This window comes from Leisingera sp. (assembly GCF_982940295.1).
The window spans coordinates 245,312-297,754 of sequence record NZ_CEYXRG010000002.1 but is presented as its reverse complement, the minus strand read 5'-3'; the positions used below and the strand labels follow the sequence as shown (position 1 = coordinate 297,754).

Genomic DNA, 52,443 nt, shown 5'->3' with positions numbered 1-52,443 from the left:
CTCGGTCTCGGTCTCGGTCTCGGTCTCGGTCTCGGTCTCGGTCTCGGAAAGCGGGGAATCTGAGACCGCCGGCTTGTCAACCGCCTCTTCGGCACGCTCCTCGGTCACATCCACCTCGGACGCTTCCGTGGTTTCTTCAGCCGGCTTTGGTTCACCGGGGCCAGGCTCAGTAACGTCTTCCGGAGTTTTCTTGTCAGCCACGCCGGCCTCCCCCTCGATTCCTAAAATACATTCCTGCGAACACGCTGGACACTACTCTGCGCGCCGGTCCCCCTCAAGCTGCGACAGCTGCGCTGCGGCAACAAGGACAGCAGCAGCCAATGCCGCAGCGTCCGGAGTCTTAGTGACCCGCAACGTCTTGCAATTCAAGCCTTTCAGCGGTTCTGCCACCGCCGGACTGAGGGCAATCAGATGCAAATGTGCAGCATCCCCGCACAGATTGGCAAAATGGCGCGCAGTTCTGGGAGAGAAAAGCGGCACGATCACGTCGGTTTGCGCAGCAAGCGCGGCCGTGGCCTCTTCGGTCAGCGGCAGAAGCACCTGATCATACAGGATTTGCTCCCGGCAGGGGATGCCGCCGCTGGTGAGCCGCCCGGCAATGTCGCCACGTGCATGTGCGCCGCGCAGATGCAGCAGCGGCGCCTTGGGGCGCTGGCTGAGCAACGCCTGAACCAGTTCTTCAGCGCACTGCCCCAGGCAGGACGCCTGCCAGCCCGCCTTGGCTGCGGCACGGGCCGTGCGCTCCCCCACGCAATAGGCCGGCAGGCGCGCGGCGGTTTCACGTGAAGCGGTCTCCACCCCGTTGGCGGAGGTGAAGATCACACCTTTGACGTCTTGCAAGCTGACCGACGCCTTCGCTGGCCGGATCTCCATCAGCGGCGCATAGATCACCCGCAGTCCGGCACGCGCCGCTTCGGGCAGGCTGGTCACGAACCGCTCTGCCGCTGCCAGCGGGCGTGTCATCAGCAAAGGCACCATCGCGGGGCTCCCGGGATTGTTTGCAGGCCTCATAGGTGGTAGCCCCGGCGGCAATTCGATGCAACGGTAAGGCCATGACAAAAACCCTGACCATTCTGGGGCTGGAAAGCAGCTGCGACGACACCGCCGCCGCGGTGGTGCGGCAGGCAGAGGGCGCGCAACCCGAGGTGCTGTCGTCAGTCGTCTTCGGCCAGACCGAGCTGCACAGCGCCTTTGGCGGCGTGGTGCCGGAGATCGCCGCGCGCGCGCATGCCGAGAAGCTGGACATCTGCGTGCGGGATGCGCTGGCAGAGGCCGGGCTGACCCTGAAGGACATGGATGCCGTCGCCGTGACCGCAGGCCCGGGGCTGATCGGCGGGGTGATGTCGGGCGTGATGTGCGCCAAGGGGATTGCCGCCGCGGCAGGCCTGCCGCTGATCGGGGTGAACCATCTGGCAGGCCATGCGCTGACCCCGCGGCTGACCGATGGGGTTGCCTATCCGTACCTGATGCTGCTGGTCTCTGGCGGGCATTGCCAGTACCTGCTGGTACGCGGGGCGGAGGATTTCACCCGCTTGGGCGGTACAATCGACGACGCCCCCGGCGAAGCCTTCGACAAGACCGCCCGCCTGCTGGGCCTGCCGCAGCCGGGCGGCCCATCCGTGCAGGCTGAGGCGGACAACGGTGATCCCAAGCGGTTCCGCTTTCCGCGGCCTTTGCTGGACCGGCCGGACTGCAACCTGTCGTTTTCCGGTCTGAAGACCGCCCTGATGCGGATGCGCGATCAGATCGTGGCTGAGAAAGGCGGCCTGACCCGCCAGGACCGGGCTGACCTGTGTGCGGGGTTCCAGGCCGCCGTCGTGGACACCCTGGCGGAGAAGACCCGCCGCGCCATCCGCCTGTATCTGAAAGAACAGCCCCCGGCGCCAACCGTCGCCGTCGCCGGCGGTGTCGCGGCAAACACCGCTATTCGCGCTGCATTAGAGACTGTTTGCGCTGAGGCCGGCGCCGCCTTCACCGCGCCGCCGCTACGCCTGTGCACAGACAACGCCGCGATGATTGCTTATGCCGGGCTCGAGCGTTTCAAAACCGGGGCACGCGATGGTCTGGACCTGACCGCCCGCCCCCGCTGGCCGCTGGACCAAAGCAGCCCGGCGCTGATCGGATCCGGCCGTAAAGGAGCCAAAGCATGAAAGTTTCGGTTCTTGGATCCGGTGCCTTTGGCACTGCGCTCGCGATTTCGCTGGCCGGCAACGGGCCGGTGACCCTGTGGGCCCGTGATGGGGATCACGCCAAAGCAATGCAGGACAGCCGCCGGAACGCGGCCCGCCTGCCCGGTGTTGACCTGCCCGCCCCCCTCACCGCTACTGGGGATATCGCCGAGGCTTGCAGTTCAGAGGTGCTGTTGCTGGCGGTCCCCATGCAGAAGCTGCGCAGCGTCCTGCAAGAGCATCGGGCGCATTTGACCGGAAAGACCCTGGTGGCCTGCTGCAAGGGTATTGAGCTGCACACCGGGCTTGGTCCGGTCGCAGTCATTCAGGAAACGCTCCCGGAGTCGCCGGCGGCGCTGCTGACCGGGCCGAGCTTTGCCGCGGATATCGCCCGCGGCCTGCCGACCGCGCTGACGCTTGCCTGCGGCGACGCAGCCCTGTGTAAAGCGCTGCAAGAGCAGCTGACCACCGCAAACCTGCGCCTTTACCGCACCAATGACACCACAGGTGCCGAACTGGGCGGGGCGCTTAAAAACGTGATGGCGATCGCCTGCGGCGCGGTGATTGGCGCCGGGCTGGGCGATAGCGCCCGCGCCGCGCTGATGACCCGCGGGTATGCGGAAATGCAGCGCATGGCGCTGTCCTGCGGCGCCAAGTCCGAAACGATGGCCGGGCTTTCGGGGTTTGGCGATCTGGCGCTGACCTGCACCTCCGACCTGTCCCGCAACTACCGGCTGGGCCTCTCGATCGGGCGCGGCGAGGCCTTTGATTCCAGTATCACGGTCGAAGGTGCCGCAACTGCGCATGCGGTGGCTGAACAAGCGCAGAAAATGCACTTGGATATGCCGATCACGCAGACGGTAACCAATTTGCTCGATCAGCGCTTGACCATTGCCGAAGCGGCGGCTCAATTGCTTAAAAGACCGCTAAAAGAGGAATAAAATGCTCATCGCATTGATCGCCCGCGACAAACCCGGCTATTTGCAGACCCGTCTGGACAACCGCGACGCCCATCTGGCCTATATCAACGACACCGGCGCCGTGGCGCAGGCGGGTCCGCTGCTGGATCAGGATGGTAATATGGCCGGCTCTCTGATTATTCTGGACGTCGAAGACATGGCAGCAGGCGAAGAATGGGCGGCAAATGATCCCTATAACAAGGCCGGACTGTTTGAAGCTGTCGAACTGATCACCTGGAAGAAAGTTATCGGCTGATGCGCTACTGGCTGTTTAAATCCGAACCTTCCACCTGGAGCTGGGATGACCAAGTCTCCAAAGGTGACGCGGGTGAGGAATGGGACGGCGTGCGCAACTACCAGGCGCGCAACTTTATGCGCGAAATGAACATTGGCGACCGCGGGTTCTTCTATCACTCGCAGAAGGAAAAATCCGTGGTCGGCATCGTCGAGGTCTGTGCCGAGGCGCACCCGGACAGCACCACCGAGGACGACCGCTGGGAGTGCGTCGACATCAAGGCGGTGCGCCCCTTTGCCAAGCCGGTGAGCCTGGATCAGATCAAAGCCGATCCGCGGCTGGAAGAGATGGTGCTGGTGAAAAACTCACGCCTGTCGGTGCAGCCGGTGAGCGAGGCGGAATGGGCCGCTGTCTGCGCGCTGGGGGAGACAGATCCCGGCTGATCTGCCACTCTGCTCTCAAGTGGCTGAAACCATTGAGGGGAGCATCATGGAATTTCTGAGTGTGATTGCGGCGGCAGCGGCAGCATTTGTGCTGGGGGCAGTATATTACGGCGCCCTGGCCAAGCCTTGGGTCGAGGCTTCCGGCGTTGAATGCGACGAAACCGGCAAGCCTAAAGGCGGCCAAAGCCCGATGATCTTTGCAATGGCCTTCCTCCTGCAGTTAATCGTCGCGGGCATGATGCGCCATGTATTCAGCCTGTCCGGCATTGAAACCTTGGGCGCCGGGCTGATCGGCGGCGCTGGCATCGGCTTGTTCTTCATCAGCCCCTGGATTGCGCTGAACAACATGTACGGCATGCGGCCAGTGAAGCTGACGCTGATTGACGGCGGTTATGCGACGCTCGCCTGCGCGGCCGCGGGTTTGGTTCTGTCGCTGTTCTAAATGAAAAAGGGAAGGACCTGCGGACAAACAGGACCTTCCCTTCCACCCCGCGTGCTCCACTATCCACCACACGCGTATGAAAAAATCTGGTTCCTGGCCGTCCTGGCCGGTGACTCCTGTATAGCGGGTGACATCGCGATTCCGCAAAGCAATTACCTGGACAATGTGAGCTAAATCAGAAACAGCACGAACCGAGTCATTGGACTTCACCCTGAGGTAAAGTCCGCTGGAGAAACGGTGAGTTCCAAAGCTCTCTTGACCGATGGTCCAGACTTCCCTGGGCCAAAATCCGCCGCCGGCAGTGCTGAACCTCAAGCCTTTCTTGAATTCGGGCCTATATCGAGGCCTGCAAACCACTGAAGCGGAGGAAATCAAGTCATGCAAAAGTTCCTCATTGAAAGGGAAATTCCGAAGGTCGGCAGCATGAGCAATGACGAGTTAGGGGGTGCAGCACGTACCTCCAATGAGGCTCTGGCCAAATTGGCTCCGCGGGTCCAATGGCAGCACTCCTACGTCGCCGGCGACAAGACCTTCTGCATCTATCTGGCCGAGTCCGAAGAAGCGATTCACGAACACTCGAAGCTAAGCGGTTTCCCGGCCAGCAAGATCACCAGGATAGAGACGGTCATCGACCCCGCCACCGGAGGCTAAAGCAATCAAGGCAACAAAAAACGCCGCCAGAGCATTCTGGCGGCGCCTTTCCGTGTATCTCGCTTCCGCTTAGTAGCGGTAATGCTCTGGCTTGAAGGGGCCCTCCGGCTTGACGCCGATGTAGGCGGCCTGTTCAGCGCTCAGCTCAGTCAGCTTGACGCCGATACGGCCGAGGTGCAGGCGCGCGACCTTCTCGTCCAGGTGCTTGGGCAGGATATAGACCTGGTTTTCGTAGTTGTCGCCGCGGGTCCACAGTTCGATCTGGGCCAGAACCTGGTTTGTGAAGGAAGCCGACATCACAAAGGACGGGTGGCCGGTGGCGTTGCCGAGGTTCAGCAGACGACCTTCGGACAGGAGGATGATACGGTTGCCCGAGGGCATCTCGATCATGTCCACCTGGTCCTTGATGTTGGTCCATTTGTGGTTGCGCAGGCTGGCGACCTGGATTTCGTTATCGAAGTGGCCAATGTTGCCAACAATCGCCATGTCCTTCATCTCGCGCATGTGCTCGATGCGGATCACGTCCTTGTTGCCGGTGGTGGTGATGAAGATATCGGCGGAGGACACGACATCCTCGAGCAGCACCACTTCAAAACCGTCCATTGCCGCCTGCAGGGCGCAGATCGGGTCAGCCTCGGTGACTTTCACCCGGGCGCCGGCGCCGCGCAGTGAGGCAGCGGAGCCCTTGCCCACGTCGCCGTAACCGCAAACCACGGCGACCTTGCCGGCCATCATGGTGTCGGTCGCGCGGCGGATGCCGTCGACCAGCGATTCCTTGCAGCCGTACTTGTTGTCGAACTTGGACTTGGTGACCGAGTCGTTGACGTTGATCGCCGGGAACGGCAGCTGGCCGTTCTTCTGCAGATCATAGAGGCGGTGGACGCCGGTGGTGGTTTCCTCGGACACGCCCAGAATCGCGTCGCGGGTCTTGGTGAACCAGCCGGGCGACGCTTCCATGCGCTTCATGATCTGCGCCTTGATGACGGCCTCTTCCTCGGACTGCGGCACCGGGATGATGTCTTCGCCCGCTTCGGCACGCGCGCCCAGCAGCACATAGAGGGTGGCATCGCCGCCGTCATCGAGGATCAGGTTGGCGCCTTCAGGGAACATGAAGGATTTATCCAGGTAGTCCCAATGCTCTTCCAGCGTCTGGCCCTTGATCGCAAAGACCGGGATGCCGGCTTCGGCAATCGCCGCGGCGGCGTGATCCTGTGTCGAGAAGATGTTGCAGGACGCCCAGCGCACATCTGCGCCCAGCGCCACGAGGGTTTCGATCAGAACCGCTGTCTGAATGGTCATGTGCAGCGAGCCGACAATACGCGCGCCCTTCAGCGGTTTGCTTTCGCCGTACTCTTCGCGCAAGGCCATCAGCCCCGGCATTTCGGTTTCGGCGATATCCAGCTCTTTGCGGCCGAATCCGGCCAGCGCGATGTCCTTGACGATATAATCCCCGGCCATAGTCTGCTCCATTCCGGTTACGTGTACACTAGCTGCAGGGCCTAACACTGCATGTGTTGATATTCAACGAAGATACCCGCAACCGGAGCCGAAGGCTCTGGCTTTTTGCAAATGGTCAGGCTGTAGGGGGGAGAGCCTGTCAAACCGCTAATTCAGCTTGGCGTACCCGGATCCGGCTCTGTTTCCGGGAGGTGGAAGAATGAGGATCCGGTCGCGACAACGCAGCTGATCCCGTTTGCGTGTGTCACCAGAACGGTAAAAGTTCCGGTTTCATCCGACGCCCAGACCTCAATCACAGTGGCCTCGGTGCGGCCTTTCTGCAATCCGCCGGCGGTCAGCCGTTCGGAATATCCGCTTGCCAGCTTCTCGGTCATCATCGTGCGGTCGCCGCAGCTGGCAGCCAAGGCAGGCGGCGCAGTCGCGGCCATGCCAAAAAGCAGAGAAATACCAAGCAGTCTTTTGAACATGACAAACTCCTTTCCATTCTGTGTCACGTCACGAAAGGGGTTTGCCGCGTGAGGGGGCGGTGCCCCTTGTACCCTTATAATATTGGGTCAGAACGCACTGGTTTCAAATTCACGGCGCATAAACACCTGGTTCTCATCTGTGTCCGGACCGTGAACATCCGCAAGTTCGAGGCATTGCCCGGGTGCCGCTCAACAGGTAGTCAATGGGGCGAATTCTGCGACAGGACACCTTCGATGCCCGCCAAACCCGCCCGCGCCTGGCAGCGCATGCTCTCCGGCCGCCGCCTGGACCTGCTGGATCCGACCCCAGTGGACATCGAGATCGAGGACATCGCCCACGGGCTGGCCTTCGTGGCGCGCTGGAACGGTCAGACACAGGGGGATTTCGCCTATTCGGTGGCGGAGCATTCGCTGCTGGTCGAAGATATCTTTGCCCGTCTGAACCCCAAGGCGCCGGTCAAATGGCGGCTGGCAGCGCTGCTGCATGATGCGCCTGAATATGTGATCGGCGACATGATCTCACCGGTCAAGGCCGCGGTGGGTCCTGGTTATGGCGATCTGGACCAGCGGCTGACGGCCGCCATTCATCTGCGGTTCGGCTTGCCGGCAGCTTTGCCCAAGACAGTGAAGGCGCAAATCAAACGCGCCGACAAGGTCAGCGCCTGGATGGAGGCGGTGCAGATCGCAGGGTTTTCAGAGCAGGAGGCCAGCCGGTTTTTCGGCCGTCCGAAGCCTGAGATCGTGGATGGATTGAGGATTATGCTGCGGCCGCCGGTGGAAACCCGCATGGCGTTCATGCGCCGCCATGCGGAGTTAATGGGCCGGCTGTGAGGCTCAGCGCGGGCTGCGCTTGGCCAGGATCCGCTGCAGCGTGCGGCGGTGCATGTTAAGGCGCCGGGCGGTCTCTGACACGTTGCGGTCGCACAGCTCATAGATCCGCTGGATATGCTCCCAGCGCACCCGGTCCGCGCTCATCGGGTTGTCCGGAGGCGGCGGCAGCTCATCCTCGGTAGTGAGAAGCGCGTTCATGATGTCGGTGGCATCGGCCGGCTTGGACAGATAATCCGTCGCACCGATCTTGACCGCAGCCACCGCCGTAGCGATGGCACCATAGCCGGTCAGCACCACCACCCGGCTGTCCGGGCGTTTTTCGCGAAGCACCTCGACCACATCCAGCCCATTGCCGTCTTCCAGCCGCAGGTCGACAACCGCATAAGCCGGCGGGCGGGCGGTTGCGATGGCACTGCCGGCAGCGACAGAGCCTGCGGTTTCCACCTCAAAGCCGCGTTTCTCCATTGCCTTGGCCAGTCGCCGCAGGAACGGCTCGTCATCATCGACCAGCAGCAGCGATTTATCGGGTCCAATGTCCTGCAGAGCAGTTTCGGCCATGCCCGGTCCTCCGCGAAGTATTTCAGTTCACGCAAGAATATGTCCGGGCAAGGGGAAAGGTCAAACAGCTATCCTGCTTCAGATTTTTTCAATGAAACAGGCGGCCTTGTCGGCCATCTGCTCTGCGGTTTCGTCGCGGCGGAAGAATTCCACGAAACCTTCCTCGGGCAGCACCAGATAGGAGAAGGTGGAATGGTCGACCAAGTAGTAGTCCTCGTCGCCTTCGTTCTTCTTGAAATAGGTCTTGTAAGCCTTGCTGGCGGCCTTCACCTGCTCCAGCGAGCCGGTCAGCCCGATCATCTTTTCATGCAGGTTCGCGGCAAAATCGCCAACCGCTTCAGGGGTATCGCGGTCCGGATCGATGGAAATGAATACCGGCGTCGCGCTGATGCCACGCTCAGCGAGAACGTCGACGGCATCGGCATTGCGGGCCGAATCCATCGGGCAGACATCCGGGCAGAAGGTGTAACCGAAGTAGACGATCGACGGTTCGGTGATTACGTCTTTGTCAGTAACCGTCTCACCCTTGGCATTGACCAGTTCGAATGCCCCTCCGATGGTGTCCGCCCCGCCCGCAATCTGGCTGCTGCGGCACTGTGCGAATTTGTCACCCCCGCTGCCCCCGCGCGTCAGGAACCAGGCGCCGCCAACCAAGGCAGCAACAAAGGCAACGGCAAGAAGAGCATATACGCGGGTCATGAGATCACACTTTTCGTCAGGGAAGGGTTGTTGATCGTTTGCGGCGCCAGACCTATCAAGAAATACAGCCGATGCAACTGGCGCACGGCGTCACATCTGCGGGAGCAGCGGACCAAATGAGCGATCGCATCTTCAGGCTGGCGGGCAGCCATGAACACAGCCACTGGATCCGTTTGCGGACTTTGATCCTGTTGCGCTGGGTAGCAATTGCCGGGCAGATCACCGCCATTGCCGTGGCGCAGCACCGCTTCAACCTGCAGCTGGAGCTGGGCCTGTGCTATTTGGCAATCGGCGTCTCGGCGGCCGGCAACCTGATCGCTATCATTGCCTTTCCAGAAAACAAGCGCCTGACCGAGTTCGAGAATTTCCTCATGGTGCTGTTCGACCTGCTGCAGCTGGCCTTTCTGCTGTATCTCACCGGCGGCCTGAACAATCCCTTTGCGCTGCTGGTGCTGGGTCCGGTGACAATCTCCGCCGCGGTAATGGGGCTGCGCTCTACGCTGATCATCGGTGCTACGGCCATCATCCTGGTTACCCTGCTGGCAGAATTCCACCTGCCGCTGCGCACCGAGCTGGGCTTCATTCTGCGCATCCCCGATGTGTTCATCTTCGGCAACTGGATTGCCATCGTCATCGCCATCCTGTTCATCGGCGCCTATTCCTTCCGCGTCAGCAATGAAATGCGCTCGATGTCCGACGCGCTGAGCGCCACCCAATTGGCACTGTCACGCGAACAGAAGCTGACCGATCTCGGCGGCGTGGTTGCCGCTGCCGCGCATGAACTGGGCACGCCCCTGGCCACTATTAAACTAGCCAGCGCCGAGCTGATCGAGGAATTGGACGACCGCCCCGACCTGCGCGAGGACGCCGCATTGATCCGTGAGCAAGCCGACCGCTGCCGCGACATCCTGCGCAGTATGGGCCGCGCCGGAAAAGACGACCTGCACCTGCGCCAGGCACCGTTTTCGACCCTGGTGACCGAGGCCGCTGAGCCGCATATGAACCGGGGCAAGACTGTCGTTTATCACGAAGAACCGCTGGAGGGCGGCGATTTCCAGCAGCCGACCGTGCTGCGCAAGCCTGAGATCATCCACGGGCTGCGCAACCTGGTGCAGAACGCCGTCGACTTTGCCCAGTCCACCGTCTGGATTGATGCCGCCTGGAATGACGACCGGATCATCCTGCGCATTTGCGATGACGGACAGGGCTTCCCGCCGCAGCTGCTGGGTCGGATCGGCGACCCCTTCGTGCGCCGCCGCCGCGGCGAGAGCGAATTGAAGCAACGGCCGGAGTATGAGGGCATGGGGCTGGGCCTGTTCATTGCCAAAACTCTGCTGCAGCGCACTGGCGCCCAACTGAGATTCGCCAATGGGTCGGACCCGTTCCAGACCCTGAGCCCCTTCCGCGAACGGCGCGGCGCCATTGTCGAGGTGGCCTGGCCGCGTGAAAAAATCGACGCTATGGAGGACGGCGGCCCTGTCATCGGGAAAAATATACCTTTAGAAATTTAACTATTCACTTTTGGGCAACCAATTAAACTTCATTTAACCATTATTGCGGAACCATGCGGGTAAACGAGAGCTGAACTGGGCAGAACGAGATGCAGAACTTCGCTTCGATCGAATGGTTTGTACTGGTAGCGCTGTGCGCTGCAACGGCTGCTGCCGCGGTCTGGTGGCTGTCGCCCACACACCGCCGCCGCGGCATGGAGCATGACCTGCTGGCCGCCGATGGCCGCACCGATGCGGTGTTCCTGTTCGATGACAACAGCCTGATCGGCTGGTCCTCGGGCGCGCGCAAATTCATCGGCGACCAGGCTGAAAACTTTGACTGGAGCATGCTGCGCGACCAGCTCGCCCGCAGCTACCCGGGCCTGCCGCAATCACCCGGTTTCCTCAAGGATGTCGGCCCGCTGGTCCTGTCCGGCACTGCCGCCGCCGAAAGCCGCGAAGCGCATTGCGAATGGATTGACGGGGTGACCCGGGTGCAGCTGCGCCGCAGCACCTTGGAAGAGCAGAACAAATCCCTCGATCAGGAACTGACCACCCTGCGCGCCGCCGTGCATCAGGCGCCCTATCCGGTCTGGCTGCAATCGGAAGATGGCAATGTCACCTGGTCCAACCTCGCCTACGATGATCTCAGCCAGAAGATTCGTGGACGCAACACGGATTTTGCCGCGCCCCTGTTCACCGATCTCCATGATCCGATGACCAGCGGCAAGCCGGAACGGATCTCCATACCGCTGCCGGAAAGCAACAAGAAGCTGTGGTACAACGTTTCGACCACCGAAACCGAGGCCGGCTGGCTGTGCCACGCGGTCGACGTGAACGCCGTGGTCGATGCGGAAGTGGCCCAGCGCAATTTTGTGCAAACCCTGGCCAAGACCTTTGCCCAGCTGTCGATTGGCCTCGCGATCTTTGACCGCAACCGCCAGCTGGTTCTGTTCAACCCGGTGCTGATCGACCTCACCGCCCTGCCCGCCAATTTCCTCAGCTCGCGGCCCAACCTGCTCACCTTCTTTGACCGGTTGCGCGATCAGCGGATGATGCCCGAACCCAAAAGCTATTCCAGCTGGCGCCACCAGATGGCCGACCTGCTGGAAGCCGCCGCCGAAGGCCGGTACCAGGAAACCTGGTCGCTGCCGTCGGGTTCCGTCTACAAGGTGTCAGGCCGCCCGCATCCGGACGGCGCCATTGCCTTCCTGTTCGAGGACATCACCGCCGAGGTGACCCTCACCCGCCAGTTCCGCTCGGAGCTGGAAATGGGCCAGTCGATCCTGGACCAGATGGACGAAGCGATCGCGGTCTTTGCCAGCGACGGCACGATGACCTTCTCCAACACCGCCTATGGCAGCCTGTGGCAGATGGATCCGGAAACGAGCTTTGCCAAAGTCTCGATCATGGATGCCAGCAGGGTTTGGCAGAACACCAGCGCCCCGACCCCGGTCTGGGGAGAGATCCGCGACTTTGTCGCCGGCTACGAAGGGCGGGAGGAATGGTGGTCCCGCGTCCAGCTGCGCGATGGCACCCCTCTGGTCTGCAAGGTCTCGGCGATCCAGAACGGCGCCACAATGGTAAGCTTCCGCCCGCCGGAAACCACTGCCCTGCCGGCAAGCCAGGAGCGTTTCCCCGCCATCACCCAGGGCTGATCAGGGGAAACCCGCTTGCAGCAGTCCGGCGGCGGCGGCATTGTACCGCCATGACCACGCACACCGCGGCCTGCACGCTGAACTCACCGGATGAAACGGCCCGCTTGGCCGCACAAATCGCCGGGGCCCTGCGCCCCGGCGATTGCCTGCTGCTGGAGGGGGTGATCGGTGCCGGTAAGACCCACTTCGCCCGCCACTTGATCCAATCTCTGATGGAAGTCCCGGAGGATGTGCCATCCCCCACCTTCACTCTGGTGCAGACCTATGACGTGCCCGCCGGCGAGCTGTGGCACACCGATCTCTACCGGCTGTCCTCGCTGGATGAACTGGAGGAGCTGGGCCTGACCGAAGCGTTTGAAACCGCGATCTGCCTGGTCGAATGGCCCGACCGGCTGGCTGAACTGACCCCTCCCCATGCCATGCACCTGACGCTGGCGCTGGATCCCGTACATGAAGACCGCCGCCACCTGACGCTCCGCTGGAGCGATCCGAAATGGCAGCCCCTGATGGAGCGCATCTGCGCATGACCGACCGCAAGACCCTTTGCGAAACCTTTCTGTCCGCAACACCTTATGCCGGCTGGCAGCGCGGCCCGCTCGCCGGCGACGCCTCCAACCGCCGCTATGAGCGGCTGACCGGGGCCGGCGGCGAAACTGTGGTGCTGATGGACGCCCCGCCAGAGAAGGGCGAGGACGTCCACCCCTTCATCCGCGTCGCCCGATATCTGCGGGACCAGGGCCTCAGCGCCCCGGAAATCCTGGCTCAGGATTCCGAATACGGCTTCCTGCTGCTGGAGGATCTAGGTGACGATCTGTACGCCCGGGTCATCCTGCGCGAACCGGCGCTGGAAAAGGAGCTATACGAAGCGGCGACCGATGCGCTTGTGGCGTTGCACCAGGCGCCGATGCCGGATCTGGAGCCCTATGGCCCGCGGATGATGGCAGAGATGTCCGGACTGGCGCTGTCGAAATACCGCGCCGGTATCCTCGGCTACCAGGATGAGGATCTGCAGGCCCGGTTCGAGGACTTGTTCGAAGACATTTTGCGAGAGACCGTCAAAGGCGATCCGGTGCTGGTGCAGCGCGACTATCACGCCGAGAACTTGCTGTGGCTGCCGGACCGCGAGGGCATCGCCCGCGTTGGCCTGTTGGATTTCCAAGACGCCCGTGCCGGCCATCCGGCCTATGATTTGGTTTCGCTGCTGCAGGATGCCCGACGCGACGTGCCTGCCGGCATCGAAATGCAGATGATAGACCGTTATATTTCGGCTTCCGGTGCCGGCGAGACTGGCTTCCGTACCGCCTATACCGTGCTGGGCGTGCAACGGAACCTGCGCATTCTCGGCGTCTTTGCCCGGCTCAGCATGGATTACGGCAAACCCCATTACGTGGATCTTATCCCGCGGGTCTGGGACCATTTCATCCGCGGGCTGGAGCACCCGGCGCTGGCCCGGATCGGCGCATTGCTGCGCGAGAGCCTGCCCGCCCCCACCCCGGAAAACCTGGACAAACTGAGGCCCTGATGCAGCGCTCCCCCGATGCCGTCATGCTGTTTGCCGCCGGCTTTGGCACCCGGATGCGGGAGCTGACCCGCGACAAGCCGAAACCGATGATCGAGGTGGCGGGCCGGCCGCTGATTTCCCACGCGCTGGAGTTGGCCCAAGCGGTCCAGCCGGCCCGGATCGCCGCCAACCTGCATTACAAGCCGGAACCGCTGAAGACCTTTTTAGAGCCTGAGAACGTGCTCCTCAGCCTCGAAATACCTGACATCCTCGACACCGGCGGCGGCTTGCGCCAGGCCCTGCCGCTGCTTGGGGACGGCCCGGTCTTCACCATGAACACCGACGCCATCTGGAAAGGCCCGAATCCGCTGCAGCTGGCGCAGGACGCCTGGGATCCGCAGCGCATGGATGCGCTGCTGGTCTGCGTGCCGCTGAACCGTACCGTTGGCCGCACCGGCGGCGGAGACTTCTCGGCGGACGCCGAGGGGCGCATCAGCCGCGGCGGCGATCTGGTCTATGGCGGGGTGCAGATCCTGAAAACGGAAGGGCTGCACCAGGTTGAAGACAAGGTTTTCTCCCTCAACGTGCTTTGGACCCAGATGGCGGCAGCGGACCGGCTGTTTGCGCTGGAATATCCCGGCCGCTGGTGCGATGTGGGCCATCCCGAGGGGATCACACTGGCCGAGGACCTGATAGCCGCAGATGATGTTTGAACCGTCCGCCAAACCGCGCCTGTTTGCCGTGCCCTGCGGCGTCGATTTCCCCCGGGCGCTGGTCGACGGCCTGCGCAACCGCAGCCAGGGCCTGCCACCTGAAGCGCTAGCCAGGGCAGAGCTGATCGTCAACACCGCCCGCATGGCCCGCCGGGTGCGCAGCCTTTTTGACACCGGCCCCGCGATGCTGCTGCCGCGGATGCTGCTGCTGACCGACCTCGCCCCGCGCGCCACGCTGGACGGCCTGCCGCCCGCCCTGCCCCCGTTGCGGCGCCGGCTGGAGCTGTCGCAGCTGATTGCCAAGCTGCTGGACGCACAGCCTGATCTGGCTTCCCGCGCCTCGCTTTATGATCTGTCCGACAGCCTGGCTGCGCTGATCGACGAAATGCAGGGCGAAGGCGTCAGCACCGATACCATCCGCGAGCTTGATGTCTCCGACATGTCCGGCCACTGGGCCCGCGCCCAGGCCTTTATCGGCATTGCCGATGAATTCACTGGCCTGCATGAAGGCGCGATGGACGCCCAGGCCCGGCAGCGCCAAGTGGTTTTGAACCTGATTGAACAATGGCAGGACACTCCCCCGCAGCATCCGGTGATCCTGGCCGGCTCCACCGGTTCGCGCGGGACCACGCTGATGCTGATGCAGGCTATCGCGCGGCTGCCGCAAGGGGCTGTGGTGCTGCCCGGGTTCGACTTTGATCAGCCGGAGCATGTCTGGGCCGGGCTGGACGATCCGCTGATCTCGGAGGATCACCCGCAGTACCGGTTCTACAAGCTGATGAAGGATCTGGAGCTTGCGCCTTGCGACGTGCAGCCCTGGACGGAAACCCCGCCGGTCTCCCCAGAACGCAACCGGCTAGTTTCCCTCGCCTTGCGGCCTGCCCCAGTCACCGACGCCTGGATGAGCGAAGGCCCGCTGCTGACTGGATTGGACAAAGCCGCAGAGAATGTCACTCTGGTCGAGGCCCCCAGCCCCCGCGCCGAAGCCCTTGCCATCGCGCTGCGCCTGCGCCAGGCGGCGGAGGACGGCCAGACCGCGGCGCTGATCACCCCGGACCGCATGCTGACCCGCCAGGTCTCCGCCGCGCTGGACCGTTGGGACATCCTGCCGGACGACTCGGCCGGCCAGCCGTTGCAGCTGTCGCCGCCGGGCCGCTTCCTGCGCCATGTGGCGGGGCTGTTCTGCAAACCGCTGGCCTGCGACAGTCTGCTGACTTTGCTGAAACACCCGCTGACCCATGACGGCGCGGACCGCGGCAACCACCTGCGCCAGACCCGCGAACTGGAGCTGTCCCTGCGCCGCAACGGCCCGCCTTTCCCGGATGCCGCGGCCTTTGCCGCTTTTGAGAACGGCCGGGAGCTGACGCCGGGCTGGACGGATTGGCTGGCAGCCTGTTTCGCGGATCAGGAGATTGCCGGCACCCTGCCCCTGACCGGCTGGGTCCAGCGTCTGCGCGGCCTGGCCGAACGCATCGCCGCCGGCAGCCAGGCCGATGGCGCCGGCACGCTGTGGGATAAGAAGGCCGGTCAGGCCGCCCTCGCCTGCATCGAAAACCTGGAGGCCGAAGCACCGTACGGCGGCGATATGACTGCCCGTGACTTCGCCGACCTGCTGGGCGCGCTTCTGAGCCAGGGAGAGGTCCGCGACCGCGATGCGCCTTATGGCTCGATCATGATCTGGGGCACGCTGGAGGCGCGTGTGCAAGGCGCCGATCTGGTGATCCTTGGCGGCTTGAACGAAGGCAGCTGGCCCGAGGCCGCCTCACCCGACCCCTGGCTGAACCGCCAGCTGCGCAACCAAGCGGGGCTCTTGCTGCCAGAACGCCGCATCGGGTTGTCGGCGCATGACTTCCAGCAGGCCATCGCCGCGCCCGAGGTCTGGCTGACCCGTGCCGAACGCTCGGAAGAGGCGGACACCGTGCCCTCGCGCTGGCTGAACCGCTTGACCAACCTGCTGTCCGGGCTTCCGGAGCAAGGCGGCCGCGCGGCGCTGGACGCCATGCGCGCCAAGGGCCGCCAGTGGCTTGGCTGGGCGGAAGCGCTGGAAGAACCCACGCCGATCCCGCAATATCGCCGCCCGTCTCCCTGCCCGCCTGTGGCCGCCCGCCCGCGGCGGCTGACGATCACCGAAATTCCGCGGCTGATCCGCGATCCTTATGCGATCTACGCCAAACATGTGCTGCGGCTGAAACCGCTCAACCCGCTGGTGCAAGAGCCCGACGCCCTGCTGCGCGGCATTGTGGTGCATGAGGTGTTCGAGCACTTCATCAAGGACGCCCAAGCCGATCCGTCTCTGCTGACGGCGGAGCAGCTGATCGGCAAGACGCGAGACCTGCTGGAGACCCATGTGCCCTGGCCCGTCGCCCGCATCCTGTGGCACAGCCGCATCCGCAAGATTGCCGGCGATTTCATCCTGGCCGAGCAGGAGCGCCAAGCCCGCGCCAAGCCGGTTGCTTTTGAGGCCAAGGGCAGCGCCCGGCTGGATCCGCTGGATTTCACCATCGCCTGCCGCGCCGACCGGATCGACATGGACGACCGCGGTTTCCTGCATCTCTACGACTACAAGACCGGCACCCCGCCCAGCGAGGCGCAGCAGAAGAAATTCGAAAAACAGCTGCTGATCGAGGCCGCCATGGCCGAAGAAGGCGCCTTTGACGACCTTGGCCCGGCGGAAGTGGCGCGTGCCCTGTTCATAGGATTGGGCAGTAAACTGAACGAAGTGCGCGCGCCGCTGGAGGATGAGCCCCCCGCAAAGGTCTGGGATGAGCTGCGTACTCTGATCGGAGCGTATTTCGAGCCTAACCAAGGCTATTCCAGCCGGCGTATGGTGCACCGCGACGACATCTCTGGCGATTATGACCACCTTGCGCGCTACGGCGAATGGGACCGCAGCGCCGAACCGCAACCGGAGGATCTGGCATGACAATCCGCGACGCCGCCTCCGAGGCGCAGTTCCGCGCCGCGCGTCCCGATGCATCCACCTGGCTGGCGGCGAATGCGGGCTCCGGTAAGACCAAGGTGCTGACCGACAGGGTGGCGCGGCTGCTGCTGAAGGGGGTTCAACCGCAGCACATCCTCTGCCTCACCTACACCAAGGCTGCCGCCAGCGAGATGCAGAACCGGCTGTTCAAGCGGTTGGGGGAATGGGCGATGCTGGGGGATGCGGCGCTGATCGCAGCACTCACCGAGTTGGGGGAAGTCAACACCGCAGCCGAGGATCTGGCCAAGGCCCGCACCCTGTTTGCCCGCGCCATCGAAACGCCGGGCGGGCTGAAGATCCAGACCATTCACTCCTTCTGTTCCTCGCTGCTGCGCCGCTTCCCGTTGGAGGCCGGCGTCAGCCCGCAGTTTTCCGAGATGGACGACCGCGCAGGCCAATTGCTGCGGGCGGAGATCATGGAGGACTTTGCCCAAGGCGCGCAGGCACCGCAGGTCGACGCCCTGGCGCGCCATGTCAGCGACAGCGATTTTGAAACGCTTACCGCCGCCATCTGCCAGCGCCGCGCCGATTTCGGCGAACCGCTGGGCTGGAACGGGCTGCTGGAGCTGTTCGGCCTGCCCGAAGGATTTGACGAGACCGCGCTGGAGGCACTGGTGTTCCTGGGCGGCGAGGAAGAGCTGCTGCAACGCACCCGCGAGATGCTGGGACAGGGCGGCGCGATGGATCAGAAGGCAGCAGCCAAGCTCGCCGGCATCACCAAGCCCACGCTCGCCGATCTGGACACACTGGAAGACGTCTTTCTGACCGGTGCCGGCGCCAAGGAGCCTTTCACCGCCAAAATAGACAAGTTCCCAACCAAGAAACTGCGCGAATCCCATCTGTCCCTGATGGATCAGCTGGAACCGCTGATGCGGCGGGTTGAGGATGCGCGCGGCAAACGCCTCGCCCTCACGGCCGCCCGCAAGAGCCACGACCTCCACCGCTTTGCTGCCGCCTTCCTGCCGGAATACGAGCGCCGCAAACAGCTGCGCGGCTGGCTCGACTTTGACGACCTGATCCTCAAGGCCCGCCAACTGCTGAATGACCCCGGCGTTGCCGCCTGGGTGCTCTACCGCTTGGACGGCGGTATCGACCACATCCTGGTGGACGAGGCGCAGGACACCAGCCCGGTGCAATGGGACGTGATCGAGAAGCTGGCGCAGGAATTTACCGCCGGCGAAGGCGCGCGCTCGGACGTGGAGCGGACGATCTTTGTGGTCGGCGACAAGAAGCAGTCGATCTATTCCTTCCAGGGCGCTGACCCGGATGCGTTCGACCGGATGCAGCAGGAATTCGGCAACCGGCTGGCGGAAACCGGGGCAGGGCTGCAGGATGCCTCGCTCGATTTCTCCTTCCGCTCCTCCGCGGCGATCCTGAAACTGGTGGATCTGGTGTTCCGCGACAGCCCGCGCGCAGGATTCCGCAAGGAGGCGCTGCACCGCGCCTTCAAATCCGACCTGCCGGGCAGGGTGGATCTGTGGCCGGTGGTCGGCAAGGTCGAGGATGACGAGGACCCGGACTGGACCAGTCCCGTCGACCGGCCCAGCAGCCGCCACCACACGGTGATCCTGGCCGAACGCATCGCGCGCTCGATCAAGCAGATGATTGAAACCGGCGTCACCATCCCCGAGGACGGCCCGGAGCGCGGCACCTTTCAGCGCCGCCCGGTGCAGGCCGGCGACTTCCTGATCCTGGTGCAGCGCCGCTCCGATTTGTTCTCGGAAATCATCCGCGCCTGCAAAAAGGCCGAACTGCCCATCGCCGGCGCCGACCGGCTCAAGGTCGGGGCCGAACTGGCGGTCAAGGATATCGCCGCACTACTGCGGTTTCTGGCGCTGCCGGAAGACTCCCTGTCATTGGCGGAGGCGCTGAAATCACCGCTGTTCGGCTGGACAGAGCAGGCGCTGTTCGATCTCGCGCACCGGCGGGAGGCGATGTACCTGTGGCCGGCGCTGCGCGAGCGGGCAGGGGAGTTCCCCGAAACCATGGCGGTGCTGGATGACTTGCGCGCCAATGCCGACTTCCTGCGCCCCTATGACCTGATCGAGCGCATCCTGACCCGCCATGGCGGCCGTCAGAAACTGCTGGGCCGGCTGGGGCCGGAGGCTGAGGACGGCATCAACGCGCTGCTGTCCCAGGCCCTGGCCTATGAACGGACCGATGTGCCCAGCCTCACAGGCTTCCTGGTCTGGATGCAAACCGACGATCTGGAAATCAAACGCCAGATGGGCGCGGCCGGCAACATGATCCGGGTGATGTCCGTGCATGGCTCCAAGGGGCTGGAAGCGCCGATCGTGATCCTGCCGGACACTGCAAAACGGCAGCCGCCGCGGGATGCGGAAATCATGCTGGCAAGTGGCACTCCGGTCTGGAAAATGCCCAAGGACCAGATGCCGCCCGCGATGCTGGCGGCCCGTGAAGCCGCGCAGGAGAAACTGCAAAACGAACGGCTGCGCCTGTTGTATGTGGCTCTGACCCGGGCGGAAAAATGGCTGATCGTCGCTGCCGCCGGCGAGGTGGGCGAGCAAGGTGACAGCTGGTACCGGCTGACGGAACACGCCATGCGCGACGGCGGCGCGGTGGATCTCGACGCGGAGGGCGGCACCGGCCTGCGGCTGCAGCATGGCGATTGGGACGGCCTGCCGCTGGTCGTGCCCGAAGCGCATGAAGTTGCGAAACATGAGCTGCCGGAGGTCTTCACCCGCCCGGCGAAACCCTATGCAGCGCCGGCGCCGGCGCTCAGCCCTTCCGATCTGGGCGGAGCCAAAGCGCTGCCCGGCGATCAGGGGCTCGATGAGGAGGCCGCCAAGGCCCGCGGCAGCCGGCTGCACCTGCTGCTGGAGCACCTGCCCGGACGGGCGGAAGCAGACTGGCCGCAGCTGGCACAAAACCTGCTGCAAGGAGCCGGCGACTGTGCGGAACTGCTGGCCGAAGCCGACGCTGTTCTGCAAAACACTGCCCTGGCAGATGTGTTTCACCCGGATACGCTGGCCGAAGTCCCTGTCACCGCCGACCTGAACGGTGCCCGGCTGCACGGCATCATCGACCGGCTGGTCGTCACCCCCGAAACGGTCCTTGCGGTGGATTTCAAGTCCAACGCCACCGTGCCGGCAGAGCCTGAACAATGCCCCGAGGGCCTGCTGCGGCAGATGGGGGCCTATGCCCATGCGCTGGCCCTGATCTATCCGGGCCGGACCGTTGAGACCGCGCTGCTCTGGACCCGGACTGCAACCCTGATGCCGCTTCCGCACGAGCTTGTGACTGCGGCATTGAAGCGGCAGTTGGAACCTTGACGATCGGTTAAGCCGTACCTAGGTTCCGACTCCAGTTGCCACACACTCATGGAGACATTCATATGTCCACCGTTGCCGTCACCGACGCCACTTTTGACGCCGAAGTCAAGAACTCCGATATCCCCGTTGTGGTGGATTTCTGGGCTGAGTGGTGCGGTCCCTGTAAGCAGATTGGCCCGGCTCTGGAAGAGCTGGCCGCGGAATTCGACGGCAAGGTGAAAATTGCCAAGGTCGACGTTGACAGCAACCCGAACGCCGCCGCCGCCATGGGCGTGCGCGGCATCCCGGCGCTGTTCATCTTCAAGGACGGCCAGGTGGTCTCTAACCGAGCCGGCGCTGCCCCCAAGGCCGCGCTGCAGAGCTGGATCGAAGAGTCGATCTGAGTCTGATCAAAGTACTCGATTTCGAAGGGCTGTCCCCGCGGGGACAGCCCTTCTTTAGTTTAGCGGGCTCTGGTGTAGCGGCAGGCGCCAAACTGGCTCTTTCCTTTGCCCGTCCGCCCTGCAAGGGTCCCTCCCGGAACAGATACAGGAGGCGACATGGCCAAGACACGGGTCCTGGTGGAATTCGGAATGGGCACATCGCTCAGGCGCGAAGACTACACCGAAGCCGCCCGCCGCGCGATCAGGGACGCGCTGTGGCACAATTCCGTCAACATGGCGGAACTGTTTGATTTCTCGAAAGAAGACATGATCATTGATGCCGAGATCGGAGTTCAGAGGCCGGAGGCGGTGGACAAGGGCGCGCTCTTGGAGATCTTCCCCTACGGCCGGCCCAGCATCACAGTGGTGAAAGGCGGGCTGGACGTCGAAAAGCCCCACGGCGGGCGCACGGTGATCGCCAATGCAGCGGTGGTCGTGTCCTTTGACATGGAGGCCGCGGAATGAGCGAAAAGCGCATCATCCTGGAAATGGGCACCGGCAACGACCTTTATGGCCAGGACTACACCAAGGCCGCCCGCCGCGCGGTGCAGGACGCCCTGCATCATTCGTCGATCACGCTGTTTTCCAAACTGGGACTTGATCACAGCGAAATGCGGGTGGAGGTGACCATCGGCGTGCAGCAGCCGGACGCGGTGGATTGCGATCTGGTGGCACAGGACCTGCCGCGCGGCCGGGCCAGCGTGCGCGCCGTCAAAGGCGGTTTGGATGTGGAAGATGCCGGCGCCGGCTCCCGCCATGTGGTGGCCACAGCAGCAATCGAGGCCTGGCTGCCGGATCAGGCCGGCAAATACAAAACCAGCACCCCGGAATGAACAAAGCCGCCCGTGGCAGGGCGGCTCATTCAAAGGTTCTGGTCATGGAGGATCAGAACTTGGCGATGTCGGAGCGGTCCAGGCCGATGTCTTCCAGCTGGGCATCGGTCAGCTGTGCCAGAACCTTGCGGGTTTCGCGGGCCTCATACCATTCTACGATGGTGTTCTTGACGTTGGCCATTGCGTCGACCACGCGGAGAACGGTGACTGCTCCGAGCGGCGCATGAATGTTTGCGGTCGTCATTTGCGCATATCCTTCTGAGAAACAGCCGACCCTGTGCCGGTTGTGAGCCTCATTTAGGATGCGGTGCCGAGTCCCGCAATTGCCGGTTCGACAGCCCCGATCTGCAATTTCTGCATAGCAGAAAACTGGGGAGCAGATGCTCCACGACCGTTGATCCCCGCCGCTCTCTTGTGCCGGCGGGGGGATGGTTCCATATAGGGGGCAACCAAACGGAGACTTACATGGCAGACGATAAATTTCCTGGCTGGCACGGCACCACTATCATCGGTGTTAAGAAGGGCGGCCAGGTGGTTATTGCCGGCGACGGCCAGGTTTCGCTGGGGCAGACCGTGATCAAGGGCACCGCCCGCAAGGTGCGCCGCCTGTCACCCGGCGGTTTCGATGTGTTGGCGGGTTTTGCCGGCTCGACCGCTGACGCGTTTACCCTGCTGGAACGGCTGGAGGCCAAGCTGGAAGCCACGCCCGGCCAGCTGGCGCGGGCCAGTGTCGAGCTGGCCAAGGACTGGCGCACCGACAAATACCTGCAGAAGCTGGAGGCAATGCTGATCGTCACCGACGGCAAGGACATGTTCGTGATTACCGGCGCCGGCGACGTGCTGGAACCGGAACATAATGTGGCAGCCATTGGTTCCGGCGGCAATTACGCGCTGGCAGCTGCCCGCGGGCTGATGGACAGCGACAGGTCTGCCGAAACAGTGGCACGGGACGCCATGGCCATCGCCGCCGATATCTGTGTTTACACAAATGGAAACCTGACCGTCGAAACCATCGGCGGCTAAGATTTTCGGATAAAATTCTTAGCAAGACTTTCAGCTGAAAGTTTTGTCCCCGGGAAAGGACTGACATGACCGATCTGACCCCCCGCGAAATCGTCTCGGAGCTGGACCGTTTCATTATCGGCCAGAAAGAGGCCAAGCGCGCCGTGGCCGTTGCCCTGCGCAGCCGCTGGCGGCGTAAGCAGCTGGATGACGATCTGCGCGATGAGGTGTACCCGAAGAACATCCTGATGATCGGCCCCACCGGCGTCGGCAAGACCGAGATCTCCCGCCGCCTGGCCAAGCTGGCCCGTGCGCCCTTCATCAAGGTGGAAGCCACCAAATTTACCGAGGTCGGCTATGTCGGCCGGGACGTGGAGCAGATCATCCGCGATCTGGTCGACAGCGCCATTGCTCAGACCCGCGAATACATGCGCGAGGATGTGAAGGCCAGCGCCCACAAGGCGGCCGAGGATCGTGTGCTGGAAGCCATCGCCGGCAGCGACGCCCGCGAGGCCACCCGCGAGATGTTCCGCAAGAAGCTGAAGGCGGGGGAGCTGGACGATACCGTGATCGAGCTGGATGTGGCCGACACCTCCAACCCGATGGGCATGTTCGAAATTCCCGGCCAGCCAGGCGGCGGCAATATGGGGATGCTGAACCTCGGCGATCTGTTCGGCAAGGCGATGGGCGGGCGCACCACCCGCAAGAAACTGACCGTTGCCGAGAGCTATGAGGTGCTGATCGGCGAGGAGGCAGACAAGCTGCTGGATGATGAGACGGTAACCCGCACTGCTCTGGAGTCGGTGGAGCAGAACGGCATTGTCTTCCTTGATGAGATCGACAAAGTCTGCGCGCGCCAGGAAACCCGCGGCGGCGATGTCAGCCGCGAAGGCGTGCAGCGCGACCTGCTGCCGCTGATCGAAGGCACCACCGTCAGCACCAAGCACGGGCCGGTCAAGACAGACCATATCCTGTTCATCGCCTCCGGCGCCTTCCACATTGCCAAACCGTCGGACCTGCTGCCCGAACTGCAGGGCCGTCTGCCGATCCGGGTGAACCTGCGGGCGCTGACCGAAGAGGACTTCGTGCGTATCCTGACCGAGACCGACAACGCGCTGACGCGGCAGTACACTGCGCTGATGGGCACCGAAGAGGTTGCTGTCACCTTTACCGAAGACGGGATCGCGGCCCTGGCCAAGATCGCGGCCGAAGTGAACCAGACGGTGGAAAACATCGGCGCCCGGCGGCTTTATACGGTGATGGAGCGGGTGTTCGAGGAGCTGTCCTTTACCGCGCCGGATCGTTCGGGTGAGGCGGTGACCGTGGATGCGGCCTTTGTGACGAAAAACCTGGGTGAGCTTGGACGCTCAGCCGATCTTAGCCGTTACGTGCTTTAACCCGTCAGCACGGATTGCAACCACTGGACATTGGCGGCAGGTGCAGTAGCCTGCCGCCAGTTCATTGAGGTGGGACGATATGCAAAGGCTGCGCCTGATTTGCGGTGTGATGCTGGTGTTTCTGGCAGCCTGCACTGACCGGTCCTATTCTCCCACCTTTCCTGCGGCCCTGAACGTGGGCACCCCCAAAACCGTCTTTGCCGCCACCAACCGCGATCAGCTGCCGGATGGCACCTTTGGCGCGGAGCGGGCAGAGGGGTACAGCCTGCTTGAACTTACCGTTTCAATTCCGCCGGAACATACGCCTGGTTCGTTGAAGTTCGGCTATAGAAACCCGGATCCTGTCACTGAGTTCACCATGGCAGGGCGGAAGACATTTGAAAGCGATGCCGCCTTTGGCGCACGGCTGCAGCAGGAACTGGCCAAGTTCCCGCCGAAGGAACGCGACATCACGGTGTTCGTGCATGGCTTCAACTCCACCCAGGCCGAGACCGCATTCAGGGCGGCCCAGCTGACCCATGACATCGACGTTCCCGGCGCCACGGTCATCTATTCCTGGCCTAGCAAGGGACAGCCGCTGGGCTATGCCTATGACGGCGACAGCGTTCTGTTCGCCCGCGACGGGCTGGAGCAGCTGCTGCGCAAGCTGCGTGTCGCCGGTGCAGGCCGGGTGGTAGTTGTCGCGCATTCCATGGGCGGACTGCTGACAATGGAGGCACTGCGCCAGATTGAAATCCAGAAACCGGGGTGGACCTCCAGGAACCTGGGCGGCGTGGTTCTGATGTCGCCGGATCTGGATATCGACGTGTTCAAAACCCAGATGCGCCGTTTCCGAAAGGTGCCTCAGCCCTTCGTGATCTTCGTTTCACGCAAAGACAATGTTCTGACGCTGTCCCAGCGCCTGCGCGGGCTGGACGGGCGCGAGCGGCTCGGCAATCTGAATAATATCGAAGAGCTCAGCAGCTTGCCGGTCGAAATCATCGACACCACCGCTTTTGCCGACGAAGCAGAGTCACAGCACTTTGTAACTGCAACCTCGCCGGCGCTGCTGGCCCTGCTGAACGGTGCGCGGGAAACTGCGGACACCTTTGCCGACGACCCGGAGCGTTTGCGGAGCGTTTTGCCAGGTCAGATTGTCATTCGGGAGAATGCCATCAAGGTCGCGCTGTCGGGCAGGCCTGCGGACAACAGGTAACGAGCAGGCCCTCAGCGGTTGCGCCGCAAGTAGACGTAATAGGCGCCCTCGCCGCCGTGGCTGATGTGTGCAGGCGTGATCTGCAGCACTGCTTGCGCCAAGGGCGGCAGCGACAGCCAATGCGGAACCTTGTGGCGCAGCACCCCGCGCGGAACCGGCATCGGGCCCGGCTCGTCACGGTCTTTGCCCTTGCCGGTCACCACCAGCACCAGCCGTTTGCCGGAGGCCTGCGCCGAAAGGATGAACCGGGTGAGGGCAGGGTGCGCGGTATCAATGCGCATCCCGTGCAGATCCAGCTTGCCTTCCGGCTTCAGCTTGCCGCGCTTCATCCGGCGGAAAGCCTTTTCGTCCATCTGCAGCGGATCACTGGCCAGGCTGCGGGCAATCGAAGGCTTCAGGTCATGCTTCACCAGCTTAGGTTTGGCCCGGCTGCCTAGCTCGAACGGGTCCATTCTCGGCTCTGGCTGCTTGACCGGCTTGGGTTTCGGCAGCGGCGGAGCAGGCGGCGATGAATGGGCACCCGGGTGCAAACGCTCCGTGTGCTTTACGACCTTGTGCCAGAGGTCGATCTCATCGCCTGTCAGTTTCCGCCGTGTCATTCAAAGATCTTCCGGCAGCATCGCATAGGCACGCTGGATCGGCAGCAGCACCACCATCCGGCCCGGGTCTTTCATGGTTCCCGCAGTCTCGCCGGCCTTGTCACCGGTTCCGACAAAGATATCGGCCCGTTGTGCGCCCTTGATGGCAGAGCCGGTGTCCTGCGCCACCATAAGCCTGCGCAGCGGCATGTGGCCGTCCTTTTCTACCCAGACCGGCGCGCCCAGCGGGGTATAGGCGGGATCGGCGGCAATAGTGCGCATCGGCGTGACCGAGCGGTTCATGGCGCCAAGCGGGCCCTTGGAGGCCGCTACTTTGCGCACCTCCCGGAAGAACACATAGGACGGGTTGTGAAACAGCAGTTCCTTGCCGTCCACGGGATTGCGCCGGACCCATGACTTGATGACCTGGGCGCTGACCTGATGGGCATTGTAGACGCCACGGCGCACCAGTTCCTTGCCGATGGATTTATAGGGATGGCCGTTGGCGCCGCCATAGCCGACGCGGATGGTGGAGCCATCCGGCAGGCGGATCCGGCCGGACCCCTGGATCTGCAGAAAGAACAGCTCCACGGGATCATCCACCCAGGCGATTTCCAGCCCGCGGCCCTGCATCACATCACCGCTCAGGATATCACGGCGCGGCAGCCACTGATCGGTGCGGCGGGCCTCAGGCGGCATCTTGTAAACCGGGTAGCGGAAGCGGCTGCTTCGGTAGCGGGAGCCGTCCAGCTCCGGCTCAAAATAGCCGGTGAACAAGGCAGGGTTGCCGTCCTCGATCAGCACCGGGCGGAAGAACAGCTCAAAAAACGCCCTTGCCCCTTCCGGCGGCTGCGACTGTGCCGCCCTGCACAAAGCGGACCAGTCAGGGTCCCTGAGGTCCTTGCAAGTGCCCAGAAACACCTTAAGCGCCTGAGCATGGTCGTCCTGTGCCCAGCCGTCGAGCTGTTCAAAGTCCAGGATGCTGGACACGGTCTCGGAGTGCGCCCCGGAGGCGGTCATCGCGGCACCTGCAATTGCAGCCGCCCCAAGTGCCCCCCGAAGCGCCGCAATCATGCGTCCGTCGCAACCAGCTGCCAGTTGGGGTCGTCGCTGCCCATGTTGCGGGCAAAGACCCAAGTGTCTTTTTGGCGTTTTATCGCCTTGGGGTCGCCCTCAACGATGTCGCCGCCGCGGTCGCGGACCACAGATGTCATTTCGGCGACAAAACGCATGGTGATTTCTGCGCGCCCGGTCTGCAGATCGAACTGCGCGTCCTGCAGGGTGGTTTCCCGCACGCCGATGAAGTCGGCCTCAATTTTGTAACCCTTGTCCTCGCGCTGCGCGACGGCATCGACGAAGCTGTCGAACACATCTTCGGCCAGGAACGGCTGGATGTCGTCCAGGTTGCCGTGCTCAAATCCCATCAGGATCATCTCATAGGCGCCGCGCGCGCCCTGAACGAAGTCCTGAACCTGGAAGGACGGCTCTGCCCGCTTCATTGCCGCCAGCGCCTGAGCCTGCTGGCTGCCTTCCGCCACATAATCGGTGATATCACGGTCCGGGCCGCCCTCGATCACCTCCAGATCCGGGCGGCGGCCCCGGGCTTCGGATTGCGGCAGCGGCGGCTTTTCAAAGCCTTCGCGCGTTCCGAGCACGCTTTTCAAGCGCAAGATCAGAAACACAGCAATACCGGCCAGAACCAAAAGCTGAATCACAGGCGACTCCATGGATACCTCATGCTAGGCGTTCGTGCTTTGTTTGAAACCAAAGCGGTCACGTCTTATGTAGGTGACGGGCGGGGGCAAGTCTACCGCCCGGGTGTATGATCTCAAGGAAACCCCCAATGTATCTCTTCGTGGCCTTTCTGATGGTTCCCATCATTGAAATCGCTCTGTTTATTCAAGTTGGCGGCGCCATCGGCCTGTGGCCGACCCTAGCCATTGTGGTTCTGACTGCGGTTCTGGGGACCTGGCTGGTGAAAACCCAGGGGCGTTTGGCAATGGGGCAGCTGAGATCCTCGTTCGAGCAACTGTCTGACCCGGCAGAGCCTTTGGCCCATGGCGCCATGATCTTGGTGGCCGGCGCGCTGCTGTTGACCCCGGGCTTCTTTACCGATGCCGTCGGTTTTGCTCTGCTGATGCCGCCGGTGCGGCTGGCGGTTTACCGCTACCTGCGCGCCCGTGTCACAGTCGCGAAGTTCCAGATGGGACCCGGCAGCATGCAGGGCCGCCACTATCCCGGAGCGGCCGGCCGGCCTGATGACATCATTGATGGCGATTACGAAGATGTGACACCAGCAGACCGGCGCGGCGGCCCGTCAGGCTGGGTTGACGGTCCCCGTTGAGGAACCCGGACCAAGCTGGTAAGCACGGTCCAAAGCATATTTTCAGGAGTATCTAAATGGCCGAAAACGGCGAAGCCCAGCAGCAGCCGCAAGTCCAGATGAACATTCTGGGCCAGTTCATCCGCGACATGTCGTTTGAAAACGTGATGGCGCAGAAAGGCACCGGCGGCGAGGTTCAGCCCGACGTCAGCGTGCAGGTGAACCTGGATGCGAAGAAGCGCTCGGCCGAGAACCAGTACGAGGTTGTCACCAAGCTGACTGTCGAGTCCAAGAACAAGGAAGCCGGCAACGTCCTGTTCGTGCTGGAGCTGGAATATGTCGGCGTGTTCAACATCGTTGGTGTTCCGGAAGACCAGCTGCACCCGTTCCTGCTGATCGAATGCCCGCGCATGACCTTCCCGTTCCTGCGCCGCATCGTGTCCGACGTGACCCGCGACGGTGGTTTCCCGCCGCTGAACCTGGACAACATCGACTTTGTCGCAATCTACCGCAACGAACTGGCCCGCCGCCAGCAAGAGGCCGCGGCCGCGCCGACGCCGCAGTAAGATTGCTGACCTAGGAACCAGAAAACGCCGCTGAACTTCAGCGGCGTTCTTCTTTTGGCCGGTTATCCTGGATCAGGATACCTTCCACAAAGCTTCATCACCCAGCTTGGCCACAAACGCCTCATGCGTGGCCAATTCGTCTGCTGTGATCCGCGCGGGCAGGGGAGTTGCACGCGGCACCGGGCGCCAGTCATCCTCAACCTGCGAGGAACTTGAGGAGGATTGTGTGGACAAGCCGAAATCCGGCTGCCGGCCGCCGATCAGCTCCAGATAAACATCAGCCAGGATTTCAGAGTCGAGCAGCGCCCCGTGCAGGGTCCGGTTGGTGTTGTCGATATTGAAGCGGCGGCACAGCGCATCCAGTGTCGCCGGCGAGCCCGGGAACCGCTGCCGCGCCATTGCCAGCGTGTCGAGCGCCTGATCCATCGGGAGTTTCGGCAGCCCCATCCAGTCCAGTTCCGCATTCAGGAACTTCATGTCAAAGCTGGCATTGTGGATGACCAATTTTGAATCTTGCACGAAATCCAAGAACTTTTGCCCCACTTTGGCAAAGACCGGCTTGTCCCGCAGCGTTACTGCGCCCGGTTCAGGCTTTTGCGGAGGCTCCAGAAGGTCAGGCCCGATACCGTGGACGCCAAAAGCCTCAGCCGGCATCGAGCGTTCCGGGTTGATATACTCGTGGAACGTCTTACCGGTCGGCATGTGGTTATACAGTTCCACCGCACCGATCTCGACAATCCGGTCGCCGGAGAACGGATCAAACCCGGTGGTCTCGGTATCAAGAACGATTTCACGCATGGCTCAGTTTGCTCCTGATATCTGCGAGGATCTCTGCCACTTGCACCGCGGCATGTTCGAGCGTGTCTGTTTCGATCACATAGTCGGCGCGGGCGATCTTCTCCTCAATCGGCATCTGTTTTTGCAGGATATGCCGGAACTGCTCAACCGTCATTGTGCCGCGGGCAAGAACCCGCTCTTGCTGGGTCTTTGCATCCACCGTGACGCAGGCCACGGCGTCCATTTCAGCGTTGCCGCCGGTTTCAAACAGCAGCGGTATATCAAAGACCAGGATATCGCTCTGCGCCTGCCCCCGGAACTCAGCACGGTCCTGCGCAACAAGCGGATGCACGATCGCTTCGATCTGCTTCAAGGCCTGCGGATTTGCACCGATGATCCGTTTCAGCGCAGCGCGGCAGACTTCTCCGTCCTCGATGGCGTCCGGAAATACGGCCGCCATCGGCTGAACGGCGGCTCCGCCTTTGCCGTAGAGACGATGAACGGCAGCATCCGCGTCCCAAACCGCGCAGCCTTGATCGGCAAACAGCTTTGCCGTCGTGCTCTTACCCATGCCAATAGAGCCCGTGAGGCCGAGGCTGAAACTCATCCGAGCACCGCCGCCCGGGTGGCATCGTCAACTTCGGGGCGGTGGCCGAACCAGCGTTCAAAACCCGGTACCGCCTGGTGCAGCAGCATGCCCAGCCCGTCGACCACGGTGCAGCCGGCTTCCTCAGCCGTTTGCAGCAGGCCGGTTTTCAGCGGTGCATAGATCAGGTCTGTCACGACGGCATCAGACTGCAGGCCGTCCAGCGGCACCCGCAGCCGCGGTTTGCCCACCATACCCAGAGAGGTCGTGTTCACAATCAGCTTGCCTTCCTCAATGGCGTTGCCGGCCTGCAGCCATTCCACGACCTGGATCCGGTTGCCGAAGTCCTTCTGCAGCTGATCCGCCCGCTCGCGCGTGCGGTTGCTCAGCAGGATCTCCGGCACCCCGGCCTCTATCAGCGAGGCGACCACTGCGCGGCAGGCGCCGCCTGCCCCCAGCACGACCGCCGCCCCGGATTGCGGATCCCAATCCGGGGCGCCCTGATGCAGGTTGGTGATAAAGCCGTACCCGTCTGTATTGTCCGCCAGGATCGTTCCGTCCTCGCGGAATATCAGGGTATTCGCCGCACCGATCAGTTTCGCCCGGTCGGTGACTGTGTCGGCAATCTCCATCACCGCCTCTTTGTGCGGGATGGTAACATTGGCGCCAACGAACCCCATTTTCGGCATCATCCGGATGGTCTCTGCCAAGTCCTCGGGCCCCACATGCATGGGGACATAATGCCCGGCGATGCCATGCGTTTTCAGCCAGTATCCATGCAGCTTCGGCGATTTCGAATGCGCAACCGGACAGCCGATCACGCCGGCGAGCGGGATTCTTGCTTCTGTCATTGCTCGATTACCCCTTGCAGACCCAGGTAACTGATAAGCTCCATCAGCGGCAATCCCAAGACATTAAAGTAACTGCCCTCGATGGAGGCGAACAGCCGCACACCTTCTTCCTCCAGCTTATACGCCCCCACCGCATGGCGGATGCTGTCCCAGTTGCGGCTGACATAGTCTTCCAGATAAGCATCCGAGCATCTGCGCATCACCAGCCGGACCTGTCCGACATGGCGCCAGACCGGCTCACTATCCCGATAGATCACGGCGGCCGACAACAGCATGTGCCGCTTGCCCCGCATCTCTTTCAGCTGGGCCAGCGCAACCTCTTCATTTGCCGGCTTGGAGAGAAGTTTTCCTTCAAAATCAAGAACCTGATCGCAACCAAGCACAATCCGTCCCGGATGTTTGCTGCTGATCTTTCGCGCCTTGGCTTCTGCCAGCGCATCGGCGATGTCTCTGGGCGGCGCTTCTTCTGCCAGCAGCGCGGCCTTGATCGCCTGCTCATCCAGACGCGGGACATCCGTTTCGAATTTGATCCCGGCCTGGCGCAGCAGATGCGCCCGGATTTCGGAACCAGAAGCCAGCACTATGTGGGCAGTCATGTGGAAAACCCCGTGGGAAAGAAGCAGACGGTTTCAGGACGTTTTGTATGGTTTTCCGCGCTCAAGTAAAGACTCCAGGGGTTGACGCAAATTCCGGGATTCAGCCCGCTGAGTCGTCCTTTGTGAGTCAGGATAACTTTGAATCCGTGGATATGCCGGCTCTCCCCGGATCATCCCGCTGTTATCCCCAGGCACGGGAAAGTAAAGACATCCTTAACACACCTTATTTTCCTGGCGCCGGCGTGAAAACCAGGACTCCTGTCCGTTCCGCGCTGGAATCTTATCCCTGCTGGGGATAAGCGGGGGAGGATTCACTTATCCACTGGAATCCACGCACACTACAAAAACATCATCCTTCTAATATTCATTTATTTATTAGGGTGATCAGATCTGACCGGGGAGAACTGCCCATGGACCTGAGCGATGTGATGTTCACGCTCTACCCATATGCCAAGTCGCTGCACATCATGGCCGTGTTCAGCTGGATGGCGGGTCTTTTCTATCTCCCCCGACTGTTCGTTTATCACGTGGAGCAGGCTGAGAATGTGGAGGAAGCAGTCCCGATCTTCCTCACCATGGAAGAGAAGCTCCTGAGGATCATTATGCGCCCTGCCATGTATGTATCCTGGGCCGCAGGGCTGTTTATCGTGCTGACGCCAGGGATCGTCGACTGGAGCTATCTCTGGCCCTGGACCAAGGGCGTGTCGGTGATTGCCATGACTTGGTTCCACCATTGGCTTCTGTTCCGCTACCGGGATTTCAAGGAAGGGCGGAACAGGCTGATAGGCAGGCAGTTCAGGCTGATGAACGAGGTGCCCACTGTGCTGATGCTGGTGATCGTGGTTTCCGTTATCTTTAAATTCTAGCGCAGAGGCGCTGAAACAGGCCCAGCAGCGCCGGAACGCTTGCAGCCGGCGTTTGACTCATCTGAAACGAGTCCCTATGTATGGGCTCCAGCGGGCCCGTCCGGGCAGCCGTGTTTTCCAAACCTGTCGTGTGACCGACCCCCGGCGAAGCGGGGAGTAGAGGCCGTATCTATATGACCGTGCAATCCCTGAATCTGTCCGATCTCAAGGCGAAAAGCCCCAAAGCGCTGCTGGCGATGGCCGAGGAGCTGGAGATCGAAAACGCCTCGACCATGCGCAAGGGCGAGATGATGTTCCAGATCCTGCGGGAACGCGCGGATGAAGGCTGGGACATCGGCGGTGACGGCGTTCTGGAAGTGCTGCAGGACGGCTTTGGCTTCCTGCGCTCGCCCGAGGCAAACTACCTGCCCGGTCCGGACGACATCTATGTCTCGCCGGACATGATCCGCCAGTACTCCCTGCGCACCGGCGACACGGTGGAGGGCCAGATCAAGGCGCCGCTGGAGACGGAACGCTACTTCGCGCTGACCAACGTCACCATGATCAACTTCGAAGAGCCGGAAAAGGCCCGCCACAAGATCGCCTTTGACAACCTGACCCCGCTCTACCCGGATGAGCGCCTGAAGATGGAGATCGAGGATCCCACCATCAAGGACCGTTCCGCCCGGGTGATCGACCTGGTTGCGCCGATCGGTAAAGGCCAGCGTTCGCTGATCGTGGCGCCGCCGCGAACCGGTAAAACGGTGATCCTGCAAAACATCGCGCATTCGATTGAGAAGAACCACCCGGAGTGCTACCTGATTGTTCTGCTGATCGACGAACGCCCGGAAGAGGTGACCGACATGCAGCGCTCTGTGAAGGGCGAGGTAGTCTCCTCCACCTTCGACGAGCCGGCGACCCGCCACGTTGCGGTGTCGGAAATGGTCATCGAAAAGGCCAAGCGTCTTGTTGAGCATAAACGAGATGTTGTGATTCTTCTTGATTCGATCACAAGACTTGGTAGGGCCTTCAACACCGTCGTGCCGTCTTCCGGTAAAGTTCTGACCGGTGGTGTCGACGCAAACGCTCTGCAGCGGCCGAAACGCTTCTTTGGTGCGGCCCGGAATATCGAAGAAGGCGGCTCGCTCACCATCATCGCCACCGCGCTGATCGACACTGGCAGCCGGATGGACGAGGTGATCTTTGAAGAATTCAAAGGCACCGGTAACTCGGAAATCGTGCTGGACCGCAAGATCGCCGACAAGCGCGTGTTCCCGGCCATCGACATTCTCAAATCCGGCACCCGGAAAGAGGATCTGCTGGTCGACAAGGGAGATCTGGCCAAGACCTTCGTGCTGCGCCGGATCCTGAACCCGATGGGCACCACCGATGCGATCGAATTCCTGCTGTCCAAGCTGAAGCAGACCAAGTCAAATTCCGAGTTCTTCGACTCGATGAATACCTAACCCGGGCCGGCGAGAGAGAAAGGCCACCCCATGGACACGATCTTTGCGCTGGCCTCCGCACAGGGGAAGGCCGGGGTTGCGGTGATCCGCGTCTCCGGGCCGTTGGCGCTTGCCGCCGGCTCTCGGCTTTGCGGCGGGGATTTGCCGGCGCGGGGCACCAGCCTGCGAATCCTGCAGGACGAATCAGGCGGGCGCCTGGATGAGGCGCTAGTCCTGAGCTTTACCGCGCCGAACAGCTTTACTGGTGAAAATACTGTTGAATTTCAAACGCATGGTAGCACAGCAGTGGTCTCTGCCGTGCTTGATTCACTAGGCCGAATCGATGGGCTGCGGATGGCTGAACCGGGTGAGTTCACCCGCAGGGCGCTGGAAAACGGCAATCTCGACCTGGCTCAGGTCGAGGGTCTTGCCGATCTGATTGATGCCGAGACTGAGGCGCAGCGCAAACAGGCACAGGTCATTCTCGCCGGCGGGCTGGGGCAGCTGGCGGAAACCTGGCGGGCCAAGCTGATCCGCGCTGCGTCGCTGATCGAAGTGACCATCGACTTCGCCGACGAAGAAGTTCCGGTTGACGTCACCCCCGAGGTTTCGGCACTGCTGGCGGATGTTCAGGCCGGCCTGGAAAAGGAGACCGCCGGCGTGAGGATAGCCGAGCGGATCCGCAGCGGCTTTGAGGTGGCAATTGTCGGCGCTCCGAATGTCGGCAAGTCTACGCTGCTGAACGCGCTGGCCGGCCGGGAAGCGGCGATCACATCTGAGTACGCCGGCACCACCCGCGATATTATCGAAGTTCGCATGGACCTTGGCGGACTGCCCGTTACCTTGCTCGATACCGCCGGCTTGCGCGATACCGATGACCACGTCGAAGGGATCGGCATCGCTCTGGCGCGGAAGCGGGCGGAAGATGCAGACCTGCGTGTTTTTCTGGCGGAAGAGGATGAAGTCCTGGATGTTGAGATGCAGCAGGGCGACATCCGGTTCCTTCCCAAGGCGGACTTGCGCGATGACGCGGGTAATGCCATCTCCGGCCGGTCGGGGCAGGGGGTTGACCGGCTGGTTGATCATGTTTCGAAGGTCTTGCAGACACGGTCGGCCCAAGCTGGTATTGCAACGCGCGCACGGCACCGCGACGCGATGTTGTCGGCGTTGGCCAGTCTGGCCGACGCGCAGGATATCCTGCAGCGCGGGCCGGAATATTATGATATAGCAGCCGAGGAAATGCGCTCGGCCATTCGAGCACTGGAAATGCTGGTGGGGCGGATCGGAGTGGAGAATCTCCTGGATGAGATTTTTTCGAGTTTCTGCCTAGGGAAATGAAGGAGTGTTTCACGTGAAACATTCAGCATATGACGTGATTGTTGTCGGCGGTGGCCACGCCGGCACCGAGGCCGCACATGCCGCGGCCAGGATGGGGGTCCGCACCGCTTTGGTGACGCTGAATCGCAGTGGCATTGGTGTAATGTCCTGCAACCCTGCAATTGGCGGGCTCGGAAAAGGTCACCTTGTCCGGGAGATCGACGCGCTCGACGGTGTCATGGGGCGGGTTGCCGACCTCTCCGGCATTCAGTTCCGTTTGCTGAATCGCCGCAAGGGGCCGGCTGTACAGGGGCCACGGGCGCAGTCGGACAGGGCGATCTACCGTCGCGAGATGCTAAGGCTGACGGAAGCCCAGGAGAACCTGGATATTGTCGAAGGCGAGGTCACTGATTTCCTCATGGACGGGCAGGCTGTCGCCGGCGTGATCCTGGCGGATGGCAGCGAAATCCCAAGCAAATCGGTCATTCTAACCTCCGGAACCTTCCTGCGCGGGGTCATTCATATTGGTGACGTCTCCAAGCCAGGCGGGCGGATGGGCGATAAGCCGTCGGTCAAACTCGCGGAACGGCTTGACAGTTTCGGGCTGCCGCTGGGCCGGCTCAAGACCGGCACGCCACCGCGTCTGGATGGGCGGACTATCAACTGGGACATTCTGGATGCTCAGCCAGGCGACGATGACCCGGTCTTCTTCTCCTTCCTGACAAAATCTTTGAGCGCAAAGCAGGTGTCCTGCGGGATTACCCATACCAACTCACGGACCCACGAGATCATCCAGAAAAATTTGGAACGGTCAGCAATGTACGGCGGCCATATCGAAGGCGTCGGACCGCGCTACTGCCCATCGATCGAAGATAAGATCGTCCGTTTTGCCGACAAGGAATCACATCAGATCTTCCTGGAGCCTGAGGGCGTAACGGATCATACGGTCTATCCCAATGGCATTTCCACCAGCCTGCCGCAGGATGTGCAGGAAGCTTATGTGCATTCTATCCGCGGGCTTGAGCAGGCTGTCATCCTTCAGCCGGGATATGCCATTGAGTACGACTATGTCGACCCCAGGGCTCTGACGCTGGAGTTGAAGCTCAAGGACGTGCCCGGGCTTTATCTAGCCGGTCAGATCAACGGGACTACCGGTTACGAGGAAGCCGCAGCCCAGGGAATGGTTGCCGGCCTGAACGCGGCGCGTGCTTCTCTTGGAGAGGGGCCGGTCAGTTTCAGCCGATCGAACAGCTATATCGGCGTGATGATCGACGACCTGACCACAAACGGTGTGGCTGAACCCTACCGGATGTTTACGTCGCGGGCGGAATTCCGGCTGTCCTTGCGGGCTGATAATGCGGACCAAAGATTGACACCGCTGGCCGTCGAAATCGGTTGTGCCGGCGATGAGCGGAAGGTGGCGTTTCTGGAGAAAAGCGAACGCTTGGAGGAGGCCCGGTCTGTGCTGGAAGCCAAAAGCTTTACTCCAAAACAGGTCGCTGAAGCCGGTATCCGGGTCAACCAGGATGGCAACCGGCGGACGGGGCTGGATATTCTTGCCTTCCCCGATGTCGTGTTCGAGGATGTCGTGCCCTTGATGCCGGAACTGGCCGGTGTTGAAACGGACATCCGCCGGCAGGCCGAACGAGACGCGCTTTATGCTAATTACATTGCCCGGCAGGAGCGGGAGATCTCGGCGATGAAGCGGGATGAAGGGTATGTGATCCCGGCGGGCTTTGTTTTTGACGGGATTGAAGGCCTTTCCAAGGAGTTGCAGCAGAAGCTGTCCCGTGCACGTCCGGAATCTCTGGCGCAGGCGGCCAGAATTGACGGGATGACGCCGGCAGCGCTTGCGTTGCTGCTCGCTCGGCTGCGCCGGGATCAGGCACGTCAGGACAAGTCTGCATGACCGAGAATAATATTCTGGAAGACCTCAATGTTTCACGTGAAACATTGAAACGGTTGGAGACCTTTGAACAGGTCATTCTGAAGTGGAACCCCAAGATCAACTTGGTTTCCAAGTCCAGCCTGCAGCAACTTTGGACGCGGCATATCGCGGATTCCGTTCAAGTTTTCCGCTGCGCCGACACTCCTGACCACTGGGTGGATATCGGAAGCGGTGGCGGCTTTCCTGGACTGATTATCGCGATCCTGGCGGCCGAAGAAGCTCCAGACATGAAAATCACCCTGATTGAAAGCGATCAGCGTAAGTCGGCGTTCCTTCGCACGGCCGCCCGGGAATGCGGTGCCAGGGTTTCGGTGATTTCCAAACGAATTGAGCAGGCCGAGCCTCAGCACGCAGATGTATTGTCGGCGCGGGCGCTGGCGGATCTATCCCTTCTCTTGGAATTTGCGGAGCGGCATCTGGGTGCCGGCGGCACCGCACTCTTCCCCAAGGGGGAGAGTTGGAAAAAAGAAGTGGATAACGCGCGGCAGCGATGGCGGTTCGATGCGGAACCGGTTAGAAGTTTGACAGAACAAGAAGCAGTAATCCTGGAAATAAGGGGAGTGGCACGTGTCTGATTATTCCCGCCCGGAGGGGCCTCGTATTATCGCGGTCGCAAATCAAAAAGGCGGGGTAGGGAAGACAACAACAGCCATAAACCTTGCGGCGGCGTTGGTGGAGTGTGGCCTTAGGGTGCTCGTTGTTGACCTTGATCCGCAGGGTAATGCTTCAACTGGGCTGGGAATTGAGCCATCCGACCGGGAACTGACAAGCTACGATCTTTTAGTCGAGGATGCCGCCCTGGGAGATGTGATCCGTCAGACCGAGGTCGAAGACCTGTGTATCATCCCGGCGACGGTAGATCTCAGCTCCGCAGATATCGAGCTTTTTACCAATGAAAAGCGTAGTTTCCTGCTGCATGACGCGCTTCGCCAGACGGCTATGGATGACTATGATTGGGACTATGTGCTGATCGATTGCCCGCCTTCGCTGAACTTGTTGACGGTCAACGCGATGGTTGCGGCCCATTCGGTCCTGATTCCGCTGCAAAGCGAATTCTTTGCGCTGGAAGGCGTGACGCAATTGATGCTGACGATTCGGGAAGTGCGTCAGTCGGCGAATCCGAACCTGAGGATCGAGGGTATCGTCCTGACCATGTTCGACCGGCGCAACAACCTGTCGCAGCAAGTCGAGCAGGACGCCCGCGACAATCTGGGTGATTTGGTGTTCCAGACGAAGATTCCGCGCAATGTCCGGGTGAGCGAAGCGCCGTCCTATGCGCTGCCCGTATTGAACTATGATACCAATTCGCTGGGCGCGCAGGCCTACCGCGCTCTGGCGGAAGAACTCCTCAATAAACATCACAAGATAGCGGCCTAAATGCAGAACAAGAACCGGAGGCAACCATGGCAGATAAAAAGACGAAACCGCGCGGGCTGGGCCGGGGATTGTCGGCGTTGATGGCAGATGTGAACCCTGCACCGGTGAGCACCCAGACGGAAGCTCCCCGGAATGCAGAAGTGCTGGTGCCGATCGAAAAGATCGTTGCCAACCCGAACCAGCCCCGCCGGCAGTTCTTGCAGGAAGACCTGGATGACCTGACCGCGTCTATCAAGGAAAAGGGCGTTCTGCAGCCTCTGATCGTGCGACCGAAGGCCGGCGGTGTTTACGAAATCGTGGCCGGCGAACGCCGCTGGCGTGCTTCGCAAGCGGCGCAGCTGCATGAAGTTCCGGTCCTGATCCGCGAGTATTCGGACCTTGAGATGATGGAAGTTGCCATCATCGAAAACATCCAGCGTTCGGATCTGAACGCGATGGAAGAGGCGCAGAGCTACAAGCAGCTGATGGAGAAGTTCGGCCACACCCAGGAAAAGATGGCGGAGGCGCTTGGGAAAAGCCGCAGCCATATTGCCAACTTGGTGCGATTGCTGCACCTGCCTGAGGATGTTCAGATACTTGTGCAGGAGCGCAAGTTGTCGGCAGGGCACGCCCGGGCGCTGATCACCTCGGATAATGCTTCTGACCTGGCGCGGAAAATTGTGAAGGGCGGGCTGTCGGTTCGCGCGACCGAAGCCTTGGTTAAAAAGGACGCCGCCGGGATCCGTCCCGCGCCGGCCAAGAAGGCAAAGCCAGGCGGGGAGAAAGATGCAGACACGCGCGCCCTGGAAGGCGATCTGTCGGCAATGCTGAAGATGAAGGTCTCAATCGATCACAAGCCGGGCGGTGAAGCTGGTTCTGTGACGATCAACTATGAAAACCTGGATCAGCTGGATGAACTGTGCAATCTGCTCAGCCGTTAGGCCGGGACCAGATAAAGGCCAGCACAGCCGTGAGCACCACTGCCTGAATGCCCAATACGTGACCGGGCGCGCCAAACAGCAGAGATATACCAAAGACGGCGGCAATCGAAACGGTTGCCGCCTTTTTTGCGCCCGGCCGGATGGCGCCGTGTTCGCGCCAGTCCATGATCATCGGGCCAAACACATTGTGGGCGACGATCCAGTTGTGCAGCCGCTCGGAAGAATTGGCAAAGAAGAATGCAGCGAGCAGGAGGAAGGGCACGGTTGGAAGCAGGGGGAGCACAATTCCAAAAGCCGCCAAGGCGACGCAGCAAAGTCCCAAGCCGGCATAAAGGAAACGCATTGCCTCAATCCATTAACAGTTCTCGGAGCACCGCATTCAGAACGGCGCGCCCTTGATTAGTCGCACGAAGTCTTTGATCAGAGATAGTTACCATGCCCAAGTCTGCAAGATCCGCGAGCTTGCTTTGCGGAAGGGCACGACCAGAAATCTGGGTGTAACGTACCATATCCAGACCTTCTGTCAGGCGCATCCCCATCATCAGGTATTCTGCCGCAGCATCTTCGCTGGATAGCGACTCCCGCAGGGATTCTCCATTGCCCTTGTTCACGGCCTCCAGCCAGGCGCCAGGGGCGAGTTGGGTTTCGGTGGCATAGCGTGTGCCGTTCAAGGTCAGGCGCCCGTGGGCGCCGGGGCCGATACCGGCATAGTCGCCATAACGCCAGTAGATCAGGTTATGGCGGGATTCTGCGCCTGGCTTCGCGTGGTTGGAGATTTCGTAGCCGGCCATGCCATGCGCTGCAGTAATCTCCTGAGTGGCCAGGTACATATCGGCTGCAGTGTCATCTTCCGGCAGGCCGCGCAGCTTGCCCCGGGCATAACGGTCGCCGAAGGCGGTGCCGTCTTCGATGGTGAGCTGATAGAGCGAGAGGTGGTCGATCGCCATGGAAAGCGCCTCATCGAGTTCCGTTTTCCAGGCCGCAAGGGATTGGCCCTGACGGGCGTAGATAAGGTCAAAGCTGACGCGGTCAAAACAATTGCGGGCGATGTCGAAGGCTGCCTTGGCTTCAGCGACACTGTGGATGCGGCCAAGCCGGCGCAGGTCCGCGTCGTTCAGAGCCTGAATGCCCATGGAGATCCTGTTGACCCCAGCATCGCGGTATCCGGCAAACCGGCCGGCCTCGACCGAGCCCGGGTTGGCCTCCAGAGAAATCTCCAAATCATTGGCAAAGGGCCAGATTTCACGTGCCCGTTCGATAACGGCGGCAACGGTTTCCGGCTGCATCAGTGAGGGTGTGCCGCCGCCAAAGAAGATCGTGTTGAGCACTCGGCCGGAGAGCTGTTCCGAGAGTCTGTCGAGTTCAGCCAAGTAGGCTCTAACCCATAATTTCTGGTCTATTCTTGCGGAGACATGACTGTTGAAGTCGCAATAGGGGCATTTGGCCTGGCAAAACGGCCAGTGCACGTATAGGCCAAAGCCCCCATTGCGCCAGTCATCCACTGAAACAGCCCTGCACGAATTGGGCCAGCGCTTTGCCGCGGTGGCTGATCTTGTTCTTCTCCGCCGGGTCCATCTCGGCGCAAGTGATGCTGTAACCGTCCGGCTGGAACATCGGGTCATAGCCAAAACCATGCTCACCGCGGATCGGCCAGACCAGCTGGCCTGGCATCACGCCTTCGAACACCTCGTCATGCCCGTCGGGCCAGGCGATGACCAGGGTGCAGCGGAACTGGGCGGTGCGGGGCGCATCGGGGCCGGCTGCGGTAAGCTCATCATTGGCGCGGGTCATCGCCATCTTGAAGTCACGGCCGTTCGGCGTCTCGGCCCAGTCGGCGGTATAAACGCCGGGTGCGCCGTTCAGTGCGTCGATGGTGATCCCAGAGTCATCGGAGAGGGCAGGGAGACCGGTGGCCTCGGCGGCGGCATGGGCCTTGATCCGGGCATTGCCGACGAAGGTATCCTCAGTCTCTTCCGGTTCCGGCAGGTCCATCTCGCCGGCGCCGATCACCGTCACACCGTAGGGCGCGAGGATCTCGGCAATCTCGTTCAGCTTGCCCTTGTTGTGGGTGGCGACAAGCAGCTTGCCGCCTTCCAGTTTGCGGGTCATTTGGACGCGGCCTTTTGCATCTCTGCAAGCTCGACGGTGCCCTTGACGGCCAGGTCCATGAGCTGGTCCATTTGGTCGCGGGAGAAGACGGAGCCTTCAGCCGACATCTGCACTTCGATCAGCTTGCCGGAACCGGTCATGATGAAGTTGCCATCGACGCCTGCTTCGGAATCTTCAGGGTAATCCAGGTCCAATACCGGCTGGCCGGCATAAATGCCGCAGGAGACGGCGGACACCGGGTCCACCAGCGGGTCGATCTGCACGTCGCCGGCCTTCATCAGTTTGTTGACCGCAAGGCGCAGCGCGACCCAGCCGCCGGTGATCGAGGCACAGCGGGTGCCGCCATCGGCCTGCAGCACGTCACAGTCGACGGTGATCTGGCGTTCGCCCAGGGCGACGCGGTCAACGCCGGCCCGCAGGGCACGTCCGATCAGGCGCTGGATTTCAACGGTGCGGCCGCCCTGCTTGCCCGAGGAGGCCTCGCGGCGCATCCGGGTGTTGGTGGCGCGCGGTAGCATGCCGTATTCGGCGGTGACCCAGCCCAGGCCTGTGCCCTTGATGAAGGGCGGCACGCGGTCTTCGATGGTGGCGGTGCACAGGACGTGGGTGTCGCCAACCTTGATCAGGCAGGAGCCCTCGGCGTGTTTGGTAAAGCCGGTCTCAATCGACACGGGGCGCATTTCGTTCAGTTCTCGTCCTGAGGGTCGCATGGCACATCCTTTGTTAGCTGGCTTGGGGATATCCCCCGGACGCGGGGCTATGCAAGCCCGATTGACCTTTTGACACTCTGCTCTTTAATGACATCCGGGTAGCGGGTTCCTATGTTTAAACCGTGAGAAATGCTGGACGAACGATGAGCAATCCGAACAACATTCTGGAGGACTTGAACGACCGCTCCCGGGAGGTGTTCCGGGCTGTGGTGGAAAGCTATCTGGAAAGCGGCGATCCGGTGGGCAGCCGTACCCTGACACGCTCGCTGAGCGAAAAGGTGAGCGCCGCGACAGTCCGCAATGTGATGCAGGATCTGGAGTTTCTGGGGCTGCTGGACAGTCCGCATGTCAGCGCCGGCAGGGTGCCGACGCAGCTGGGCTTGCGGATGTTTGTCGACGGTCTGCTGGAAGTTGGCGATCTCAATGTCAAAGACCGCGAGAAGATCGACGCGACGCTGGGCCGGAATGCCGGCGATGTGGGCGGGATGCTGGACCGGGTTGGAGCCGCACTCTCGGGGGTGACGCAGGGCGCGTCGCTGGTGCTGACGCCCAAGCACGAGGCCGAGATCCGCCATATAGAGTTTGTCTCGCTGGCGCATGACCGGGCGCTGGTGGTGCTGGTGTTCTCCGACGGGCATGTGGAAAACCGGCTGTTCACGCCGCCGCCGGGACAGACCCCGAGCTCGATGCGGGAGGCCGCGAATTTTCTGAACGCGCTGATCGAGGGCAAGACCCTGAGCGAAGTGCAGCGGCAAATTCAAAAGGAGATCACGGCGCGGCGTCAGGAAATCGACAGTCTTGCACACGCCATGATTGAAAGCGGCCTGGCCGTCTGGGAGGATGACGGCAGCGAGCAGGCCCGGCTGATCGTGCGCGGCCGGGCGAATCTGCTGGCGGAGCCTGGTGCAGCGGAGGAGCTGGAGCGGATCCGGACCTTGTTTGACGACCTGGAGCGCAAGCGCGATATCGCCGAATTTCTCGAACTGACAGAAGACGGTGAGGGTGTGCGCATTTTTATCGGCTCGGAGAACAAACTTTTCTCACTTTCGGGTTCCTCTTTGGTGGTGTCTCCCTATATGAACGCGGATCGGAAGATAATCGGCGCGGTGGGGGTGATCGGCCCGACGCGCCTGAACTACGGACGGATCGTGCCGATTGTGGACTATACGGCACAACTGGTCGGCAAGCTGTTGTCGGACCGGAGTTAGAGGTGAAAAATGGCAGAGCTCAAGAACGAAGACTTTCTGGATGACATCGCCGATGCCGAAGCTGAGGAGCTTGCGGCGCAGACCGAAGAAATTGATGACGATGCGCTGGAGATCGACGCGCTGCGGGCCGAGCGGGACGAGTTGAAGGATCGATTCATGCGGGCGCTGGCGGATGCGGAAAACGCCCGCAAGCGTGGCGACAAGGCCCGCCGCGAGGCAGAGCAGTACGGCGGCTCAAAACTGGCCCGCGATATGCTGCCGGTCTACGACAACATGAAACGTGCGATCGAAGCCGCGACCGAAGAGCAGCGCGAGGTTTCTGCGGCGCTGATAGAGGGTGTTGAACTGACCATGCGCTCGCTGCTGGGCGTGTTCGAAAAGCATGGCATCCGGATTGTCTCGCCTGAGGTTGGCGACAAATTCGACCCGCAGGTGCATGAAGCAATGTTCGAGGCGCCGGTACCGGGCACCAAGGCAGGCGACATCATTCAGGTCTCCGCAGAAGGCTTCATGCTGCACGACCGGCTGCTGCGCGCGGCGCAGGTTGGCGTGTCGTCGACTCCGGCCAGCTGATGAACAGGCCCTGGCGGGCCTGTGCCTCTGGAGGGAGTATTTTTGGAAAGATGAAAGAGCGGTCCCGATTGGGGCCGCTTTTGTTGTTTCAGGTCGCTGCTTCTTTCAGCTTATAGAGCATCTCCAGCGCTTCCCGCGGCGACAGATCGTCCGGGTGGATATTTGCAAGCATTTTCTCGGCCGGGGATGGGCCAGCCGGTGCCTTGGGCTGAGGCGGCGGCGCGGCAGCAAAGAGGGGCAGGTCGTCAATCTGGACCTTGGACCCGCCTTCGCGGCTGCCTTGTTCCAGCATGTCGAGGACATCGCGCGCGCGGGCAACAACAGTTGCGGGGAGGCCAGCGAGTTGTGCGACCTGTACACCATAGGAGCGGTCGGCAGCACCCTTTCGGACCTCGTGCAGGAAGATCACCTCGCCCTCCCATTCCTTGACCGCGACTGTGGCGTTGTCGACGCCCTCCAGTTTGGCGGCGAGCTGGGTCAGCTCGTGATAGTGGGTGGCGAACAGCGCCCGCGAGCGGTTCACTTCATGCAGGTGTTCCAGCGTGGCCCAGGCGATGGACAGCCCGTCATACGTGGCGGTTCCGCGTCCGATTTCATCGAGGATGACCAGCGCACGGTCGTCCGCCTGGTTGAGGATGGCGGCGGTTTCCACCATTTCCACCATGAAGGTCGAGCGGCCGCGCGCCAGGTCGTCGGAGGCGCCGACACGGCTGAACAGTTGGCTGACGATGCCGATATGGGCGTTTTCCGCGGGCACATAGCTGCCCATTTGGGCGAGCAGGGCGATCAGCGCGTTTTGGCGCAGGAAGGTCGATTTACCGGCCATGTTCGGACCGGTCAGCAGCCAGACCGCCGCGCCGTCCTGTGCCGTGAGATCGCAGTCGTTGGCCACAAAGGTCTCGCCGCCCTGCTGGCGCAGGGCCTGTTCCACGACCGGGTGGCGGCCGCCTTCCACGTGGAACGCACGGCTGTTGTCGACCTTGGGCCGGGTCCAGTTTTCCCCCCGTGCCAGATCGGCCAGTGCCGTCAGCAGGTCCAGCTCCGCCAGCCCGCGGGCGGCCGTGTTGAGGCGGGCCGCGGTGTCCAGAATAGCGCCAGAAAGCCTTGCATAGAGCCGCTTCTCGATTTCCAGCGCCAGATTGCCGGCGTTCAGGATCCGGGTCTCGATCTCGCTCAGCTCAACCGTGGTGAACCGCACCTGGTTGGCGGTTGTCTGGCGGTGGATATAGGTCTCGTTCAGCGGCGGCGACATCATCTTGTCCGCGTGGGTTGCGGTGGTTTCGATGAAGTAGCCCAGCACGTTGTTGTGCTTGATCTTCAGCGAGGAGACGCCGGTGTGCTCCGCGTATTTCTGCTGCATGGACGCGATGACCGAGCGGCCTTCGTCACGCAGGGTGCGGGCCTCGTCCAGTTCCGGGTCATATCCGGCCGCGATGAATCCGCCATCGCGAGCCAGCAGCGGCGGTTCGGCGACAAGGGCCGCGTCGAGGAGGGAGAGCAGATCGTCGAATCCCTGGAGATCCGAGATCGCTCCGGCCATCAGTGCCGGAAGCTCCTTGCCGCTGCAGAGTTCCGCAATCACCTCCGCCTGCGACAAACCATTTCGGATGGCGGCCAGGTCGCGCGGGCCGCCGCGCTCCAGCGCGAGGCGGGATAGCGCCCGGTCCAGGTCCGGCGTCTTCCGCAAGGCGGCGCGCAGGTCCTCGGCAGTCTGCGTGTGCTCGACCGCAAAGTCCAGGGCCGCCAGGCGCTGATGGATGGTGTCCAGATTGCGCGACGGGCTGGAGAGGCGTTGTTCCAGCAGCCGGGCGCCGCCGGGGGTTACAGTCCGGTCCACAACTGACAGCAGCGAGCCGGCGCGGCCGCCGGACAGCGAGCGGGTCAGCTCCAAGTTGCGGCGGGTGGCGGCGTCGATCTGCACCACCCGGTCCTGCGCTTCCTGCTGCGGAGGCTGCAACAGCGGCAGTTTGCCCTTCTGGGTGATCTCCAGATAGTCGATCAGCGCCCCCATCGCCGAGACTTCGGCGCGGGTGAAGGTGCCGAAACCGTCCAGCGCACTGACGTTGAAGAGGCCGCAGATGCGTTTCTCAGCTGCGGTGCTGTCAAAGCTCGCCTTGCCCAGAGGGGTAAGCGGGATCTTGTATTCATCGGCCAGCGGGCGGGCGGCCTCATAGGCGGGGCCATCGGCGACGATCAGTTCAGAAGGCGCCAGGCGGGCCAGTTCCGGCGACAGGCGGACCCGGGCAACCGGCATCACGTGGAATGCGCCGGTGGAAATGTCGGCCCAAGCAAGCGCGGCCTCATCCCGGAGTTCGGAATAGGAGACGAGGAAATTGTGGCGGCGCGCCTCCAGCAGGGAATCCTCGGTCAGGGTGCCGGGGGTCACCAGCCGCACCACGTCGCGTTTCACCACCGATTTGGATCCGCGCTTCTTGGCCTCGGCCGGGCTTTCCAGCTGCTCCCCCACCGCGACACGGAAGCCTTTGCGGATCAGCGTCAGCAGGTAGCCTTCTGCGGCATGAACCGGCACGCCGCACATCGGGATATCGTCGCCATTGTGCTTGCCGCGTTTTGTCAGCGCGATATCCAGAGCCTCTGCCGCATTCACGGCGTCCTCAAAGAACATCTCGTAGAAGTCGCCCATCCGGTAAAAGAGCAGCGCGTCCGGATGCGCTGCCTTGATCTCCAGATACTGCGCCATCATGGGCGTTACGGTCATGAAAAGTCCCCCGGGGTCGTCTTTGCCAGACATCTACAATGGGGGCGGTCCGAGGAAAACCCGGATGTGGCTGCCGCCAAGCACGCCGGCGGCAGCCTGCTGTCAGTAGAGGTTGCGCAGCGTGTCGGGCATCGTGCTGACGATGGACAGCGACAATGTGCTCAGCTGCTGCTGTGCCTGCAGTGCCAGCAGCTTGGTTGCCGCTTCCTCCATATTGGTGTCGATCATCGAGCTCACGCCTTGGGTGATTGAATCCGACATCTTGCTGACGAAATTCCCCTGTTCCGCAAGCTGATTGGCGCTGGCGCCCAAGGCGGCGGAACTGTCGATGGCGTAGGACAAAAAGCCCTCGATCTCTCCCAGGGCCGTGAGCGCGCTGGCGCTGTCGGTGATTGCAGTGCGGTTGGCGAGGTCGAACTGCGGGCTGCCTTCAAAGTCCACGCCATCTGCGCTGAGCGTCGATAAGCCGCCAGTTCCGGAGAGTCCGGACGCAACGGTCAGAGAGGTGCCGCCGGCGCCGTCGACATCCGTTTTCAGCAGGTTCACTCCGTTGAAGCCGGAGGCGGAGATGATCGAATTGATCTTCTCGGTCTTTTTCGCCATGGCCGCTTCAAACTTGCTGAAGTCACCCATGCCGCTGCTGGCCATCACTGCGAGCGACCGCATCTCGGTCAGGGTTTCGGTGATTTGCTCCGCCCCGGCGGAGGCGACCGCCACGGTGGCTTCGCCCATCGACAGGGAGTCGGAGACTGACCGCAACCCTGAGATATCCGAGTTCATCAGCTCGGAAATCGCCCAGAGGGCGGCATTGTCCTGGGCGGTATTGACGTCCCGGCCGGTGGATATGCTGTCTTGGACGGTGTTGAGCTGGGTGTTGACGCCACCCAACGTCTGCAGGGCAACCATAGCACCGGAGTTATTGTGGAAGCTTATCATTCCGCAATGTTCCTTTTCTTGATCCGAAAAGCCCGGAGTACGGGCGGACTGCCGTCCTTCTGACGAGTGCTTTCGTGGCTATTAGAGTCGAGCCACAGCGCCACCTGACAAGCAGGTGCAGATTAACGCTTATTAAGAAAATGCAGCATCCCGGGGTCTGCTTTGAGGCGAAAACCTGACGGTATTTATCGCCTTTTAGCCGCATTTATCTCAATTCTGGCTATACAGATTCTTGAAACCCCGGATTGAGAGGCGCGGTGGGCTGGGATAAGACGGTCCGCGACGAGGAGAGGACAAGAGATTAAATGCCCAAGAACAAGATCACCGACGAGGAAGCCCTGGCGTTCCACCTGGAGCCGTCTCCAGGTAAATGGGAGATCAATGCTACCGTCCCGATGACCACGCAGCGGGATCTGTCGCTGGCTTACTCCCCCGGCGTAGCAGTGCCTTGCGAGGCGATCGCGGAAAACCCTGAAACTGTCTATGACTACACCAACAAGGGCAACCTGGTGGCGGTGATCTCCAACGGCACCGCGGTGCTGGGCCTGGGCAATCTGGGCGCGCTGGGGTCCAAGCCGGTGATGGAAGGCAAATCGGTCCTCTTCAAACGCTTTGCCGATGTGAACTCGATAGACATCGAACTGGACACCGAAGATCCGGACAAGTTCATCGAGGCGGTCAAGCTGATGGGGCCGACCTTTGGCGGCATCAACCTGGAAGACATCAAGGCGCCGGAATGCTTCATCATCGAACAGCGCCTGAAAGAGGAGATGGATATCCCCGTCTTCCACGATGACCAGCACGGCACCGCGGTGATTTGCGCAGCCGGCCTGATCAACGCGCTGCATCTGTCGGGCAAGAAGATCGAGGATGTGAAGATCGTCCTCAACGGTGCCGGCGCTGCTGGCATCGCCTGCATCGAGCTGCTGAAAGCGATGGGCGCGCGGCATGAAAACTGTATCGCCTGCGACACCAAGGGTGTGATCTACCAGGGCCGCACCGAGGGCATGAACCAGTGGAAATCGGCCCATGCAATCCAGACCGACCTGCGTACACTCGAAGAGGCAATGCGCGGTGCAGACGTTTTCCTGGGCGTTTCGGTCAAGGGCGCCGTGACCCAGGAGATGGTCGCCTCAATGGCCGACAACCCGGTGATCTTCGCGATGGCCAACCCGGATCCGGAGATCACTCCGGAGGAGGCGCATGAAGTCCGGGTGGACGCCATCGTCGCAACCGGCCGCTCAGATTACCCGAACCAGGTCAACAATGTCCTGGGCTTCCCCTACCTGTTCCGCGGCGCGCTGGACATCCATGCCCGCGCTATCAATGACGAGATGAAGATTGCCTGCGCCCACGCGCTGGCCGCCTTGGCGCGCGAGGATGTGCCGGATGAGGTGGCGCTGGCCTATGGCAAATCGCTGTCCTTCGGGCGTGACTACATCATCCCGACTCCCTTTGACCCGCGCCTGATCCACCGGATCCCACCGGCGGTGGCCAAGGCTGGCATGGACACCGGCGCCGCCCGCCGCCCGATTGTGGACATGGACGCCTATGAGGTCGGTCTGAAGTCCCGCATGGATCCGACGGCTTCGATCCTGCGCGGGCTGAACGCCCGGGCCCGTTCTGCCCAGTCGCGGATGATCTTTGCCGAGGGTGACGATCCGCGCGCGCTGCGCGCTGCGGTGATGTATCAGCGCTCCGGCTTCGGCAAGGCGCTGGTTGTGGGCCGGCAGGAGGACGTTCGGATCAAGCTGGAAAAAGCTGGTCTTGGCGATGCTGTCCGCGAGCTGGAGGTGGTGAACGCCGCCAACACCCCGCATTTCGAGTTGTACAAGGACTTCCTGTACAACCGCTTGCAGCGCAAGGGCTTCGACCGCAAGGATATCCACCGCCTGGTCGGCCGCGACCGGCACGTGTTCTCCAGCCTGATGCTGGCGCATGGGCATGGCGATGGACTGGTGACCGGCGCAACCCGCAAGTCCGCGCATGTGCTGGACCGGATCAACCACGTGTTTGACGCAGATGCCGATCACGGCGTTGCCGGCGTGACCGCGCTGCTGCACAAGGGCCGGATCGTGCTGATCGGCGATACGCTGGTGCATGAATGGCCGGATGAGAACCACTTGGCGAATATCGCCGAACGCGCCGCCGTAGTTGCCCGTCACATGGGGCTTGAGCCGCGGGTGGCCTTTGTCAGCTTCTCCACCTTCGGTTATCCGGTGTCGGAACGGGCCGAGAAGATGCATGTCGCCCCCACGGTTCTGGACAAACGCGGCGTCGATTTCGAATACGAAGGCGAGATGACCGTCGATGTGGCTCTGAATGAGCGCGCGCAGCGCTATTACCCGTTCCAGCGCCTGACCGGCCCGGCCAATATCCTCATCGTGCCGGCCCGCCACTCGGCCTCGATCTCGGTCAAGCTGATGCAGGAAATGGGCGGCGCCACAGTGATCGGCCCGATCCTGTCCGGGATCGACAAGCCGATCCAGATCTGCTCGACGACCTCCACTACCAATGACATTCTGAACATGGCGGTGCTGGCGGCTTGCAACATCGGGTGATCTGATATGGCGATCTGGAACCTCGGTTCAATCAACGCGGACATGGTTTATTCCATGCCGCATCTGCCGGCGGCGGGGGAAACCCTGGCCGCCTTGCGTCTTGACCGGTTCTTGGGCGGCAAGGGCGCCAATATGTCTGTTGCCGCCATCCGGGCCGGCAGCGAGGTGCACCACATTGGCGCGGTGGGACCGGACGGGTCTTGGGCGATTGAACGTCTGACGGCATACGGTGCCGGCACGGACCACATTGCCCAAGTGGAGACGCCGACCGGCCATGCCATCATCGCGGTGGAGCCTGACGGCGAAAACCAGATCATCCTGTTCCCGGGCGCCAACCGCGTGCTCAACGGCGAACAACTGGAGCAGGCGCTGGCTCGGGCAAGCGCCGGCGACATTCTGGTGATGCAAAATGAAACCAACCTGCAGGCAGAGGCGGCACAGCTGGGCCGGAAGCTGGGTTTGCGGGTATGTTATGCCGCGGCCCCGTTTGATGCGGACGCAGTGCGGGTGGTGCTGCCGTATCTGGATTTCCTGATCCTGAATGAGGTGGAAGCCCAGCAGCTGCAGCAGGCCATCGGCAAGACGCCCGGTGAAACCGGCGTCAAGGATGTGATCATTACCCTTGGCTCCAAGGGCGCACGCCACATCGACGGTGAAACAGGCGCCGTTCTGGACGTGCCTGCGCTGCCGGTCACTGCGGTCGACACCACTGGGGCCGGCGACACCTTCACCGGCTATGTCCTGTCAGGTCTGGACCGGGGGCTGCCGATGGCAGAGGCAATGGAGCAGGCCAGCCGCGCAGCGGCGCTGATGGTCACCCGCCATGGCACTGCGGATGTGATCCCGGAGCTTGCAGAGGTTCAAGCCGCCCGTTTCTGATCCGGGCGGCCTGGTTCTTACCTGGTGCAATTCCTCTTCGGGAAATGGCTGTCAGGCCAAGAGGGCTGGCTCTGCCCTAATGCCCCTTGGCAAAAGGCGCCGCGCTGCCCCACAGCTGCGCCACCCTTGCGTCCCGGCCGCAGGCCTCGCGGTAACGCTTGTAGGCAGCCGCCTGCCGCTTGGGTCCAAACCGGGTGAACACCAGGCTGTTCCCTTTGTAATAGTCCTGGTGATAATCCTCGGCCTTATAGAAGGTCTTTGCCGGCAGAACCGGCGTCACGATCTTTTGCCCCAACGCCTTCTGCGCCTCAGATTTTACCCTGTCCGCCAAGGCTGTTTCTGCCTTGTTAGAGACAAAAACCGCAGTCCGGTAACTCTCACCGCGGTCGCAGAACTGGCCGCCTGCGTCTGTCGGATCAACCGAGCGGAAGAACATCTCCAGCAGTCTCTCCCGGGACACTTTTGACGGGTCAAAGATGATCTGCACCGCCTCGTAATGGCCGCTGCCGCCGCGGGTCACGTCCTTGTAGGTCGGGTTCGCCACCTTGCCGCCAGTGTAACCTGAAACGGCCTCGACCACCCCCGGCACGCTTTCAAAATCGCTTTCCACACACCAGAAACAGCCGCCGGCGACGGTGAGGACTTCAGTGGACTGGGCCTGCAGCGGATTGGTTTGCGCTGCGGTGCCGATGGCAATCAGGCCCGCCAGAGCCAAAGGTTTCAGTTTTTCCAGAACACGCATCTCTGCCTCCATCCTGTTTTGATGCCACCCTGCTGGCTGATGCCGCGCCTCTCAACCCGGAAGGCGGGGTCCTCACAAACAGGTGACAGCAAGTTACTGCTTGGAAATTGGATCCAATCTTACTAACGTGCCGCCAGCAGGAGGATTCCATGACCAAAAAGATGAGCACTCACCAAGCCGAGGAAGATCAGCGCAACGAGGAGATCCTGATCTATCTGAACGGCGAAATCGTTCCCAAGGCCGAGGCTAAGGTGAGCGTATATGACAGCGGCTTCATGCTGGGCGATGGAGTATGGGAGGGGCTGCGCTTGTACAACGGCACCTGGGCCTTCATGGACGAGCATCTGGACCGGTTGTTTGAGGCGGCCAAGGCCATTGATCTGGATATCGGCCTCGACCGGGAAGGGGTCGAAAACGCCTTGTTAGAGACACAAAAGGCCAATGGCATGACAACGGATGCTCATGCCCGGCTGATGGTGACG

The 52,443-nt window shown here is 62.0% G+C and carries 54 protein-coding genes and 1 pseudogene (1 of these 55 running past the window's edge); 34 read left to right on the top strand and 21 right to left on the bottom strand.

Annotated elements, in window-relative coordinates; all coding sequences use genetic code 11:
- A pseudogene (locus AC4HIX_RS03285) lies at positions 1-201 on the bottom strand (hypothetical protein); the annotation flags it as partial.
- 51 nt (positions 202-252) lie between these two features.
- The gene (locus AC4HIX_RS03280) at positions 253-978 is read right to left on the bottom strand and encodes a uroporphyrinogen-III synthase (protein ID WP_490397873.1); all 726 of its coding nucleotides are present in this window, start codon (positions 976-978) and stop codon (positions 253-255) included.
- A 74-nt stretch (positions 979-1,052) separates the two neighbouring features.
- Between AC4HIX_RS03280 and tsaD the strand changes: the two genes are divergently transcribed.
- From tsaD to AC4HIX_RS03250, 6 genes are all read left to right on the top strand, one after another.
- The gene (tsaD, locus tag AC4HIX_RS03275; RefSeq protein ID WP_490397872.1) at positions 1,053-2,150 is read left to right on the top strand and encodes a tRNA (adenosine(37)-N6)-threonylcarbamoyltransferase complex transferase subunit TsaD; all 1,098 of its coding nucleotides are present in this window, start codon (positions 1,053-1,055) and stop codon (positions 2,148-2,150) included.
- Positions 2,147-3,109: an NAD(P)H-dependent glycerol-3-phosphate dehydrogenase gene (locus AC4HIX_RS03270; protein ID WP_490397871.1), complete on the top strand. Its 963-nt coding sequence runs from the start codon at positions 2,147-2,149 to the stop codon at positions 3,107-3,109. The genes tsaD and AC4HIX_RS03270 overlap by 4 nt, the downstream gene beginning before the upstream one ends.
- Before the next feature lies 1 nt (position 3,110).
- Positions 3,111-3,383, top strand: a complete 273-nt coding sequence (locus AC4HIX_RS03265; protein ID WP_490397870.1) for a YciI family protein — start codon at positions 3,111-3,113, stop codon at positions 3,381-3,383.
- Positions 3,383-3,805, top strand: a complete 423-nt coding sequence (locus AC4HIX_RS03260; protein ID WP_259971312.1) for an EVE domain-containing protein — start codon at positions 3,383-3,385, stop codon at positions 3,803-3,805. The genes AC4HIX_RS03265 and AC4HIX_RS03260 overlap by 1 nt, the downstream gene beginning before the upstream one ends.
- 46 nt (positions 3,806-3,851) lie before the next feature.
- Positions 3,852-4,247: a DUF1761 domain-containing protein gene (locus tag AC4HIX_RS03255; RefSeq protein WP_490397869.1), complete on the top strand. Its 396-nt coding sequence runs from the start codon at positions 3,852-3,854 to the stop codon at positions 4,245-4,247.
- 378 nt (positions 4,248-4,625) lie between these two features.
- On the top strand, positions 4,626-4,898 hold the full coding sequence (locus tag AC4HIX_RS03250) for a DUF4242 domain-containing protein (protein ID WP_475048579.1): 273 nt from the start codon (positions 4,626-4,628) through the stop codon (positions 4,896-4,898).
- Between the two features lie 69 nt (positions 4,899-4,967).
- Here AC4HIX_RS03250 and ahcY read toward each other — a convergent pair whose 3' ends face one another.
- Positions 4,968-6,356: an adenosylhomocysteinase gene (gene ahcY / locus AC4HIX_RS03245; protein ID WP_490397868.1), complete on the bottom strand. Its 1,389-nt coding sequence runs from the start codon at positions 6,354-6,356 to the stop codon at positions 4,968-4,970.
- Positions 6,357-6,508: 152 nt separating this feature from the next.
- Positions 6,509-6,823 carry a hypothetical protein gene (locus AC4HIX_RS03240; RefSeq protein ID WP_475048575.1) on the bottom strand — a complete coding sequence of 105 codons (315 nt, stop codon included), beginning with the start codon at positions 6,821-6,823 and terminating at the stop codon, positions 6,509-6,511.
- A 234-nt stretch (positions 6,824-7,057) separates the two neighbouring features.
- Here AC4HIX_RS03240 and AC4HIX_RS03235 point away from each other — a divergent pair, with 234 nt between their 5' ends.
- Positions 7,058-7,654, top strand: coding sequence for an HD domain-containing protein (locus AC4HIX_RS03235; protein WP_490397867.1), 597 nt, complete (start codon positions 7,058-7,060; stop codon positions 7,652-7,654).
- Positions 7,655-7,657: 3 nt separating this feature from the next.
- Here the strand turns inward: AC4HIX_RS03235 and AC4HIX_RS03230 are convergent, their stop codons facing one another.
- Positions 7,658-8,212, bottom strand: coding sequence for an ActR/PrrA/RegA family redox response regulator transcription factor (locus tag AC4HIX_RS03230; RefSeq protein ID WP_475048571.1), 555 nt, complete (start codon positions 8,210-8,212; stop codon positions 7,658-7,660).
- A 78-nt stretch (positions 8,213-8,290) separates the two neighbouring features.
- A complete protein-coding gene (locus tag AC4HIX_RS03225; RefSeq protein WP_490397866.1) occupies positions 8,291-8,911 on the bottom strand; it encodes an SCO family protein in 621 nt (206 codons plus the stop codon).
- A 116-nt stretch (positions 8,912-9,027) separates the two neighbouring features.
- Between AC4HIX_RS03225 and regB the strand changes: the two genes are divergently transcribed.
- From regB to AC4HIX_RS03175, 10 genes are all read left to right on the top strand, one after another.
- Positions 9,028-10,422, top strand: a complete 1,395-nt coding sequence (gene regB, locus AC4HIX_RS03220) for a sensor histidine kinase RegB (RefSeq protein WP_490397865.1) — start codon at positions 9,028-9,030, stop codon at positions 10,420-10,422.
- Between the two features lie 89 nt (positions 10,423-10,511).
- Entirely contained in the window at positions 10,512-12,059 is a 1,548-nt protein-coding gene (locus tag AC4HIX_RS03215; RefSeq protein ID WP_490397864.1) for a PAS-domain containing protein, read from the top strand.
- 50 nt (positions 12,060-12,109) lie between these two features.
- On the top strand, positions 12,110-12,586 hold the full coding sequence (gene tsaE, locus AC4HIX_RS03210) for a tRNA (adenosine(37)-N6)-threonylcarbamoyltransferase complex ATPase subunit type 1 TsaE (RefSeq protein ID WP_490397863.1): 477 nt from the start codon (positions 12,110-12,112) through the stop codon (positions 12,584-12,586).
- Positions 12,583-13,581 carry an aminoglycoside phosphotransferase family protein gene (locus AC4HIX_RS03205; protein WP_490397878.1) on the top strand — a complete coding sequence of 333 codons (999 nt, stop codon included), beginning with the start codon at positions 12,583-12,585 and terminating at the stop codon, positions 13,579-13,581. Before tsaE ends, AC4HIX_RS03205 begins: the two co-directional genes overlap by 4 nt.
- Positions 13,581-14,273, top strand: coding sequence for a nucleotidyltransferase family protein (locus AC4HIX_RS03200; protein WP_490397862.1), 693 nt, complete (start codon positions 13,581-13,583; stop codon positions 14,271-14,273). Before AC4HIX_RS03205 ends, AC4HIX_RS03200 begins: the two co-directional genes overlap by 1 nt.
- Positions 14,263-17,196, top strand: a complete 2,934-nt coding sequence (gene addB, locus AC4HIX_RS03195) for a double-strand break repair protein AddB (RefSeq protein ID WP_490397861.1) — start codon at positions 14,263-14,265, stop codon at positions 17,194-17,196. Before AC4HIX_RS03200 ends, addB begins: the two co-directional genes overlap by 11 nt.
- Positions 17,193-20,546: a double-strand break repair helicase AddA gene (gene addA, locus AC4HIX_RS03190; protein WP_490397860.1), complete on the top strand. Its 3,354-nt coding sequence runs from the start codon at positions 17,193-17,195 to the stop codon at positions 20,544-20,546. The genes addB and addA overlap by 4 nt, the downstream gene beginning before the upstream one ends.
- Before the next feature lie 62 nt (positions 20,547-20,608).
- Positions 20,609-20,929, top strand: coding sequence for a thioredoxin (gene trxA, locus AC4HIX_RS03185; protein WP_490397859.1), 321 nt, complete (start codon positions 20,609-20,611; stop codon positions 20,927-20,929).
- Between the two features lie 156 nt (positions 20,930-21,085).
- Positions 21,086-21,433 carry a Lin0512 family protein gene (locus AC4HIX_RS03180; protein ID WP_490397858.1) on the top strand — a complete coding sequence of 116 codons (348 nt, stop codon included), beginning with the start codon at positions 21,086-21,088 and terminating at the stop codon, positions 21,431-21,433.
- Positions 21,430-21,801 (top strand): Lin0512 family protein, encoded by a 372-nt coding sequence (locus AC4HIX_RS03175; protein ID WP_490397857.1) that lies wholly within the window; start codon positions 21,430-21,432, stop codon positions 21,799-21,801. The genes AC4HIX_RS03180 and AC4HIX_RS03175 overlap by 4 nt, the downstream gene beginning before the upstream one ends.
- A gap of 52 nt (positions 21,802-21,853) precedes the next feature.
- Here AC4HIX_RS03175 and AC4HIX_RS03170 read toward each other — a convergent pair whose 3' ends face one another.
- Positions 21,854-22,045 carry a DUF1127 domain-containing protein gene (locus AC4HIX_RS03170; RefSeq protein ID WP_475048551.1) on the bottom strand — a complete coding sequence of 64 codons (192 nt, stop codon included), beginning with the start codon at positions 22,043-22,045 and terminating at the stop codon, positions 21,854-21,856.
- 221 nt (positions 22,046-22,266) lie between these two features.
- Here AC4HIX_RS03170 and hslV point away from each other — a divergent pair, with 221 nt between their 5' ends.
- From hslV to AC4HIX_RS03155, 3 genes are all read left to right on the top strand, one after another.
- Positions 22,267-22,824, top strand: a complete 558-nt coding sequence (gene hslV / locus AC4HIX_RS03165; RefSeq protein WP_490397856.1) for an ATP-dependent protease subunit HslV — start codon at positions 22,267-22,269, stop codon at positions 22,822-22,824.
- A gap of 65 nt (positions 22,825-22,889) precedes the next feature.
- On the top strand, positions 22,890-24,200 hold the full coding sequence (hslU, locus tag AC4HIX_RS03160; protein ID WP_475048545.1) for an ATP-dependent protease ATPase subunit HslU: 1,311 nt from the start codon (positions 22,890-22,892) through the stop codon (positions 24,198-24,200).
- A gap of 79 nt (positions 24,201-24,279) precedes the next feature.
- On the top strand, positions 24,280-25,395 hold the full coding sequence (locus tag AC4HIX_RS03155) for an alpha/beta hydrolase (protein ID WP_490397855.1): 1,116 nt from the start codon (positions 24,280-24,282) through the stop codon (positions 25,393-25,395).
- An 11-nt stretch (positions 25,396-25,406) separates the two neighbouring features.
- Here the strand turns inward: AC4HIX_RS03155 and AC4HIX_RS03150 are convergent, their stop codons facing one another.
- From AC4HIX_RS03150 to AC4HIX_RS03140, 3 genes are read right to left on the bottom strand one after another with little or no spacing between them, the layout of a single operon-like run.
- Positions 25,407-25,994, bottom strand: coding sequence for a Smr/MutS family protein (locus AC4HIX_RS03150; RefSeq protein ID WP_490397854.1), 588 nt, complete (start codon positions 25,992-25,994; stop codon positions 25,407-25,409).
- The gene (mltA, locus tag AC4HIX_RS03145) at positions 25,995-27,047 is read right to left on the bottom strand and encodes a murein transglycosylase A (protein ID WP_490397853.1); all 1,053 of its coding nucleotides are present in this window, start codon (positions 27,045-27,047) and stop codon (positions 25,995-25,997) included.
- The gene (locus AC4HIX_RS03140) at positions 27,044-27,700 is read right to left on the bottom strand and encodes a Tim44/TimA family putative adaptor protein (RefSeq protein ID WP_490397852.1); all 657 of its coding nucleotides are present in this window, start codon (positions 27,698-27,700) and stop codon (positions 27,044-27,046) included. Before AC4HIX_RS03140 ends, mltA begins: the two co-directional genes overlap by 4 nt.
- 116 nt (positions 27,701-27,816) lie before the next feature.
- Here AC4HIX_RS03140 and AC4HIX_RS03135 point away from each other — a divergent pair, with 116 nt between their 5' ends.
- A complete protein-coding gene (locus tag AC4HIX_RS03135; protein ID WP_490397851.1) occupies positions 27,817-28,317 on the top strand; it encodes an FxsA family protein in 501 nt (166 codons plus the stop codon).
- Between the two features lie 56 nt (positions 28,318-28,373).
- Entirely contained in the window at positions 28,374-28,862 is a 489-nt protein-coding gene (gene secB / locus AC4HIX_RS03130) for a protein-export chaperone SecB (protein WP_475048532.1), read from the top strand.
- A gap of 72 nt (positions 28,863-28,934) precedes the next feature.
- Here secB and dnaQ read toward each other — a convergent pair whose 3' ends face one another.
- From dnaQ to AC4HIX_RS03110, 4 genes are read right to left on the bottom strand one after another with little or no spacing between them, the layout of a single operon-like run.
- Positions 28,935-29,660 (bottom strand): DNA polymerase III subunit epsilon, encoded by a 726-nt coding sequence (dnaQ, locus tag AC4HIX_RS03125; protein ID WP_490397850.1) that lies wholly within the window; start codon positions 29,658-29,660, stop codon positions 28,935-28,937.
- On the bottom strand, positions 29,653-30,246 hold the full coding sequence (gene coaE / locus AC4HIX_RS03120; protein WP_490397849.1) for a dephospho-CoA kinase: 594 nt from the start codon (positions 30,244-30,246) through the stop codon (positions 29,653-29,655). Before coaE ends, dnaQ begins: the two co-directional genes overlap by 8 nt.
- Positions 30,243-31,076, bottom strand: a complete 834-nt coding sequence (locus AC4HIX_RS03115) for a shikimate dehydrogenase (protein WP_490397848.1) — start codon at positions 31,074-31,076, stop codon at positions 30,243-30,245. Before AC4HIX_RS03115 ends, coaE begins: the two co-directional genes overlap by 4 nt.
- Positions 31,073-31,672 carry a Maf family protein gene (locus AC4HIX_RS03110; protein WP_490397847.1) on the bottom strand — a complete coding sequence of 200 codons (600 nt, stop codon included), beginning with the start codon at positions 31,670-31,672 and terminating at the stop codon, positions 31,073-31,075. Before AC4HIX_RS03110 ends, AC4HIX_RS03115 begins: the two co-directional genes overlap by 4 nt.
- Positions 31,673-32,082: 410 nt before the next feature.
- Between AC4HIX_RS03110 and AC4HIX_RS03105 the strand changes: the two genes are divergently transcribed.
- The 7 genes from AC4HIX_RS03105 (at position 32,083) to AC4HIX_RS03075 (ending at position 39,524) form a co-directional block, all read left to right on the top strand.
- Complete coding sequence (locus AC4HIX_RS03105; RefSeq protein WP_490397846.1) at positions 32,083-32,538, top strand: CopD family protein; 456 nt, start codon at positions 32,083-32,085, stop codon at positions 32,536-32,538.
- A gap of 173 nt (positions 32,539-32,711) precedes the next feature.
- The gene (gene rho, locus AC4HIX_RS03100; RefSeq protein WP_039184518.1) at positions 32,712-33,983 is read left to right on the top strand and encodes a transcription termination factor Rho; all 1,272 of its coding nucleotides are present in this window, start codon (positions 32,712-32,714) and stop codon (positions 33,981-33,983) included.
- A 30-nt stretch (positions 33,984-34,013) separates the two neighbouring features.
- Complete coding sequence (gene mnmE, locus AC4HIX_RS03095) at positions 34,014-35,300, top strand: tRNA uridine-5-carboxymethylaminomethyl(34) synthesis GTPase MnmE (RefSeq protein WP_490397845.1); 1,287 nt, start codon at positions 34,014-34,016, stop codon at positions 35,298-35,300.
- 13 nt (positions 35,301-35,313) lie between these two features.
- Complete coding sequence (gene mnmG / locus AC4HIX_RS03090; RefSeq protein WP_490397877.1) at positions 35,314-37,188, top strand: tRNA uridine-5-carboxymethylaminomethyl(34) synthesis enzyme MnmG; 1,875 nt, start codon at positions 35,314-35,316, stop codon at positions 37,186-37,188.
- On the top strand, positions 37,185-37,802 hold the full coding sequence (rsmG, locus tag AC4HIX_RS03085; RefSeq protein ID WP_490397844.1) for a 16S rRNA (guanine(527)-N(7))-methyltransferase RsmG: 618 nt from the start codon (positions 37,185-37,187) through the stop codon (positions 37,800-37,802). Before mnmG ends, rsmG begins: the two co-directional genes overlap by 4 nt.
- A complete protein-coding gene (locus AC4HIX_RS03080) occupies positions 37,795-38,604 on the top strand; it encodes a ParA family protein (RefSeq protein WP_490397843.1) in 810 nt (269 codons plus the stop codon). Before rsmG ends, AC4HIX_RS03080 begins: the two co-directional genes overlap by 8 nt.
- Positions 38,605-38,630: 26 nt before the next feature.
- A complete protein-coding gene (locus tag AC4HIX_RS03075) occupies positions 38,631-39,524 on the top strand; it encodes a ParB/RepB/Spo0J family partition protein (protein ID WP_490397842.1) in 894 nt (297 codons plus the stop codon).
- Here AC4HIX_RS03075 and AC4HIX_RS03070 read toward each other — a convergent pair.
- Genes AC4HIX_RS03070 through rph form a run of 4 tightly spaced genes read right to left on the bottom strand, consistent with a single transcriptional unit; the run spans position 39,514 to position 42,343 of the window.
- The gene (locus AC4HIX_RS03070) at positions 39,514-39,867 is read right to left on the bottom strand and encodes a YbaN family protein (RefSeq protein WP_490397841.1); all 354 of its coding nucleotides are present in this window, start codon (positions 39,865-39,867) and stop codon (positions 39,514-39,516) included. The genes AC4HIX_RS03075 and AC4HIX_RS03070 overlap by 11 nt on opposite strands.
- A 4-nt stretch (positions 39,868-39,871) precedes the next feature.
- On the bottom strand, positions 39,872-41,026 hold the full coding sequence (hemW, locus tag AC4HIX_RS03065; protein ID WP_490397840.1) for a radical SAM family heme chaperone HemW: 1,155 nt from the start codon (positions 41,024-41,026) through the stop codon (positions 39,872-39,874).
- On the bottom strand, positions 41,019-41,633 hold the full coding sequence (gene rdgB / locus AC4HIX_RS03060; protein ID WP_490397839.1) for an RdgB/HAM1 family non-canonical purine NTP pyrophosphatase: 615 nt from the start codon (positions 41,631-41,633) through the stop codon (positions 41,019-41,021). Before rdgB ends, hemW begins: the two co-directional genes overlap by 8 nt.
- Positions 41,630-42,343 (bottom strand): ribonuclease PH, encoded by a 714-nt coding sequence (gene rph / locus AC4HIX_RS03055; protein WP_259957781.1) that lies wholly within the window; start codon positions 42,341-42,343, stop codon positions 41,630-41,632. The genes rdgB and rph overlap by 4 nt, the downstream gene beginning before the upstream one ends.
- A gap of 143 nt (positions 42,344-42,486) precedes the next feature.
- Here rph and hrcA point away from each other — a divergent pair, with 143 nt between their 5' ends.
- Both hrcA and AC4HIX_RS03045 read left to right on the top strand, forming a co-directional pair.
- Positions 42,487-43,551: a heat-inducible transcriptional repressor HrcA gene (hrcA, locus tag AC4HIX_RS03050; protein ID WP_421052815.1), complete on the top strand. Its 1,065-nt coding sequence runs from the start codon at positions 42,487-42,489 to the stop codon at positions 43,549-43,551.
- Between the two features lie 9 nt (positions 43,552-43,560).
- Positions 43,561-44,124: a nucleotide exchange factor GrpE gene (locus tag AC4HIX_RS03045; RefSeq protein ID WP_490397838.1), complete on the top strand. Its 564-nt coding sequence runs from the start codon at positions 43,561-43,563 to the stop codon at positions 44,122-44,124.
- Positions 44,125-44,212: 88 nt separating this feature from the next.
- Here AC4HIX_RS03045 and mutS read toward each other — a convergent pair whose 3' ends face one another.
- Both mutS and AC4HIX_RS03035 read right to left on the bottom strand, forming a co-directional pair.
- Positions 44,213-46,843 carry a DNA mismatch repair protein MutS gene (gene mutS / locus AC4HIX_RS03040; protein ID WP_490397837.1) on the bottom strand — a complete coding sequence of 877 codons (2,631 nt, stop codon included), beginning with the start codon at positions 46,841-46,843 and terminating at the stop codon, positions 44,213-44,215.
- A 102-nt stretch (positions 46,844-46,945) separates the two neighbouring features.
- Positions 46,946-47,779, bottom strand: coding sequence for a flagellin (locus tag AC4HIX_RS03035; protein ID WP_490397836.1), 834 nt, complete (start codon positions 47,777-47,779; stop codon positions 46,946-46,948).
- Between the two features lie 305 nt (positions 47,780-48,084).
- Here AC4HIX_RS03035 and AC4HIX_RS03030 point away from each other — a divergent pair, with 305 nt between their 5' ends.
- Together AC4HIX_RS03030 and AC4HIX_RS03025 are read left to right on the top strand one after the other, a co-directional pair.
- A complete protein-coding gene (locus AC4HIX_RS03030; RefSeq protein WP_490397835.1) occupies positions 48,085-50,340 on the top strand; it encodes an NADP-dependent malic enzyme in 2,256 nt (751 codons plus the stop codon).
- Positions 50,341-50,346: 6 nt separating this feature from the next.
- Complete coding sequence (locus AC4HIX_RS03025; protein WP_490397834.1) at positions 50,347-51,219, top strand: ribokinase; 873 nt, start codon at positions 50,347-50,349, stop codon at positions 51,217-51,219.
- 76 nt (positions 51,220-51,295) lie between these two features.
- On the opposite strand, the gene msrA is transcribed toward AC4HIX_RS03025, so the two are convergent.
- On the bottom strand, positions 51,296-51,961 hold the full coding sequence (msrA, locus tag AC4HIX_RS03020; RefSeq protein WP_490397833.1) for a peptide-methionine (S)-S-oxide reductase MsrA: 666 nt from the start codon (positions 51,959-51,961) through the stop codon (positions 51,296-51,298).
- A 149-nt stretch (positions 51,962-52,110) separates the two neighbouring features.
- On the opposite strand from msrA, the gene AC4HIX_RS03015 reads away from it, so the two are divergent.
- A protein-coding gene (locus AC4HIX_RS03015) for a D-amino acid aminotransferase (RefSeq protein ID WP_490397832.1) crosses the window boundary here: on the top strand, positions 52,111-52,443 show its beginning. The gene runs 576 nt beyond the window's last position; only the first 333 of its 909 coding nucleotides appear in the window; it begins with the start codon at positions 52,111-52,113; its stop codon lies off the right edge, out of view.

Excerpts from the sequence above, each read along its gene's own strand:
- AC4HIX_RS03280 (WP_490397873.1), bottom strand. The coding sequence starts at position 978 with ATGGTGCCTTTGCTGATGACACGCCCGCTGGCAGCGGCAGAGCGGTTC.
- tsaD (WP_490397872.1), top strand. The coding sequence starts at position 1,053 with ATGACAAAAACCCTGACCATTCTGGGGCTGGAAAGCAGCTGCGACGAC.
- AC4HIX_RS03270 (WP_490397871.1), top strand. The coding sequence starts at position 2,147 with ATGAAAGTTTCGGTTCTTGGATCCGGTGCCTTTGGCACTGCGCTCGCG.
- AC4HIX_RS03265 (WP_490397870.1), top strand. The coding sequence starts at position 3,111 with ATGCTCATCGCATTGATCGCCCGCGACAAACCCGGCTATTTGCAGACC.
- AC4HIX_RS03260 (WP_259971312.1), top strand. The coding sequence starts at position 3,383 with ATGCGCTACTGGCTGTTTAAATCCGAACCTTCCACCTGGAGCTGGGAT.
- AC4HIX_RS03255 (WP_490397869.1), top strand. The coding sequence starts at position 3,852 with ATGGAATTTCTGAGTGTGATTGCGGCGGCAGCGGCAGCATTTGTGCTG.
- AC4HIX_RS03250 (WP_475048579.1), top strand. The coding sequence starts at position 4,626 with ATGCAAAAGTTCCTCATTGAAAGGGAAATTCCGAAGGTCGGCAGCATG.
- ahcY (WP_490397868.1), bottom strand. The coding sequence starts at position 6,356 with ATGGCCGGGGATTATATCGTCAAGGACATCGCGCTGGCCGGATTCGGC.
- AC4HIX_RS03240 (WP_475048575.1), bottom strand. The coding sequence starts at position 6,823 with ATGTTCAAAAGACTGCTTGGTATTTCTCTGCTTTTTGGCATGGCCGCG.
- AC4HIX_RS03235 (WP_490397867.1), top strand. The coding sequence starts at position 7,058 with ATGCCCGCCAAACCCGCCCGCGCCTGGCAGCGCATGCTCTCCGGCCGC.
- AC4HIX_RS03230 (WP_475048571.1), bottom strand. The coding sequence starts at position 8,212 with ATGGCCGAAACTGCTCTGCAGGACATTGGACCCGATAAATCGCTGCTG.
- AC4HIX_RS03225 (WP_490397866.1), bottom strand. The coding sequence starts at position 8,911 with ATGACCCGCGTATATGCTCTTCTTGCCGTTGCCTTTGTTGCTGCCTTG.
- regB (WP_490397865.1), top strand. The coding sequence starts at position 9,028 with ATGAGCGATCGCATCTTCAGGCTGGCGGGCAGCCATGAACACAGCCAC.
- AC4HIX_RS03215 (WP_490397864.1), top strand. The coding sequence starts at position 10,512 with ATGCAGAACTTCGCTTCGATCGAATGGTTTGTACTGGTAGCGCTGTGC.
- tsaE (WP_490397863.1), top strand. The coding sequence starts at position 12,110 with ATGACCACGCACACCGCGGCCTGCACGCTGAACTCACCGGATGAAACG.
- AC4HIX_RS03205 (WP_490397878.1), top strand. The coding sequence starts at position 12,583 with ATGACCGACCGCAAGACCCTTTGCGAAACCTTTCTGTCCGCAACACCT.
- AC4HIX_RS03200 (WP_490397862.1), top strand. The coding sequence starts at position 13,581 with ATGCAGCGCTCCCCCGATGCCGTCATGCTGTTTGCCGCCGGCTTTGGC.
- addB (WP_490397861.1), top strand. The coding sequence starts at position 14,263 with ATGATGTTTGAACCGTCCGCCAAACCGCGCCTGTTTGCCGTGCCCTGC.
- addA (WP_490397860.1), top strand. The coding sequence starts at position 17,193 with ATGACAATCCGCGACGCCGCCTCCGAGGCGCAGTTCCGCGCCGCGCGT.
- trxA (WP_490397859.1), top strand. The coding sequence starts at position 20,609 with ATGTCCACCGTTGCCGTCACCGACGCCACTTTTGACGCCGAAGTCAAG.
- AC4HIX_RS03180 (WP_490397858.1), top strand. The coding sequence starts at position 21,086 with ATGGCCAAGACACGGGTCCTGGTGGAATTCGGAATGGGCACATCGCTC.
- AC4HIX_RS03175 (WP_490397857.1), top strand. The coding sequence starts at position 21,430 with ATGAGCGAAAAGCGCATCATCCTGGAAATGGGCACCGGCAACGACCTT.
- AC4HIX_RS03170 (WP_475048551.1), bottom strand. The coding sequence starts at position 22,045 with ATGACGACCGCAAACATTCATGCGCCGCTCGGAGCAGTCACCGTTCTC.
- hslV (WP_490397856.1), top strand. The coding sequence starts at position 22,267 with ATGGCAGACGATAAATTTCCTGGCTGGCACGGCACCACTATCATCGGT.
- hslU (WP_475048545.1), top strand. The coding sequence starts at position 22,890 with ATGACCGATCTGACCCCCCGCGAAATCGTCTCGGAGCTGGACCGTTTC.
- AC4HIX_RS03155 (WP_490397855.1), top strand. The coding sequence starts at position 24,280 with ATGCAAAGGCTGCGCCTGATTTGCGGTGTGATGCTGGTGTTTCTGGCA.
- AC4HIX_RS03150 (WP_490397854.1), bottom strand. The coding sequence starts at position 25,994 with ATGACACGGCGGAAACTGACAGGCGATGAGATCGACCTCTGGCACAAG.
- mltA (WP_490397853.1), bottom strand. The coding sequence starts at position 27,047 with ATGATTGCGGCGCTTCGGGGGGCACTTGGGGCGGCTGCAATTGCAGGT.
- AC4HIX_RS03140 (WP_490397852.1), bottom strand. The coding sequence starts at position 27,700 with ATGGAGTCGCCTGTGATTCAGCTTTTGGTTCTGGCCGGTATTGCTGTG.
- AC4HIX_RS03135 (WP_490397851.1), top strand. The coding sequence starts at position 27,817 with ATGTATCTCTTCGTGGCCTTTCTGATGGTTCCCATCATTGAAATCGCT.
- secB (WP_475048532.1), top strand. The coding sequence starts at position 28,374 with ATGGCCGAAAACGGCGAAGCCCAGCAGCAGCCGCAAGTCCAGATGAAC.
- dnaQ (WP_490397850.1), bottom strand. The coding sequence starts at position 29,660 with ATGCGTGAAATCGTTCTTGATACCGAGACCACCGGGTTTGATCCGTTC.
- coaE (WP_490397849.1), bottom strand. The coding sequence starts at position 30,246 with ATGAGTTTCAGCCTCGGCCTCACGGGCTCTATTGGCATGGGTAAGAGC.
- AC4HIX_RS03115 (WP_490397848.1), bottom strand. The coding sequence starts at position 31,076 with ATGACAGAAGCAAGAATCCCGCTCGCCGGCGTGATCGGCTGTCCGGTT.
- AC4HIX_RS03110 (WP_490397847.1), bottom strand. The coding sequence starts at position 31,672 with ATGACTGCCCACATAGTGCTGGCTTCTGGTTCCGAAATCCGGGCGCAT.
- AC4HIX_RS03105 (WP_490397846.1), top strand. The coding sequence starts at position 32,083 with ATGGACCTGAGCGATGTGATGTTCACGCTCTACCCATATGCCAAGTCG.
- rho (WP_039184518.1), top strand. The coding sequence starts at position 32,712 with ATGACCGTGCAATCCCTGAATCTGTCCGATCTCAAGGCGAAAAGCCCC.
- mnmE (WP_490397845.1), top strand. The coding sequence starts at position 34,014 with ATGGACACGATCTTTGCGCTGGCCTCCGCACAGGGGAAGGCCGGGGTT.
- rsmG (WP_490397844.1), top strand. The coding sequence starts at position 37,185 with ATGACCGAGAATAATATTCTGGAAGACCTCAATGTTTCACGTGAAACA.
- AC4HIX_RS03075 (WP_490397842.1), top strand. The coding sequence starts at position 38,631 with ATGGCAGATAAAAAGACGAAACCGCGCGGGCTGGGCCGGGGATTGTCG.
- AC4HIX_RS03070 (WP_490397841.1), bottom strand. The coding sequence starts at position 39,867 with ATGCGTTTCCTTTATGCCGGCTTGGGACTTTGCTGCGTCGCCTTGGCG.
- rdgB (WP_490397839.1), bottom strand. The coding sequence starts at position 41,633 with ATGACCCGCAAACTGGAAGGCGGCAAGCTGCTTGTCGCCACCCACAAC.
- rph (WP_259957781.1), bottom strand. The coding sequence starts at position 42,343 with ATGCGACCCTCAGGACGAGAACTGAACGAAATGCGCCCCGTGTCGATT.
- hrcA (WP_421052815.1), top strand. The coding sequence starts at position 42,487 with ATGAGCAATCCGAACAACATTCTGGAGGACTTGAACGACCGCTCCCGG.
- AC4HIX_RS03045 (WP_490397838.1), top strand. The coding sequence starts at position 43,561 with ATGGCAGAGCTCAAGAACGAAGACTTTCTGGATGACATCGCCGATGCC.
- mutS (WP_490397837.1), bottom strand. The coding sequence starts at position 46,843 with ATGACCGTAACGCCCATGATGGCGCAGTATCTGGAGATCAAGGCAGCG.
- AC4HIX_RS03035 (WP_490397836.1), bottom strand. The coding sequence starts at position 47,779 with ATGATAAGCTTCCACAATAACTCCGGTGCTATGGTTGCCCTGCAGACG.
- AC4HIX_RS03030 (WP_490397835.1), top strand. The coding sequence starts at position 48,085 with ATGCCCAAGAACAAGATCACCGACGAGGAAGCCCTGGCGTTCCACCTG.
- AC4HIX_RS03025 (WP_490397834.1), top strand. The coding sequence starts at position 50,347 with ATGGCGATCTGGAACCTCGGTTCAATCAACGCGGACATGGTTTATTCC.
- msrA (WP_490397833.1), bottom strand. The coding sequence starts at position 51,961 with ATGCGTGTTCTGGAAAAACTGAAACCTTTGGCTCTGGCGGGCCTGATT.